Origin of the sequence: Mycolicibacterium novocastrense, from assembly GCF_001570485.1 — a bacterium.
Taxonomy (GTDB): domain Bacteria; phylum Actinomycetota; class Actinomycetes; order Mycobacteriales; family Mycobacteriaceae; genus Mycobacterium; species Mycobacterium novocastrense.
Window position 1 is genome coordinate 1 of sequence record NZ_BCTA01000011.1, and the last position, 56702, is coordinate 56702.

Here is a 56702-nt window from a genome sequence, read left to right on the forward strand (position 1 = left end):
AAACATTTCCACGGCGAGGTCGTCGCACTCACGTTGCTCGACACGCCAGCCCACGATCTTGCGGGAGAAGATGTCGATGACCGAGTACGCCTTAAATGCCACGCCGCGCCACGGGCTGCGTAGGTCAGTAATGTCCCAACTCCAAATCTGTTGTGGACCAGTAGCTTTGAGTACGGGCGCCGACCTTGGCGTCGTGCTCGTCGAGCGGGTCGGCGCAGCCGGTCGCGCACTTTGATCGACAATCCCCGAGGCAATCCGCCACCAGGAACGCCGCGAAGCCAGCATCACACCCTCATCCCAGGCCGCAGCGAACGAGTGGTCCACCGAGGTGCCCGCCAGCCAACCGGCGATGATCTGCTCTTTGATCACCGCTCGATCAGACTCACTGACACGCGACGGGTAGGCCCGGTCCTTGTGTGGCACCGGGTCGAGCACCCTCGCACGCGGGTTGAACCGGTAATGCCACGTCGAGCGCGACAGATCGATCATCGCCAGCGCCCGGCGTTGCGACCCGATCGCCACGCTCAACTCGGCGACGAGTTCGTTCTCGAGGTCGAGGAATCGTCGGGATCGCTCGTCGGCGGGGCTGCATCGGGCTCTTGTGCGTTCATCGCGTGCAAGAGCCCGATAGCTTTTCCCAACGCCTCGTTGGTGGCCTCGAGCTCGCGTACTCGCTCTCGCAGATGAGCCAGTTCGGCCTCATCGCGATCCTGCTTGGCCGCATCCGCCTTGGCCAACGCCCTGCGTTGCGGCGCGGGAACTGTCATAAGACCACCTTCCCTGGGAATCAGGGCGCGGTCGAGGTCACCGGCGAACACCGCCGCCTGCCACCGTCAGAACTGGTGGTTCGACACCCCCCGAGCAGCAAGGAACGGCCCCTTCTGCCCATAAGGAACTAGCTGATACTCCACGACGAGCTCACGAATCTCGCCGGATGAGAACCCCGGACTGATCGACATAACCCAACCTCTTCACACTGGACCACATTGACTCACAACGAGCGTGGCAAAGAGGGCTCAGCGATCGTTTTCACTCACAAATCGCATCAGTAGCCGGGGTGGTTGACGTCGAGGCGGTGCCGCACGACTGTCCGCAGCACCGGCAACAACTCTGCGGCGCGGTCGTCGAGCTCGCCCGAGCGGATCCCCGCGGCCAGTTCCGGTTCGTCGCGGTAACCGATTCCGCGCAGGGCTTCGGTGACCTCACCGGAAGACGTGTCGAGTAGTTCGCGTTCGACGATGCGCAACACATTGGCCGCGACGCGGGCGTGGAAGTTGACCTGGCCCGCATCGGCGGATCCGGTGGCGTTGCGGACGTCCTTCTCGAGGAAGCCGGCGACGGCGGCGACGAGTTCAGCCGCCGTCGGTCGGCCGTACAGCCAGCTCATCGCGGTCCCCCTCCTTCGAGCAGATCCAACACGTCCCACTCGGTTTCGCTGACGCGCCGACCGATCGCGGCCAGCTCCACCGACTCCGTCTGCCCCGACAGGTGACGTTCGGCCTGATACCTGCAGATGACGCCCCACCGCAGGGTGGCCACGGTCAACCACCACCGGAACGCCTCCCGGTCCAGCGTCACGCCCGCGGCCGATTCATAGGCGACCAGGAAGTCCTCGACGCTGCCCAAACCGCCGGCACCGTGATCCTCCGGCGCGCCGAAACGCCATGCCCGGATGCAGAACCAGGCCAGATCCTCATAGACCTCCCCGATGTGCACGAGCTCCCAGTCCAGCACTGCCGCCAGCCCGGTGTCGTCGACGATCAGGTTGCCCATCCGGAAGTCACCGTGCACCAGCACCTGCGGCGAGGGAGGCGGGCGATTGCCTTCGAGCCAGCGGAACGCCCACTCGAACGTCGCTGTGGTGTCGCCCATTTCGTCGAGCCGAACCCGCCATTCGGACAGCTGGTCCGACGGCGGCACGTCGATGCCCTGATGGTCGGCGCGGTGGATGGCGGCAAGCGCCTGGGCGCACTGCACGAGCAACCGTTCGCGGCCGGGATCGTCGAGTGAGCGATAGATCCTGCGCACGATCGTCTCACCGCCGATGGCGTCGCAGATCAGGTACGGATTGCCCAGTGCGGCAGGGGAGTTGTCGGCGGTGAGGATGTGGGGCACCGGAGCCCCCGCGACGGCCGCCCGTTGCTGAACGGCGGCTTCCAGTTCCATGCTCGCGTGGACGTCGTCGGGCGGGCCCGTGCGCAGAATCAGGGCGCGACGCGTGTCAGTGACCGCGTCGAACGCCCACGTCGTGCGGCTCGCCCCGCCGGTCAGCGCGTGCAGATTCTCGACGGCGACGCCCTCGCCGAGCACCGGGGCGAGGACGCCGGTGAGAGCGTCGGCGAGTTCGCGGCTCAACGCTTGCCGAACCCGAACAGCCGCTGTGCCACCCGCCGGATCTGAATCTCCTCGGCTCCCTCGGTGATCCGGTACCGCCGGTGATGGCGGTAGATGTGTTCGAACGGTTCATGCCTGCTGTAGCCGACGCCGCCGAACACCTGCATCGCGCGGTCGGCGGCATCACAGACCAGCCGGTTGGCACGGTAGTTGGCCATCGACACCTTGTCCGAGACCTCCATGTGGTGGTTGCGGTCCAACTCCGTTGCCGCGTAATACACGAGCAGCCGCACCATCTGCGCTTCGGTCTGCAACTCCACCAGCGGCCACTGCACGGCCTGGTTCACCGCCAGCGGCTTGCCGAAGACCTTGCGGTCTCCCGCGTACTGCACGGCGCGGTCGATGCAGTACTGCGCGGCGCCAAGACTGCTGGCCGCCTGCCGAATCCTGTTCTCGTGCAGGAACGTCTGGCCCACCTCCAGGCCGCGGTCGATCTCACCGAGCACCGCATCTTCGGGCACCCGGACGTCCTTCAACTCGACCTCGCCGTGGTCGGTCGGCATGTTGAACGACCACCAGTAGTAGGGCACGGTGAATCCGGGGGCATCGGTGGGCACCAGGAACGCGGTGATGCCGCGGGCCTGCCCGGCTTCTCCGGAAGTGCGGGCAAACACCAGATCGTGGGTGGCGCGGTGCACTCCGGTGTTGAACCTCTTGGCGCCGTTGATGACCCACTCGTCGCCGTCGCGCACCGCGGTGGTCTCCATCCAGGTGGCGTCCGACCCGTGTGCGGGCTCGGTGAGGCCGAAGGCCATCGACCGTTTCCCGGTGATCAACGCCTCGGTCCACTCGGCTTTCTGCACGTCGGTGCCGAACCGGTCCATCATGATGACCTGCGGGAAGTTGCCGACGATCGACGACTCGTTCTGCAGGTCGTTGTGCAGCCCAAGGCCTTTGTGCGCGAGATGTTCGCGGATGACGGCCATGTCGATGTTGCTTCCGTCGCGGCCACCGAACCGCGACGGCAGCCCGTAGCGCAGCCAGCCCGCCGCGTCCGCGCGCCTGCGCATCTCGTCGAGCAAATCCTCCCATTCCCGGCGGGGGATTCCGTCGTTGTCCCAGTCCGTGCGGGCATGTTCGCGACGCTTGTCGAAGTACTGGATGTTCTCGCGTTCCAGCGGCTTGATCTCGGCCTCGATGAAGGCGTCCATGTCGGCGAGGAGTTGGGGCAGATGGTCGGGCAGAGCGAAATCCACGTTGATTTCCTTTCCGGGGTTCAGAAACCGTACAGCGTCTTCTTCCAGATCCTCGACAGCGTCGCGATCGCATCCTCGTCGGTCAGCTCGATGCCGAGGCCCGATGTTCCGACGAAGACGGTGGTGAAGTTCTCGAACAGCAGCGCGATGGCCGCTGCGGTGTGCTCGGGATTGAGTTCGGCGCCGTAGCCCTGCTCCTGTGCCCGGCGCACCGACGCGGCGACGACGTCCATTCCCAGCCGGCGAAACTCGTTCTGCACCGCGGCGAACCGGGGTTGGGTCGCGGCCAGTTGCGCCATCGCGATCATGATCCCGATGTTCTGTTTGAACATGTTCCAGTAGCCGGTGACCACGCTGCGGAAGAACGCGTCGTCCTCCGGTGATTCCGGTAGGTCGAGCGCCCCGCCGGACGGTGCCACCACCTCGCGCAGAAACGACTGCGCGAGCACCGCCAACAGGTCTTCCTTGTCGGTGAAGTAGCGGTAGAAGGAAGCGGGGGACTTACCGGCCGCCGATGTGATGTCACCGAGCGTCGTACCGTGAAAACCCCGTTCGGCGAACAGTTTCCGCGCGGCCTTCTCGATGGCCTCGCGGGTCTGGCGGCCCTTGGCGCTCAGTGTTGCCGACGGTCCGGTGGGCACGTGTGCTCAGTTCAGAATGCGGTCGCCGGCGCGCAGCAGCGAACTCGGGAGATCGTGTCCGACCAGGCGTTGCGCCACACCCGCCGCTTCGATCGCGGCGTCCAGGTCCACGTCGACACCGATTCCGCTGTCGCGCAACAGATACACCAGATCCTCGGTGGCGATGTTGCCGCTCGCGCCGGGTGCGAACGGGCAACCGCCGAGCCCGCCCACCGACGCGTCCAGCCGGGTGATGCCCGCCGTGACCGCCGCATAGGCGCTGGCCAGCCCGGCGCCGCGGGTGTTGTGAAAGTGTGCGCCGAGCGGGATCTCGCCGACCATCGGGCGCAACGCCTCGATCGTCTCGGTCACCCGCCGCGGGGTGGCGGTGCCGATGGTGTCGGCGATCGCCAACCGGTCAACCTCGCTCGACAACGCCGTCGTCATCACGTCGACGACCCGCTGATGCGGGGTGGGCCCGTCGAACGGACAGTCCCACGTGGTCGCCACGATGACCTCGACGCTGGCCCCGCTGTCGTGAGCGATCGCGATGATCTCCGGAATCAACGCTGTCGACTCTGCCGACGTGCGGCCCACGTTGGCGCGGCTGTGGCCGTCGGCGGCCGACACCACGTATTCGATCGACGACAACCCCGCCGCGATTGCGCGTTTGGCGCCGTTCGGGCTGGCCACCAGCGCGGAGAATTCGATGCCGTGCGAATTGCGGTACTCCTGCAGATGCGCGGCGAGATCGGCGGCGTCGGCCAGGGCGGGCACCTTCGACGGCGAGACGAATGCCGTCGCCTCCATCTCGCGCACCCCGGTGGCGGCGACGGCGGCCAGCAATTCGAGCTTGGCCGACAACGGAATCGGGTCCTCGATCTGCAGGCCGTCACGCAGCGAAACGTCCCGTATCTGCACGTGTTCGGGTAGTTCGTTCACAGCACTCCCTCCGCCCTGAGCGCGTCGAGTTCGGCGGGACTCTTGCCGAGCAGGCCGCAGTAGATCTCGTCGTTGTGTTGGCCGGGTGCGGCCGGCCCGGCGTAGCGCACGGTCCCGGGCGTCTCCGAGAGCACCGGCACGACACCGGGACCCAGCACGGACCGTCCGACCCGCTCGTCCCAGTGCTCGACCAGCATTCCGCGCGACCGCAGCTGCGGATCCTCGACGACCTCGGCGACGGTATTGATCGGTCCGGCGATCACACCTGCGGCACTGAGGGTTTCGATGATGTCGGCGGGTTGGCGTTCTGCGGCCCAGTCACCGATGATCTTGTCCAGTTCGTCCTGATTGCGTCCACGGGCCACGTGGTTGGCGAACCGGTCGTCGGTGGCCAGTTCGGGGCGGCCCATCGCTTCACACAGTCGACGGAAGACGGTGTCCTGGTTGGCCGCGATCACCACCCAGCTGCCGTCGGCGCTGCGGTAGATGTTCGACGGGGCGATGCCCTCCAGCCGCGTGCCCGACGGACCGCGCACCACGCCACCGACGTCGTAGTCGGGGATGGTGGATTCCTGGACCGCCAGGCAGGCCTCGGTGAGCGCCGCGTCGACGACCTGACCGTCCCCGGTCACCGCGCGGCGATACAGCGCGGCCAATGCGCCCTGTGCGGCGAACATGCCCGCGAGGCTGTCGCCCAGCGACAGCGCCAGTCGGGGCGGCGGGCCGCCGGGGAAGCCGTTCATGTGCCGCAGGCCGCTGGCGGCCTCGGCGACCGAGGCATAGCCCGCCTTGTGCGCCTCGGGGCCGGTCTGCCCGTAACCGGAGACGCGCACGAGGATGATCCCGCGATTGCGTTCGCGCAGCACGTCGTAGCCCAGGTTCCACTTTTCCAGCGTGCCCGGCCGGAAGTTCTCGACGATGATGTCGGAGCGCTCGACGAGGTCGAGGAACAGGGCGCGGCCACCGTCGGTCCGCAGGTTCAGCGTCACGGCTTTCTTGTTGCGCGCGTGCACGGTCCAGAAGAAGTGATGGCCGTCGAGCTCGGCCTGACCCCACGTGCGCAGGGGATCCGGGGCGCCCGGCGGCTCGATCTTGATCACCTCTGCGCCCATGTCGCCGAGCAGGCGTCCGGCGAACGGCCCCGAGATCAGCGTGCCGACCTCGATGACGCGGATGCCGTCCAGCGGACCGGTGACGCTCATTGCGAGAAGCCGTGCCTGCGCAGCCAGTCGGTGACGACGCCGACCGCTTCGCGCAGCTTGTCGCGCTGGTCGGCGCCCGCGTAATAGTGGTTCGCGCCCGGGATCTCGTGCATCTCCTTGTCATGATGCCCGATCGCCTCGTAGAGCCTGCGGGTGTGGCTCGGTGTGCATGCGTCGTCGGCGAGGTTGCCGATCACCAGGGTCGGCACCGCGATGTCCGGACCGCACGCCACCGCGTCGCCGTTGGCGTCGTCGTAGCTCCATTGCGACAGCCAGCTGCGCAGTGTGCAGAACCGCGCGAGCCCGACCGGGCTGTTGTTCACCACCTGGGGGTCACCCAGGTAGCACGTTCCCGGGGTGCGTTCGTTGGGGTCGACGGCGGGGTCCAGCCAGCGGGGGTCGGCCATGGTGCCGTGCACGACGAACGCAAACTCGTCATCCGGCCGGCCCGCGGCTTTGAGTTCGGTGAGTTTGTCCTTGACCCACTTGGTGATTCGCCGGTTGCGGTCGATTTGTGCTTTCCGGTAGCGGTCGAGGAACTCCTGTGAGTAAGGCGGCTGGTTGGGGTTGTCCGGGTTGTACAGATCCAGTTCCGGATCGCGCCTGGTCGGATCGGCCTCGTCGAGGATCGACGCGTCGAGCCACTCGGTCAGGGTGCCGTGGCGGCTGATGTGGGCGGCCAGCAGCATCAACCCGTCGGCGGGCACGAGGCCGAGCTTGGTCAGGTCCGGCCCGTCGCCCGACGGGCTTGCGGTGATCGTGGGGTGCTGGGCCTGCTGCTGGTAGAACACCGACAGCGAACCGCCGCCGCTCCACCCGGCCAGCACCACCTTCGAATAGCCCAAGCGGTTCTTGGCGTCCTTGATGCATTCGCCGAGGTCCTCGACGACCTTCTCCATCAACAGCGCCGAGTCGGTGCCGCGGAATCGGCTGTTGCAGTAGATGACGTGGTGTCCCGCCCGGGCCAACCCGTTCATCATCGGCAAGTAGGCACCGCCGCCGATCGGGTGCATGAACACCAGCACGGTATCGGAGGGTTTGTCCTTGGGCCGCAGCAGGTGACTTTCGAGCACCACCAGCTCGGCCACCCCGCCGTACACGTCGCGCACACCCGAAGTGTTCTGGTAGGCAACGAGATACGGAACGCGGTCGTACTCGTGTTTCACGGCCGTCGTCACGCGTGCTGCCCCAGATCGTTGGCCAGCACCTCGGCCGACGGGGTCAGCCGCCGAGTCGTGTCGACGGAGATGACGTACCAACCGACGCGATCCTGTTCGTCGAACTTGCGCCGCGCGCGCTCGCGGGCCTTCTCCGGTGCGCCGTGGTGTACCCCCTGGGGGGCGTGGCTGACCAAGCCGGGTGGCATCGGGATGCCGAAGAGGTCGCCGCCGTGGAAGAAGGAGACCTCGTCGTAGTCGACGTTGCGGTGGTACCACGGCGGACGCTCGGTACCGGGAACGCTCTCGGCCGGCCGGGGCAGGAAGTTCATCACCGCCACACCCGTCGCCTGCATGAACAGGTGCACGGTCGGCGGCAGGTGCACGCTCTCGCTGGCGATGACGTTGTAGTCGGCGATGTTGAAGGTGAACGGGAAGTTGTCGCCGCGCCATCCTTCGACGTCAATCGGGTTGTGTTGGTAGAACAGCGATGTCGGGCCGCCGTCATGGATGAGGCGGACTTCGTATTCGGTTCTGCCGTCATCGTCGATGGGCTGCGGTTCGGGCACGGTGACCTGCGACGGATCGAACGGGAAGTGCCTGCCGAGCGGCCCCGGCGGCGGCACGCGGAACTCGGCGGTGGCCTCGATCATCAGCAGCGTGGTCTCGTCGTCGGGAATCTGACGCCACGTCGTCGCCTTCGGCACGTAGACCCAGTCGCCCTCCCGGTAACGCAGCGGTCCGAACTCCGTCTCGAGCCGACCAGAACCCCGGTGCACGAACGACAGCAGGTCCCCGTCGACGTGCCGCACGAAGAACGGCATCTCCTCGCTGCGCCGGCTCAGCGAGATCCGGCAGTCCGGGTTGCTGAACAACAGCAGCGGCGTGCCCGCGGCATCGGTGGCGTCGCTGGGTTTGAGCTCGCTGGTCATCACGTCGACGGGCCGCAGCGGTCCCGACGCCCGGTAGGCGGTGGGGTCGTGGCGGCGGTAGATGTTGGCGGTGCGGCCGACGAATCCGCCGCGGCCGAGTTCATCGTCCTTGAGGCCGTCGAGGTCGGCGTGCAAGCGCTTGGGGGTGCGGCCTTTGCGCAGGTGGACAAACGATTCCATGATTCGCTCCATCGACGATGACGGCGGGGCCGCGGAACACCACGACCCAGAACTAAAACTGACTTTAGTTTTACTTACGACGCGAGTCAATCCTCGAGATCGACCCGAATGGTGAGCAGGTTCGTGCCGAAGGTCCGCACGCCGAAGCTGTTGAACTGTGGCAGCTTGCGCAACCGCTCACGCGCGTCGTCGTCGGCGACGATGTGCGCGGTTCCCTTGTGCCACTTGCCGTTCAATCGAACTCTGACCGCGGGGTCGGCCTGGATGTTCTTCACGTACTGCGAGTTCTCGCCGAACTCGGAGACGAACCAGAACTCGTTGCCCACGCGCCGCCCGCCTAGTGGAGTGCGGCGGGGTTGGCCGCTCTTGCGCCCCGTCGTCTCCAGCAATGTCTGGAACGGCAGGAGCCGCATCATCGGGTTCATGACGTTCTTCTGAAACATCTTGGTGACCTGATCGCGCAAGTCCTCGGCCATGGTTCCCCCTTCGTTTCACACCATCGCGGTTCGCGACACCTTCATACCCAGTCTCAGCGCTCCGGCCAGTTCGCGACTGGTGTCGTAGTCGAAGACCACATGTCCGGCCACGACGTCGACGTCGCGCTTGATCCGTTGCAGCGGATTGTCGACGAAATGCGCGCTGGCACCTGACGCCTCGAGCAACAGCCCGATCACGTGGCGCGACTCGTGGACGATGTGCGCCGCGGCCATCCGGGCCGCTCCGCGCACCGGCCTCGGCACGGGATCGCCGGCGGCGACGATGCTCTCGATCTCGCCGACGGTGTCGGCCAACAGACTGCGCAGCGCCCGCAGGCGCACCTCGGCCTCTCCGAGGCGGGCCTGCGCGATCGGCTTGTCCTTCTGCATGACGCCCTCGTAGGCCAGCACCCGTTCCGACAGGCGCTCGGCGTAGATCTCGGCGACACGTTCGGCGCCACCCAGCGCCGGCATCGCCGCCAACAGCGCCAGGGCGGGCACCATCGGCCAGCGGTAGGTGTCGGCGTCGTGTAGCGCCGCGCCGGGCGCGGTACCGGTGTAGATGTCGACGACGCGGACCAAGCGATGTTCCGGGACGAACGCATCGTCGATCACGACATCGTTGGAGCCGGTGGCGCGCATACCGTCGGTGTGCCACACATCCTCGATCGCGACGTCCTCGATGGGCAGCAGCGCGAGCGCCGGGAAGATCGCGTCGTCGGGGCCGCAGAGCGCACCCACCATGATCCAGTTCCCGTGCATCACCCCGGTGGCCCACGACCAGCGGCCGCTCAGCCGTATCCCGCCGTCCACGGGCAGCCCTCGACCCGTCGGAGCCAGGGGAGCGGGGGCGAGAAACGGGCGCGTCGCGAATGCCTCTTCCTGGGCCCGCTCGTCGAACAACGCCAGGATCCAGTTGTGCAGGACGTAGAAGCCGATGGTCCATGCGCTCGACGGGCAGCCGTGTGCCATCCGCCGGACCGGATCGAGGATCGCCGGCAGCGGTGCCTGCATGCCGCCGTACCGCGCGGGCACCAGCAGGTCGGTGAGGCCCGACGCGGTCAGTTCATCGACCGTCGCCTCCGGCAACCGGCGCAGCCGCTCGGCCTCCGGTGCCCGTTCGGCGAGCCGGCCGACGAAATCGGCGTCGACAAGGGGGAGAGCCGGAGCGGCCGTCATGGCCTGGACGCTACCATACTTTTTTGTATGGTAGCCCTCGTCGGCCGGACCATTGAACGCCGAGCGACCGTGTCTGTACCCGACTCGCCGCCGGATTCCGACCCCAAGCGGACACTCGTCCGCGCCGAGAAGCCGCGAACTACCGCGCGAGCATGATGTCGAGGAACCGCTCCCGCCGCGCCGCGGCCTTCGTGCTGGCTTTCGCGCCCGACAGATGTAAGAAGCCGATCCCGGCTGCGAAGGTGGCGTTCGCACGCAGATCGGCCTCCTCGGGATCGAAGCCGTCCTCGATGAACGCCTGGCGCACGGCCTCGAGGACCCGCCGGTCCGACGCCCGCACCCCCGCGGCGACCTCCTCGTCGGTGCGCGCCCACTCCCGCATCGCCCGCTCCAGCGTGCGGTGCCGGGCGTCCACCAGCGCACCCATCATTCTCGAGAGCCGCTCCCGCGGCGGCAGGTCGCTCAGCGCCGCGAAATGCCGCCGATCGTCGTCGCGCACCTCACCCCACGCCCGAACCAGCGCGGATCGATAACCGGCCATATCGGGGAAGTGCCAGTAGAAGCTGCCCTTGGTGGCGCCGACGCGCTCGCACAGGGCGTCCAGCTTGAGCGCCTTGATGCCCTGCTCAGCGAGAATTTCGTATCCGGCCTGAATCCAGTCGTCGACCGACAGTCGCGGCGTACGGGCCGGTGCCATGACCGCAGCCTACGGGTGCCGCAATCAGCACACCGATGCCCGGTCGAGGGCTTTTTCGACGGTCCCGTCAGTGGTGATTTGCTTGGAAAATCCGGCGCGCGACACGGCCCTGGGTTTCTCCTGCGCTGATCATCGTGTTTTACTGCACACGCGACAACTGAAATTTTCTCGGTCCGCTCGACGGGCCCCGGGCTCAGTCGAGCGGGCATGACAGCGCAGTGCACACCTTGCTGCGGTGTCGATGGCGATCGCTCGATCGCAGACGGAACGGCCTCCAAAGTGGCAAACCGGAAGATGGATGGACTTGCAGTATGAGCTTGATTGACAAGATTCGCGGCCCATGGGCGCGGCGCTTCGCGGTGGCGGCCATCGCGGCGGCCCTGCTACCGGGATTCGTGAGCCTGGCCGGCCAGTCAGCCACCGCTGGGGCGTTCTCCCGGCCCGGCCTGCCGGTCGAGTACCTGATGGTGCCGTCCCCGTCGATGGGACGCGACATCAAGGTGCAGTTCCAGAAGGGCACCGGCTCCAAGGCGGTGTACCTGCTCGACGGACTGCGTGCTCGCGACGACTACAACGGGTGGGACCTGGAGACCCAGGCGTTCGAGTGGTTCTTCGAAACCCCGCTCTCGCTGGTCCTGCCGGTCGGCGGTCAGTCCAGCTTCTACACGGACTGGTATGCGCCCGCGTGCGGTAAGGCGGGTTGCCAGACCTACAAGTGGGAGACGTTCCTGACCAGCGAGCTGCCGCAGTGGCTCTCCGCCAACAGGGGCGTGTCGACCACGGGCAACGCCGCGGTCGGCCTGTCGATGTCCGGCAACTCCGCGCTGATCCTGTCGGTGTTCCACCCCGACCAGTTCATCTACGCCGGAGCACTGTCGGCGTTCCTCAACCCGTCCGAGGGCCAGTGGCCGTTCCTGATCAACATGGCCATGGGTGACGCGGGCGGTTTCGACGCCAACGACATGTGGGGCAGGACCGAGGACCCGAACAGCGCGTGGAAGCGCAACGACCCGATGGTGCAGATCCCGCAGATCGTTGCCAACGGCACCCGGATCTGGATCTACTGCGGTAACGGCACGCCCAACGAGCTCGGTGGCGCGAACCTGCCCGCCGAGTTTCTCGAGGGCCTGACGATCCGCACGAACATCACGTTCCGCGACAACTACATCGCTGCCGGCGGCACGAACGGCGTGTTCAACTTCCCGCCGTACGGCACGCACAGCTGGGAGTACTGGGGTGCGCAGTTGCAGGAGATGAAGCCTGACCTGATCTCGCATCTCGGTTCGTAAGGCACGTCAGGAGTCCCCGGACGCGACACGCGTCCGGGGACTCTTGCGTTCCCAGCTGGCGCGTGGGCGCAGGTGAACAAGGGGCGACATGAGCGCAGTCAACGTCTTGGTCGCACATCGCCAAGAACGTCACGGTGATCGTCACGGTGATCGAGGCGCCGCACACCTTGCGCACGATCATCGGCGTGACCGGCCGCACCCGGGTGGTCGTGCACGACGGCTTCTAGATCCGCCGATTGTGCACTCAGCGACGCTTTCCTGCGATTTTCGTCGTCAGATTCACAAACGGCACCGAACGCGGCCCGGCGCTACTTGAGCTCGGCCGAGGACAAGCCGAGCAGGCGGCGCGCCACCACCAGCAGCTGAATCTGTTGGGTGCCCTCGAAGATATCGAGGATCTTGCTGTCGCGCGCCCACTTCTCCAGCAGCGTGACCTCCGAGTACCCGACGGTGCCGGCCAGTTCGACCGCCTTCAGGGTGATGTCGCTGGCCACGCGACCGGCCTTCGCCTTGCCCATCGACGCTTCCTTGGAGTTCGGAATGTCGTTGTCGGCCTGCCACGCCGAGCGGACCATCAGCAGATAGGCCGCCTCCCAATCGGATTCCATCCGCAGGAACTCCGCCGCGGGTGCGCTCTGCGCGTGCGAAGGTTTGTCGTAGGAGATCTCGATGCCGGCCTCGGTGAGGATCTTGCGCACCTCCTCGAGAGCGGCGCGGGCGATGCCCACAGCCATCGCGGCGACGACGGGCCGGGTGTTGTCGAAGGTCTCCATGACCCCGGCAAAACCCTTCTCGACGTGAATCTCCGGGCTGCCCAACAGGTTCTCTTTGGGGATGCGGGCATTGTCGAACCGGATCACCGCGGTGTCGGAGGCCTTGATGCCGAGCTTGTCCTCGAGGCGCTCGACCGTCACACCGGGATGCTCGCGCGGAACGATGAACGACTTGATGGCCGCGCGGCCCAGCGACTTGTCCAGCGTCGCCCATACCACGATGTGGGTGGCCCGGGAGCCGGCCGTGACGAAGATCTTCTCGCCGTTGATCACGTACTCGTCGCCGTCAAGCCTGGCCGTCGTCGACACCGCCGCCGAATCCGAGCCGAAGCCGGGCTCGGTGATCGCCATCGCAGCCCACACGTCCTTGCCGAGTCGCTCGAGCTGTTCGGGCGTGGCCACGCTGGAGATCGCCGCGTTGCCGAGCCCCTGGCGCGGCACCGACAGCATCAAAGCCACGTCGCCCCAACTGATCTCCATCACGTTGAGCACCGCTGACATGTTCGCGCCGTTGTGGTTGGCGTCCCTGGGCTCGTCACCGCCCGCGAACGCCTCGGCGCCTGCGAACGCAAAAGCCTTCGCGTCCTGGATGCCCTCGAAGAGGGTGGCCAGGGTGTCCAGCTCCACCGGGTACTCGTGCTCGCGCAGATCCCACTTGCGCGAGACCGGGCGCAACATCTCCGCTGCCCCCTGATGAGCCTTCTCGATAACCGCTTCGAGCTTGCGCGGCAGCTCCAGATTGATTGCCATGATTGCTCTTTCGCTCAGATGACTACAACGCCCTCGGCGACGCCGATGGCGCGCAGATCGCGATACCAGCGTTCGACGGGGTGTTCCTTGGTGTAGCCGTGGCCGCCGAGCAGCTGCACGCCGTCCAGGCCGATCTGCATGCCCTTGTCGGTGCCCAACCGTTTGGCCAGCGCCGCCTCGCGGGCGAACGGCAGGCCCTGGTCGGCCCGTGACGCGCCGCGCCACGTGATCAAGCGCAGACCGTCGAACTCGATCGCCATGTTGGCGCACATGAACGCGACGGCCTGACGGTGTGCGATGGGTTCACCGAATGCGTGCCGCTCCTTGACATATGGGACGACGTAGTCGAGTACCGCGTGGGCGGTGCCGACGGCCAGCGCCGCCCAGCCGAGCCGCGACAATGCGAGTGCCTCCGAGTAGATCCGGTCTGTCTCTATCGGTGGCGCCTCCTCCTCGCCGAGGCGTGCCGACAGCGGCACCGAGACCCCGTCGAGCTCGACCTGCCCGATCGCCGCTCCGCGGATGCCCATCCCGGGATCGGGCGTGATGGTCAGGCCCTTCGACGACGATTCGACGATGAAAAGCGCCGGCTTGCCGTTGAGTTGCGCCCCGACGATGAACAGTTCGGCGTTGGCGGCGGCGGGCACAAGCGACTTGACCCCGTCGAGGCGGTAACCGCTCGGAGTCCGGACCGCGGTGGTCTTCAACGCGGTGGGATCGAACAGTGCCCGCGGTTCGGCGATCGCCACGCAGGACTGCGGAACATTCTCGCCCGCAAACTCTTTCAGATAGGTGGCCTGCTGATCGGCGCTGCCCCAGTGCGTCAGCGCCGACGCGACCCCGGCAGGGGCCAGGATCGGCAGCGCCAGCCCCATGTCGCCGTACGCCAGTGCCTCGGCGACCAACACGTTGGTGACGGCTGCGCGGTGCGCGGCGATGCCCTCGAAATCCTCGGGCACGTTGATCGCGGTGATGCCGAGTTCGGATGCCTTCGCGACGAGGTCGACCGGGTAGTCGGCGGACTCGTCGGCCTCGCGTGCCGCGGGACGGATGACCTCCTCGGCGAACTCGCAGACCGTCTCGACGATCATCTGCTGCTCGTCGTCGGGGGTGAGGTCGAAGTAATCCGAACCGCTCTTCTTCAGCCGCGTCGGTCCGCTCTGGCTGCCCGATACCCGCTTGAACTGTCGGCTGGCCGCACCGGCGAACGAGAAGACCTGCTTGACGCCGTACTTCAATCCGCGGTTGAGCGGGTCGCGCAGGTTGTAGCGGTCGAGGAACTCCTGGCCGACCAGGGGAGTGACCAGCGCCAGCCCGAGATCGGTCGCGGAGCGCTTGTGCTTCTTCAGGCCGACCGCGCTTTCCTTGTCGCTTCGCTTGGGCTTGGATCCGTTTTTCGACGGCAGGGCTTTACTCATTTCGTCTGCCTCGCTTTGATTTGTGACGTCCGAACTCGTCGAACTGACTCCAGAGTAAGGTATCCGAACTGACTCACAAGTAAGTTGTAGTCGAACTCACAGCTCGGGCGGCGACAACCGACGCAGCACCGCATCGTGCAGCAGTCCGTTCGTGGCGACCGCGCTGCCGCCGTGCGGTCCGGCCTCACCTGACAGGTTGGTGAAGCGGCCGCCGGCCTCGCGCACCAGGACGTCGAGCGGTGCCAGGTCCCACGTCGAGACTTCCGGCTCCATCGCGATGTCGACGGCTCCCTCCGCGACCAGGCAGTAGTTGTAGAAGTCGCCGTAACCGCGCACCCGCCACACCGCGTCGGTCAGCGCGACGAACCGGTCGCGGATGCCACGGTCGGCCCACCCCGAGAGGCTGGAGAACGCCAGGCTCGCCGAGCCGAGGTCGTCGACCTTCGACACGCTCAGCCGTCGCTCCGACTGCCCGGACACTTGCGCGTACGCACCCCGTCCGGTCACCGCCCACCACCGTCGGTGCAGCGCGGGCGCGCTCACGACGCCGAGCACCGGTACGCCGTCGTGCAACAGCGCGATCAGCGTCGCCCACACCGGCACGCCGCGGACGAAGTTCTTGGTGCCGTCGATCGGGTCGACGACCCACTGCCTGCCCACGAACTCCTTCGTGCCGCCGAACTCCTCGCCGAACACCGAGTCGTCGGGTCGTTCCCGGTCGAGTCGGGCGCGGATCATCGATTCGACCTCGAGGTCGGCGTCCGTGGCGGGGGTGAGGTCGGGTTTGGTCTCGACGACGAGGTCGACCGCTCCGAAGCGGGCCATGGTCCGAACATCGGCTGCGTCGGCAAGGGCCAGCGCCAGTGTCAGATCGTCAGCCTCGGAATCCATGCCTGTCGTCCTACCATGTCGGGATGTGGGAATTCGCGGTGATACTGCTGCTGGTCGGTGCGCTGGTGCTGCTGGCCCGACCGATGCTGATGCGCCGTCGCGGTACACCGACTGACTGGCCGTCGGGTCAACTGCTGGTCACCGGCGTCAGCCCGCGCCCGACCGACGTCACCGGACCGCAGTACGTCACGATCACGGGCGTCATCAACGGGCCCACGGTCAACGAGCATGTCGTGTACCAGCGGCTCGAGGTCGACGTCGACGACTGGCCGTCGATGGGCCAACTGTTTCCCGTCGTCTACTCGCCGAAGAACCCGGACAACTGGCGATTCGCGCCGCAGGCCCCACCACCGGGCGCCGCGCCGCCGCCGCCGACGCCGCCGCCCTACTCCTGAACTTTGCACGCAGGGTCGTCAATCCGCGCCGACCACAACCGTCCGCGCAAAAACGAGCCGACGCTCAGCCGTGCCCGATCCTCAGCATCTCGGCCACGGTGGTCAGCTTCACGCGCGGTCGCCCGTGCGGTTCCCCCGCTGACCGCTCGTATTCGTCGATCAGCCGCCAGTGGTCATCGGTGACGACCTTCGGCTGCCGCTCGACCAGCCATTCGGCCAACCGCCGCGAATGGTTCTCATCGAACTCGGACAACTGCGCGCCGGCCAGGTCGGCGATCAGCGTGTCCACGGTCTCCTGCGAATCGCTCTTGTTGCTGCCGATGACGCCCGTGGGCCCGCGCTTGATCCAGCCGACGACGTACTCGTTGCGGCTGCCTTCGACGCGTCCGCGGGTGTGCGGGATCGTGCCGCTGCGCTCGTCGAACGGCAGGCCGGGCGTCGGCACACCGCGATAGCCGACGGCGCGCACCACGAGCTGGGCCGGCACTTCCTCGCGTTCCCCGGTGTCCTTGGCGACGATGCGGCCGTTCTCCTCGACCAGCTCGTTGCGGCCCAGCACGATCGATTCGACGCGACTGTCTCCCTTGATCTCTATCGGGGAGGTGCGGAAGCGAAAGACGATGCGCCGCTTGGCATTCTTCGGCGTCTGTTCGGCATAGCCGCGCAACACCTTGATGTTGTTGCGTACTGTCTTGCCCGCCGCCTCGAGGTCGTCCTCGGTGATGTCGGCGAAGTCGGCGGGATCGATGATGACGTCGACGTCACCGAGCCCCTCGAGGTGCCCGAGCTCGCGCAACTCCAACGTGGTGAACGGCGCCTGCAACGGCCCCCGCCTCCCGACGACGAGGACCTCCTCCACCCCGCGGTCGTGCAGCGATTTCAACGCGTGGTCGGCGATGTCGGTCGCGCCCAGCACGTCGGGATCGGTGACGAGGATCCGCGCCACGTCCAGCGCGACGTTGCCGTTGCCGATCACGACGGCTCGACCGCTGGAGATGTCCGGTGCGATCTCCTCGAAATGCGGGTGGGCGTTGTACCAGCCGACGAAATCGACGGCGGCGACGCTGCCGGGCAGGTCCTCACCGGGGATCCCCAGCGCCCGATCCGATTGCGCGCCGACGGCGTAGATCACCGCGTCGTAGTGTTCGGCCAACTCGGCTGGCTGCACATGCTGGCCGACCGCGACGTTGCCGAAGAAGCGGAATCGCGGATCCAGCGCCGTCTTCTCGAACTGGGCGCTGATCGACTTGATCTTCGGATGGTCGGGCGCCACACCCGAGCGCACCAGCCCCCAGGGGGTGGGCAGCATCTCGAGCATGTCGACGCGCACATCTCTTTTCTGGCTGGCGTCGTCTTCAGAATCGGCGAACTTGAGTAACGACGCCGCGGCAAAGTAACCCGAAGGTCCCGAGCCGACGATCGCCACGTGGTAGGGGCGCATGGACACCTTTTGTCGAAGCTTCCTTGTCGCTGCCCGGCCTCGCGCAAGGGGCTGTCGCGTCGGGGCCGGCTGGTTACGCATCCGATGCTAGAACGCGGACGGGCCTCGTTGCCGCCAGTCGCGAGAACCGGCGTGGCTCGGCTCACGGGTAACCTGAACTCCCGTGGATCCTGACCGTCAAGCCGACCTCGCTGCCCTCGACTCCACCCTCACGACGGTGGAGCGGGTGCTCGACGTCGAAGGCCTCCGCGGTCGCATCGAGAAGCTCGAGCACGAGGCCTCCGACCCGAACCTGTGGGACGACCAGGTGCGCGCGCAGAAGGTCACCAGCGAGCTGTCGCACACCCAGGGGGAGCTGCGGCGCGTCGAGGAACTCCGGCAGCGCCTCGACGACCTGCCGGTGATGTACGAGCTGGCCGCCGAGGACGGCAGCGAGGAGGAACTGGCAGAAGCCGACTCCGAGCGGAGCAAGTTGCGCGAGGACATCGAGGCGATGGAGGTCCGCACGCTGCTGTCCGGCGAGTACGACGAGCGCGAGGCCGTCGTCACGATCCGCTCGGGCGCCGGCGGGGTGGACGCGGCGGACTGGGCCGAGATGTTGATGCGCATGTACATCCGCTGGGCCGAACAGCATGACTATCCCGTCGAGGTGTTCGACATCTCCTACGCCGAAGAGGCGGGGATCAAGAGCGCGACGTTCGCGGTGCACGCGCCGTTCGCCTACGGCACCCTGTCGGTCGAGCAGGGCACCCATCGCCTCGTACGGATCAGCCCGTTCGACAACCAGAGCCGCAGGCAGACATCGTTCGCCGACGTCGAAGTCCTGCCGGTGGTGGAGACCACCGACCACATCGACATCCCGGAAAGCGATGTGCGCGTTGACGTCTACCGGTCCAGCGGTCCCGGCGGCCAGTCGGTCAACACCACCGACTCGGCGGTCCGGCTGACCCACATCCCGACGGGTATCGTGGTGACCTGTCAGAACGAGAAGTCGCAGTTGCAGAACAAGGTTTCGGCAATGCGGGTTCTGCAGGCAAAGTTGTTGGAACGTAAGCGTTTAGAGGAGCGTGCCGAGATGGACGCCCTCAAGGGCGACGGCGGCAGCTCGTGGGGCAACCAGATGCGTTCGTACGTGCTGCACCCCTACCAGATGGTCAAGGATCTGCGCACCGAGTACGAGGTCGGTAACCCGGCGGCGGTGCTGGACGGCGACCTCGACGGATTCCTCGAGGCGGGTATCCGTTGGCGCAAGAGTCAAGATGATGGATGACGATTTGATCGCATTGTCCCTGGGGGAGCGCTGGGAGGGCTTCTGGCAGGGCAACATCGGCAACTGGATTCTCGACCGCGGTGTGACGATCGCGCTGTTGTTGATTGGCGGGCTGCTGGCTGCGCGGTTCATCAACTGGGCGGCGCAGCGGATCGTGAGCCGCATCGACGCCGAGTACCTGGAAAGCGATCAGCTGGTTCGTTCGGAGAGCACCAAGCATCGTCAGGCCGTCGCGTCGGTGATCTCGTGGGTGACGGTCGCCCTGTTGTTCATCATCGTGGCAGTGCAGATCACCGCCACGCTCGCGATCCCGATCGGGTCGCTGGTCGCGCCCGCGGCGGTGTTGGGCGCCGCGCTGGGCTTCGGTGCGCAGAAAGTGGTCCAGGACCTGCTGGCCGGTTTCTTCATCATCACCGAAAGGCAGTACGGCTTCGGTGATCTGGTGCAGCTCAGCATGGTCGGTGCGCCCGAGGAGTCGCTGGGGACGGTCGAAGAGGTGACCTTGCGGGTGACCAAACTGCGCACCGCCGAAGGTGAGATGTACACCATCCCCAACGGCAACATCGTTCGATCGCTGAACCTGTCGAAGGATTGGGCGCGCGCCGTCATCGACATTCCGGTGCCGACGGGGTCGGACCTCAACGAGGTCAACGAACTCCTGCACACCGTCGCGCAGAACGCAACCGAGGATCCCGAGCTCAGCGCACTGATGCTCGACGCGCCACAGCTGATGGGGGTCGAGAGCATCGGGCTCGAGACGGTGAATCTGCGGATGGTCGCGCGCACACTGCCGGGTAAGCAGTTCGAGGTCGGCCGTCGCATCCGCGTGTTGGTCATCGCCGCGCTGCGCCGCGCCGGGATCGTGTCGCCGACCGACGGTGCCACGCCGATGGTGGGCGCCATCGTCCACCCGGCGACAACCGACGGAGCCGAACACCAGACACAGGGCTCGGCGGAGCAGAAGAAGTGAGGAACTGGCTGACGGCCCGTTTCGGCCGGATGCGGATGTCGACGGTGGTACTCATCGCGGCGTTCGTTGCGCTGTTCTGGGTGAACCAGACGTTCGAGCCCAAGCCCCCCGAACCGCCACCCCCCGCGCCGGCGGTGGTCCCGCCCGGGTTCGTGCCGGACCCAAACTACACCTGGGTGCCGCGCACCAACGTGCGCCGGACCACCGAACCGACGACGACCACCACCACGACCACGACGACGACCCCGCCGACGACAACCACCACCAGCCCGACCGAGACCCCGACCACGCCGACCACGACGGTGACCGACCCGGACGGCCCGGGTCCACGGCAACCGATCACCCAGACCATCGGCCCCGAGGGGACGCCGCCGACGACCGACACGCCGCTGGTGCCCCCGGTGCCGCAACTGCTGCCACCACCGGCGACCACTCCGCCCAGCTAGGGCGGCACCCTTTCACCGCTACACTGGCGACCCGTGATGATCACCCTCAACAACGTGACCAAGCAGTACAAGTCGTCGGCGCGACCCGCGCTCGACAACGTCTCGGTCAAGATCGACAAGGGTGAGTTCGTCTTCCTCATCGGGCCGTCGGGTTCGGGCAAGTCGACGTTCATGCGGTTGCTTCTGGCCGAGGAGACGCCGACCCACGGCGACATCCAGGTGTCGAAGTTCCACGTCAACAAGCTGCCCGGACGCCACATCCCCAGCCTGCGCCAGGTGATCGGCTGCGTGTTCCAGGACTTCCGGCTGCTGCAGCAGAAGAGCGTCTTCGAAAACGTCGCATTCGCCCTCGAGGTGATCGGAAAGCGCGCGGAGACCATCAACCGGGTGGTGCCCGACGTGCTGGAGATGGTCGGTTTGTCGGGTAAGGCCAACCGGCTGCCCGCCGAACTGTCCGGCGGCGAACAGCAGCGCGTCGCGATCGCCCGCGCGTTCGTCAACCGGCCGCTGGTGCTGCTCGCCGACGAGCCCACCGGCAACCTGGACCCGGAGACCAGCAAGGACATCATGGATCTGCTCGAGCGGATCAACCGCACCGGGACCACGGTGTTGATGGCCACCCACGACCACCACATCGTCGACTCGATGCGTCAGCGGGTCGTCGAACTCGAACTCGGCCGGCTGATTCGTGACGAGCAGCGCGGCGTCTACGGAATGGATCGCTAGTGCGCTTCGGCTTCCTGATCAACGAGGTTCTCACCGGATTTCGTCGCAACGTCACCATGACCGTGGCGATGATCCTGACGACCGCCATCTCGATCGGCCTGTTCGGCGGCGGCCTGCTCGTCGTCCGGCTGGCCGACCAGTCCCGCAACATCTACCTGGACCGCGTCGAGAGCCAGGTCTTCTTGACCAACGACGTCTCGGCCAACGACCCCTCGTGCGACGCCGACCCGTGCAAGGCGCTGCGTCAGCAGATCGAGGACCGCGACGACGTGCGCTCGGTGCGGTTCCTCAACCGTGACGAGGCCTACGAGGACGCGATCACCAAGTTCCCCCAGTACAAGGACGTGGCGGGGCGCGACGCGTTCCCGGCGTCGTTCATCGTCAAGCTCGACGACCCCGAGCAGCACAAGGAATTCGACGAGGCGATGGTCGGCCAGCCCGGTGTGCTCAACGTGCTCAACCAGAAGGAGCTGATCGACCGACTGTTCGCGGTCCTCGACGGCATCAGCAACGCCGCGTTCGCGGTGGCGTTGGTTCAGGCGGTCGGCGCGGTGCTCTTGATAGCCAACATGGTCCAAGTCGCGGCGTACACCAGACGCACCGAGATCGGCATCATGCGTCTGGTCGGAGCCAGCCGCTGGTACACGCAGTTGCCGTTCCTGGTGGAGGCGATGCTTGCGGCCTTGATCGGTGTGGTCATCGCGATCATCGGGCTGATAGTGGTGCGGGCGCTGTTCTTGGAGAATGCGCTGAACCAGTTCTATCAAGCGAATCTGATCGCCAAGGTCGACTATGCCGACGTGCTGTATTTCAGCGCCCCGCTGATGCTCTTCCTGGGGTTGGCGATGTCGGGGATCACGGCCTACGTCACACTGCGGCTTTACATACGAAGGTAGCCATGCCAAAACAGGGCGCCAAGAAAGCCGACCCGTCCCGGTCCAGCAACAACAAGGTCGTCGCGACCAATCGCAAAGCGCGCCACAACTATTCGATTCTGGAGACATTCGAGGCTGGCATTCAGCTGGTCGGCACGGAGGTCAAGAGCCTGCGCGACGGGCAGGCATCGCTGGCCGACGCGTTCGCCACCGTCGACGACGGCGAGGTGTGGCTGCGCAACCTGCACATCCCCGAATATCACCACGGCAGCTGGACCAACCACGTGCCGCGGCGCAACCGAAAACTGTTGTTGCACCGCAGGCAGATCGACCAGCTGATCGGCCGCATCCGCGACGGCAACCTCACGCTCGTGCCGCTGTCGCTGTACTTCACCGACGGGAAGGTGAAGGTGGAGCTGGCGCTGGCGCGCGGTAAAGAGGCCCGCGACAAGCGTCAGGACCTGGCGCGTCGTGATGCGCAGCGCGAGATCACCCGCGAGTTGGGGCGCCGCGCCAAGGGCATGGCCTGATCGCCGCCGGCTGATCAACTCGACAATTTGCGCCGAGCCGCCATGAGCGCTTCGTTGCGTTTGGCATCATGACGAACGGAAAGGCGGGGAAGGCGTGTCGGTCAGGGGTCATCGTTGGCGCTACGGCGTCTTGGTGGCCCTGCTTTTGCTGGTCGTGGTGAACGCGCTGGCCCCGTGGGGATACGACCGCGCCGAGGCGGGAATGATCGCGGTGCAGGCGGTCCTGGGCGCCGTGATCGTTGTCCGCGGCTTCGTGGTTGCCCGCAAGGTCGACGGCCCGTCTCGATGGTGGCGAGTCCTCATCGCGGCTTCGTGCCTGAGCTGGCTCATCGGTGAGCTGTTGTGGTGGACGGGGGGCGGCTCTGACCCCGGTCGCGTGGCCGGTGCGCGGGAGATTGTGGCGTATCTGCTCCCCGCGGTGCTCATCGTCGCGGCCGTGATCGTGCTCGGACGCGTCGGTGTCGGGCGCACCGGCACCCCCGAGGTTCCGGTGCATCACTATTCGCTCGTCGCCTTCGTGCTGGACGGGATCGTCGCGGCGATCTCGTTCTCGCTGCTGTCCTACCTGGCCGGCTATGGCGGACTGGCCGCAGCGGCGTTCCCCCGGTCGGACAACCCCACCATTCTGGTGATCTACTCGCTGCTGCAGTTGTGCACGGTGGTGGCGGGCGTGTTTTTCGCCAGCCTCTACCGGCCCGGCCGGCCCTACCGCGCGAACTGCCTCCTGCTGAGCGGCGGTGTCATGTTGCTCGCGGCCGCGGACCGGATGGTGGCCTACTTCCGAACCGTCGACGTGCAGAACGGTGACCTGTGGGGCGGTGGCGCATTCATCCTCGGGCTGGTGCTGGTGATCTACTCACTCGCCGCACCGAGCCCGCAGTCGGAGGCCGGCGCGCAAGCCGACGATCGGGTGATGGACTGGGTGCAGTTGATCCTGCCGTACGCCGGATTCGCCGGAATCGCAATACTTTACGGCTATCACGTGATGATCGGCCGAGAACTCGACGGGGTGCTCGTCGTCGGAGCGGTGGTGATGGTTGTGCTCGTCGCCACGCGCCAGGCCTTCGCGATGCGCGCGCAGCACAGGTTGACGGTGCGGCTGTTCGACGCCCAGCGCCTGCTCGCGCACCAGGTCCATCACGACGCGTTGACCGGGCTGCCGAACCGGTTGTTCTTCGGCAAGCAGCTCGAAACCGCGGCATCCAGAGGCGGTTTCGTGTTGATCTTCGTCGACCTCGATGACTTCAAAGACGTCAACGACCGGTTCGGGCACGCGGGCGGTGATGAACTGCTGCGCGCCGTAGGCGAACGGCTCCGTCGATGCGTGCGGGATACCGACACCCTGGCGCGCATCGGCGGTGACGAGTTCGCGATCCTGATCAACAGCGACGCGGCGGCACCCGAAGTCGTTGCCGACCGCGTCCGGGCGGCGCTTCGAGAGCCGTTCGCCGTGCACGGGTCCAGTGTGCGGATCCGTGCGAGCATGGGCTTGGTTCGGCTGGAAGCCGACGAAGACAGCCAGACCCCGGACGATCTGCTGCGCAAGGCCGACCACTCGATGTATGAGGGCAAGCGCCTGGGTAAAGACATCGCCGTCGTCTACCCGTCGATGACCGGCCGGGCGGTGGACTTCCCCACCGCGTTACGTCACGCCGACGGCGGCCCGCCGGATGGGTTCAGACTGGTCTATCAGCCCATCGTCCGGCTGCCCGAGGAGACTCCGATCGCCGTCGAGGCGTTGGCGAGGTGGACGGCGCCCGACGGCACGCAGATACCGCCCGAGACGTTCGTGGCCGCCGCCGAGGCCGCGGGACTCGGCGAAGCCTTCGACGCGATGGTGCTGGACCGGAGTTGCCGGGAAGTCTCATCGGCAGGCGTGCGTCTCGATCTGCAGGTCAACATCGGGGCGGCACGCTTGCGCGACGGCGGTTTCCGTGACGTGGTGGCAGCGACACTGGCGCGTTACGACATGGAGCCCAGCCGGCTGACGCTGGAGATCACCGAAACCGTGCCGATCGTCGATGTCGACGAGGCGGCCGCACAGATCCGGCGGCTCAAGGCTATTGGGGTCAACGTGGCCCTGGACGATTTCGGTGCCGGCTACAACTCGCTGACCTATCTGCACGCCTTACCCATTCAAATCGTCAAGCTCGACCGCAGCTTGTTGGCCGGGCCTGAACGCGGCCAGGCCGCCACGCTGTACCGGTCGGTGATCGCGGTGTGCGCTCCGCTGGGCCTGGAAGTGATCGCCGAGGGCATCGAGACCGCCGAGCAGGCCGAGATGGTGTTTCTCGCCGGCTGCTCGTTGCTCAGGGGTATTTGTTCGGGTTGCCCGCGGCGATCGCCGATATTGCCGCCGAATGTCTGGCCGCTGACACACCGTAGCGCTGTGGGTTCTGTCCACGGCGGTCCGTGACGAGCGGTACGGTCGGGCGGTGAGCAGCCCCTCGCGTCCGGTGACGAAGCTCGACAAATCCGCGGTCCTCGATGCGCTGTTCGCGCAGTGGCGCACGATCGACGGATTGTTGGCGGGTCTGTCCGACTCCGACTGGGAGGCGGCGACGTCGCTGCCCGGCTGGACGGTGCACGACGTGACGGCCCACATGGTCGGCACCGAATCGATGTTGGCGGGTATGGACACCCCGGAGTCCGATGTGGACGTGTCGTTGTTCGAGCACGTGCGCAACGACATCGGTGTGCTCAACGAACGTTGGGTGCTTGCGCTGCGGACGATCAGCGGTGCGGAGCTGCTGGACCGCTTTCGGGCGATCACCGCCGAGCGTCGTGCGGCGCTGACCGCGCTGAGCGACGACGAGTGGAACCAGGTGACGGCGACGCCGGCCGGCCCGGACAGCTACGGCCGGTTCATGCGGGTGCGGATCTTCGATTGCTGGATGCACGAGCACGACATCCGCGATGCGCTCGGGCGGCCCGCATCCGACCCGACGGGCACGCCCGCGATGTTCGCGCTCGACGAGATGGCGGCCAGTATGGGCTTTGTGGTCGGCAAACTGGGCGGGGCGCCCGACGGCTCACGGGTGTCGATGGTGCTGACGGGGCCGCTGGGCAGGACGATCAACGTCGCGGTCGAGGGGCGCGGCAAGGTGGTCGAGGACTTCGGCGGCGCCCAACCGACGGCGACGATCACCCTTGATGCGCTGCTGTTCGCGCGGCTGGCCGGTGGGCGAGTCGCGTTGGATCACGACGCGATCGCTTACGGAGGGGATGAGGAGGTCGGCAGGCGTGTCGTCGATCACCTCAACTACGTGATCTGACCAGCGGTTTTGATCCGGCGCGGGCATAAATACGTGGTGTGCGGTGTTGTAGGTCGCGTAGGATGAAATGTCCTGCCGTACTTCGGCGGGCGCGTTGTTAGACAACTACACAGGGGCTGAACGGTTTCGACTTCGAGCGTCGAATCAAGGGAAGCGTGCCGGTGCAGGCAAGAGACCACCGTAAGCGTCGTTGCAACCAATTAAGCGCCGATTCCAATCAGCGCGACTACGCACTCGCTGCCTAAGCGACTGCGTGTCTGTCAGCCCGGGAGAGCCCTCGACCCGGTGTCTGGCATCAGCTAGAGGGATAAACCGGTGGGTCCGGTCGCGGGACTCATCGGGACATCAAACAGCGACTGGGATCGTCATCCTGACTTGTTCGCGTGATCAGGAGATCCGAGTAGAGGCATAGCGAACTGCGCACGGAGAAGCCTTGAGGGAACGCCGTAGGACCCGGGTTCGATTCCCGGCAGCTCCACTGTGAACGGGGATGGCCAGAGCGCATTTCGCTCTGGCCTTCTTTGTTGCGGCCGCATGTGCAGCCAAGCCAAAGGCGTTTGCGTGTCAGGCCGTCCTACAGCGCCTCGACGTTGAACGGCCGGTCCAGCAGGGCGTGCAGTTTGCTCGCGATCGACTTGTCGACTGATCTCCGCCTCTGGTGGGCGAAAGTCGCCTCACGTCGGGATAGAGCCGATGCAAGATCGCGCGTTCGGCCGCGGTGCAGTAGCCGACATGCCCGACCTCGGAGGTCAGATCACGCGGTACAGAAAATCGAGCCGCGCCGCGACGGCGGGTTCCGTCGGCGAACAGTTCGATTTCCCCGCGTAACGCCCGCTGAGCGGCCCGCGTCAGATACCCAGCTTGAGGCTGGCGCCGGCATCCACGAACAACTGCTGCCCCGTCACGTAACGCGATTCGTCCGAGGCGAGGTAGACAACGGCATGCGAGATGTCTTCGGGTTCGACATAGGGGATGGGCATCGCCTGCAGGACGGGAAAGACGAGTTCGGCATCCTCGCGCGACGGGTCCGTCAGATCCGGTCGGAACGTCCGGTACATCGGCAGGTTGTGCAGCATGTCGGTGTTCACGTTGGTCGGGTGGACCGTGTTGATGCGAACCCCGTGTGGCGCCATCGTGAGTGCGAGCGCCTTCGTGTATTCGCGGATCATCTTCTTGGCCATGCCGTACCCCGCCCCGCCGGGTCCCTGCGGTCCGCCGCCGGTGGCGAGATCCTTCTGCTCGACCAGGCCCGCGATCGATCCGGTGACGATCACGGACCCGCCCGGCCCGAGATGCTCGAGCCCGAGGTGAACCGTATTGACCACGCCCACGAAGTCCACGTCGAACGCGTCGATGAAGCCACGGTACGGAATGTGGCTGCCCTGCGGGCAGATTCCGGCATTGGCGACGACGATGTGCAAGCCACCGAGTTCGGCGACGGCGTCGTCGAGCACCTTCTTCAGGGTAGGTCGGTCGCGCACATCCACCGCGGCCGTGACGACGCGCCGCCCCGCCTTTTCGACCAGCGTCGCTGTCTCGTCGAGGTCGGCCGGGGTGGCCAACGGATACTCGTTGGAGGGGATGTCTGCGCATATGTCCAGGGCGATGATGTCGGCGCCCTCATCGGCCATGTGTACCGCGTGGCTGCGCCCCTGGCCTCGCGCTGCGCCGGTGATCACTGCCACCTTGCCTGTGAGACGGTTCATTCAGCTCTCCCATGCGCTAGGACGTCGGCCCACCCCGCTGGATGATAGAACACAGACTGTAAATCTGTCATACAGCTGACAGGCCTCGCCGCCGAACGGGCGTCAGGGCGCACACCGATGAGAAGGCCGGTACAACAGTTTTTTTCGCGACCATCGGCGCCTACCTCACATGGCGGTGCGTTCGTCGTGGCCCATGGCTTCCGGCCGGGTATGGAACTCACGGACCATCGCCTGGATCGTGTAGGACGCCACCAACCGCCCGCCCTCCGTGAACACGTGGCCGTCACCTTGGACCAGTCCGCGTCCGGCCCAGAACGCGCGGTTGGTATACAGCAGCCAGTCGGTGACGTCCGCATCTTCGTGGAATGCGATTGTGGCCTTCATGATCCCGGTGGACAAGGTGCGATGTGCAAGGGCCTCGCCAAACCCTCTGTGCGGCAACATGCCCGCGGCGATCGTCCAATGAGTACTGGACTGAGCCAACAAGGCGGAATGAAGGTAGGACCGGTCGGGTGCGTCCCGGAACCGAACCCACGCGTTTATCTCCGGCGGTCCTACCCGATCGGGGTTCGAGTCGTACGCGCCGTCTACCACCCGGATCTCGCGACCGGGCATACCGAAACCTTCGAACGGCTCGGCGTCCGACGGCTTCGGGACGTCCGGCATCGCCATCGCGTGACCGATGACATCGCTGGACCCCGAATCACAAAGCAGGATGGCGGCGCCGCGGAGGGTGTCGTGCTGCGTGGCACGAACTTCGGCGGTCGAGAACGTGCGACCTTTACGCAGCAGGTCAACGGACAGCTCGACCGGCGCGGTGAAGGAAGCTGCCTTGAGGAAGACCATCGATGCTGATGTGACCCGTTGCTCGGGAAGGATTTTGGACACCGCGACGATGGCTTCGGCGAGCAGCTGTCCGCCTTCGACGACGTCGCGCTGCGTCGGGCCGTGCGCAGGGCCGACGAAGTGGTTGTCGCCGCGCGGTTCCACGTCGATGAGCCGCACCAGCTCGGCGGCATCACCCCACAGCGGGAATCTCGTAGACACCAAGGCCCCGTCGGGCCAGGGCTCCACGACGACGATGCGCAACCGGTCGTCGTAAAACGAGATGTGGTCGGCGATTCCCGCAACTTCGGGCAGCGGCGTCGGGTAGCTCCACGCGACGTTGTCGATCGATTGGCCAGCGGCCGACAGGCTCCAGTAGGAAGCGCGGCCCTTGAATGGACAAACGGTCGTGTGCGCGCTGGGCTCGAGCAGCTCCCAGCGCACGTCCGCCTTCGGGAAGTACAGCCGGTCGACGTGATCGCTTTCGGTGACCACAAGGCACTTTTCGCTCTCGGCGACGAGCAGGTTCCCGAGCCACACCCGCCCGGTGAAGGGACTGCGCTCGATGCCGATCCGGTAGTCGGGGTGCGCCGGCCAAGCCGACTCGACTTGTTCGGTCATGACCGCATCGGCCCCGTCGGTGATTTGAGAACGAGGGACTCCAGGCCGACATCGGGATTGTCGATGGCGCTGGCGAAAGTGCCTGCGAGAACGTCTGCGACAGCATCGGGCGTCATTCGGCTCTCTTGGACGAGTCCGCGCGCGAGCCATTCGGTGAGCGCTGTGCCGAGCAGGTCGGGGTCGAACTGTGAGGTGAAGTCCGTCGGGACGGTGCCGCTGATCTCCACGCAGCTGAACCGGTATCCCGGCTTCTCCAGACGCCACGAGACCAGGCAGCGCTCCATCGCCGCCTTGCTCGAGGAGTAGGCGCCGAGTGCCGTGTGCGGATGGCGCACCGAATCCGACGACAGCGCAGCGACGATCGCCGTCGGGTCGAGTATCGGAAGGTGGGCTCGGATGAGTTCGTGTACGCCGATCACGTTGGTTTCAAACACATCTCGCCAGTCCTCTGCGCCGGTGTCGGAAAACATCTTCAGAGGTGCGTATCCCGACGAGATCAGCAGGATGTCGACTTTGCCCAGCGCCTCACCTGCCACCTCGGCGAGTCGTGCGCAATCGGCAGAGTTGCGCACGTCAACCGCCACCGTCACTCCACGGCCCGCCTCCGCAACCACCTCATCGAGCTTGTCGACGCGGCGCGCGGCGAGGACCACCTCGGCGCCGTCTTTGCCCGCCCGTACGGCGAAGGAGCGCCCGATGCCGGCGGATGCGCCCACCACGACCACCCTCTTGCCGGCTAGCGACAGCTCACCCATGCCACCTCTGCTTTCATGCTCCCGAAGCCTACGGCCCGAAATAGAACATTATTACAGAGTATGTACTACTGTTCGCGATTGAAGGATCAGCGCAGGCCGTTGACGGCGAACTTCTCGACGTAACGACGCACAGTGGTGGGCTTGGACATGTCGAAGGTCTGAGCTTTGTTCACCGTCGAGAATGAGTAGATGATCCTGGCAAGCCATTCACTGGCGGCCTTGACGTCGATGTTCGCCCCGACCTCGCCACGCTCCTGGGCCTCCCGCACGTAGGGTACGAGAAACTCGGTCGTGCGCCGTACAGCCGAATCGCCGTCTGCGATCATGTGCCGCATCAATTCGGCGTCGTCAGCCATCAGGCGGTTCCGCGTCCGATGATCGAGCAGGATTCTGGCGTGGGTTTCGGCCATGGCGCCAAGCTTCTCGGCCAGCGTGGACTTCTTCGCCATCGCTGCCGCGACTTCCTGGTAGAACTTCTGGGCGCCGTACTCGATGGCCGCCTCGATGAGAATCGTGCGGTCCTCGAAGTAGCGGTACACCGTGCCCCGCGACACGTTCGCAACCCGGGCGACATCCTGCACGCTTGTGCGTTGGATCCCCAGTTGCGAGAAGCACAAGTTCGCCGCTTCGAGGATCTGGTCTCGGCGGTCGGACTCCTGCTGCTCGTCGAGCTCGGCCGTGGCCCGCTCAGTCGCCATGTCGCTCCCTCGTCGCTGGGATCAAGCAGTTTTGAACCCTTCTATGCTACGTGACAGCTCGTGTTCAGGCGTTCCGGCGCACCGCCCCGGCGGCAGGCGGAGACGCTCGGCGGATACTGATCATAGTGACACATCACGTTCAATTGTTACACTCCGTGGGCGCGGGTGTCGCGAGATGACGAGGGAGGTTTGTCGTGGACCTCGGGTTGAGGGGCCGCAACTTCGTCATCGTCGGAGGAACGACCGGCATGGGGTTTGCCGCTGCCGAACAACTTGCCCACGACGGTGCCAACGTGGCGCTACTGGCGCGCGACGGTGAGCGTGCCGTCGAGAAGGCGTCTCTGTTGTCCAGCCGACATGGCGTCCGTGCGGTGGGGATCAGCGTCGACGCCGCGGCCCCCGGCGACGGTGTTGCGCGCGCCGTCGATGAAGCCGCCGACAGGCTCGGCGATCTGCGGGGATTGGCAGTGACAGCGGGCCCGATGAAGCAGCAGGGGCCGTTCCTCGAGCACACCGACGAATCGTGGGACTGGTACTACCAGATGATCTTGATGGCGACTGTGCGCTCCTGCCGCGCGATCATTCCGCACCTGCAACGCACCGGCGGTGGCACGGTGGTGACGACGGCCGCGTATTCGGTGCGCGCACCGAAAGTCCTGATACCGCCGTACAACGCGCTCAAGGCCGCCGTCCTGACAATGTCGAAGATTCTCGCGAAAACGCATGGGCCCGATAACATCCGGGTGAACACCGTCTGTCCTGGATTGTTCGACACCGAGGTGAACGACTTCATCCGCGCCCAGCGGGCAGCGGAGTACAACGTGCCGGAGGAAGACGCGATCTACACCCACCTGTCCAGCAATCCCGCCTGGAACATGCGGGTGGCACTCGACCGCGGAGGCAGCCCGAATGAGGCGGGGGAGTTGATCGCTTTCCTATTGAGCGATCGGGCGGCGTACATGACCGGCGCAGCGATCAACATCGATGGCGGGACCGACTTCTAGATCCCGACCCGGTCGGCGAGCAGGCCGCGATGGTAGGCGGGATCGCCCAGAAGATGCTCCGACGATTTCGCCCGCTTGAAGTACATGTGCGCGGGATGCTCCCAGGTGAAGCCGATTCCGCCGTGGATCTGAATGTTCGCCGCGGCCGCTTTGGTGTAGACGTCCGAGCAGTAGGCCTTGGCCAGCGAGGCGGCGGCGGGAAGTTCGTCCAGTCGCTGCGCTGCGGTGTGCACCGCGTATTGCGCCGCGCCTCGAGCGCACTCGATCTCGAGCATCAAATCGGCACACTTGTGCCGGACCGCCTGGAAAGACCCGATCGGCCTGCCGAATTGACGGCGCGTCTTCGCGTAGCCGACGGCGATTTCCAGGCACCGCTGTGCGCCCCCGACCTGTTCGGCCGCAAGACAGGCGGCCGCGATGTCGAGCGCGTGGGACAACGCAGGCCAGGCCTGCCCCTCAGTGCCGATCAACTCGGCCGGGGTGTCGTCGAAGTCGATTCGGGCCTGGCGCCGCGTCGCGTCAAGCGTCGAGAGCATCCGGCGCGACAGTCCCTCGGTGTCGTCCACCGCGAACAGTGAGACACCGGCGTCCGTCCGGGCTACGACCAGCAGCAGGTCGGCAACGTGACCGTCCAAGACGAATGTCTTGCTGCCGTTGATGAACCACTGTGTTCCGCGGCGACGCGCGCTGGTGTGGATCGTCTCCGCACTCCACCGGCCAGACTGCTCGGTCAGCGCCAGCGCGGCGATGGTCTTGCCCGTCGCGATGCGTGGAAGGTATCGAGACTGGGCGCCCTCGTCGTCGCAGCACATCAAGGCGCTGCCCGCCATCACGACGGAGCCGAAGAACGGGCCTGGCAACAGGGCACGCCCCGACTCCTCGACGACCACGCCCAATTCGGCGTAGCCATAACCGCTTCCACCGAATTCCTCACCAATGGCCAACCCGTGGAGCCCGAGTTGGTCGGCCATCTGGCGCCACACCTCGCGGTCGTAGCCTTCGGGAGTCTCCATGACGCGGCGAACTTCGTGCTCGGGTGACTTCAGCTCGAAAAATGCGCGGGCCGTCCGGCGCAGCTCTTCCTGCTCGTCGGTCCCTGCGAAACCGTCGGTGATGCCGGACAATTCAACGGCTCCCTGCTTCGCGTCCGGTCGGGTCGACACGAGGATCGGGGCTGTCGCGGCGAAGGGCGCGCAGCCACGCGCCGACAGGTGCGGGCGCGCGAACCGGCGTACCGCGGCGACCGGGATCGGCGTCCCAGAAGTCCCGCCACGACGGGAACGCGTCGTGCAGGTTTCCGTCGTGCCGGGGCTGGCCCGGCCACCGCATCTTCTGCGCACCCACCGGTGGGTCGGTGATATCGGACTCGTACCAGAACAGGGGTGTGCGCCTGAGGAAGTACCAGTGACCTTCCCGGCGCTCGTAGCTGTCCAAATAAGCGAGCATCTCGATCACCCACACCGACTCCGTCTCGAGGTCGTTGCGGGAGTAGACGAGTCCGGAGGCGGTGAGGGTGTCATGGATGTCGATGACGTGTCCGAGCACCCCGTGCGCACTACCCAGCAGGTTGTGGCGGAGTTCGGTGTCATACCAGTCGCGCAAAGCGGCACGGCCGTGCAGTTTTCCGGGCACTTTCACGTCATCGACGAAGAGATTGACCAGCGCGTCGAGGTCCCGCATGTCCAAGGCGACCGCGTATTTCGCCGCGAGCTGGCGGATTTCATCGAGCGCTTCGAGGCGTTCGATTCGCGCCTCGAGATCGGTCAGGGACGTCACCAGAGTTCTCCGGCCGCTATCAACGCTGTCAAGCGCGCCTTGTCGATCTTGTTCGTGGTGGTGTAGGGGAGGAGGCTCGGATCGTCAAGGATCACCCAGTTCTTCGGCACCTTGTATGCCGCAAGCCGTTTTCGACATTCGGTCGCCAGATCGGCCGCCGACGCCGTGTACCCCTCGTTGAGCACTACCGCGGCACCGACGATCGCGCCTTTGTCGGCGTCGGGAACTCCGATGACGTAGGCGATGCGCACCGCCTCGATTCGTCCCAGTGCGGCCTCGACCTCCATGGGCGCGACGTTGGTGCCCGAGGTCTTGATCATCTCGTCGAGGCGGCCCGCGAAATACAAGTGACCGTCGTCGTCACGGTAGCCGGCGTCCTTGGTGTGCAGCCAGCCGTCGCGGTCGACCACCTCGTGCCACTGCTTGCCCACCATTCCGCGCATCATCGCCGTACCACGCACACAGATTTCGCCGGTGACGCCGTTGGGTACCTCGTTACCGGCATCGTCGACGATCTTGTGCTCAAAGCCCGGCGCGGCGACGCCCAGCGAGCCCCGTTTGGATTCGGGCAGTTGCTCGTGCGGCGGCCACCAGGTGTGAGAACTGCAGGTCTCGGTCATCCCGAGTTGTGCCACGCGCAGCGACGGGTCCGGGGTGCGTCGTCCGGGTGCCAGCAGCACCTGTTGGTAGCCCTCACGCAGGGTGGACAAGTCGGTCGACGCGAAGTCGCGATGATTGCTAAGCGCCGGACCGATATGCGGGAATCCCGTTGTGTAGGTTGCCTTTTCACTTTCCAGAAGACGCAATACCATCCCCGCGTCGAACTTGTGCTCCGTGAGAATCGTGGCGCCCACCTGCATGGGGCCGAGAAATCCGAATACCAGTCCGGCGACCCAGAAGAACACCATGGGCACGTAGATGCGGTCGCCGGCGTCCCAGTCGTGGGCGGTCGCGATGAATCGGGAATGGGTGATCGCCGTGCCGTGGGTGTGGATTATGCCCTTCGGATTCGACGTGCTGCCTGACGTGTAGATGACGAGCAGGTCGTCGGCGGCGCGCACCGTCGCCTCGCATGTTTCGCGGAAGCTCGGTGGGACGGGGTCGGGCCATCCGGCCGGCCAGCTGCGAGTTGTCTCACCGAGGGGAAAGACGTTGCGCAACTGGGGGAGTCGCTCGGTGCGCAGTTGTCCGTTGACCACCTGCCACTCGCCGGTAGCGGTCTCGATCCGGTCGAGCACGTCTCGTCCGAGCAGCGTCTCCACCGCGAGCAGGGTGTGGATGTCGGCGTCGCGTAGCACCCAGTGCAACTCGGCGTGCTGGAAGAAGGTGTTGATCGGTACCGCGACGGCCCCGATGCGGGTGATCGCCAGGAAAGCCGTGACGAAATCGGCGCCGTTGGGTGCCAGTACGCCGACGCGGACGCCCTTGGTGACGCCGCTGGCGAGCAGTCGGGCCGCCATGTCGGCCGAACGGGTCTGCGCCTCGGCGTAGGTGATCCGTTCCACGGCGCCGTCGGCGGTGGCGGTCACCACGAGATCGTTCGAGCCGTGGGCACCGACGACGGCGGACAGCATGGCCGGTAGGACCGCGTCGTAAGGGAGCGGTTCGTATCGGAACACCGGTGTCGTCAGTGGCATCGACGTCATTCGACCACCCAGCGGGGTTCCCGCTTCTCGGCGAACGCGGCCATCCCCTCGTGATAGTCGGGGTGAGTCATCTGGTGCTGCAGGACGTAGCGGTAGGCCACGTCGTTGGCGGCGTGCAGGCCGACGTCCAGGCTGGCCCACATCGCCTTGACCGACGCCTGTACGGTCGCCGGCGACAGCTTGGCGATCGACAAGGCGATCTCGCGGGCACGTTCCTGGAGTCGCTGCGCCGGCACCACCTCGTTGATGAGGCCGATCTCATGCCCCCGCTGCGCGGTGATGCGGCCGTCTCTGCTCATCAGTCCCAGTTGCATCACCATCGACAAGGGCATGCGCCGCAGCAGCACCGCCGGCTCGAGCGCGAACACGTTGCCGACCTGTAGATGGGTGTCGATCAGTTCGGCATGCTCGGCGGCGATGATGAGGTCGGCATCGGCGACCTGATGCAACGCCCCACCGACCGCCATACCGTTGAGCGCGCAGATGACGGGCTTCCACACGTTGTGGTGCAGCCGGGATCCAGGGACCTTGTTGCGAATTCCGCCTTCGGCGGTGGCGCGGATGTCCTGTCCGGCGCAGAACGCCCGGTCGCCTGCGCCGGTGATGATCGCCACCCGGATGTCGGAGTCATCGCGTACCCGACCCCAAGCCCAACCGAGTTCCGTGCGTGCCAGATCGTCGGTGGCATTCAGCCGTTCGGGACGGTTGATGGTGATCGTCGCGACGTGGTCGCTGACGTCGAATAGAATCCTCTTCAGATCCATCGAATCCCCTGGGCTCGAACCGCATGCGGTGATGAACAGACTATCAGTGCATGTTCCATCGTTCTGTGAGTTACTACGGCATCCACTGACCACCCGAGACCGAGATGAGCTGGCCGGTGAGGTGTTTGGCCGCCGGTGAGCACAGAAACGCAACCGTGCGCGCGACGTCCTGCGGTTCGCCGAGACGTCCCATCAGTGTCGATCCGCGCATATCATCGAGCTCGTCGTCGGTCTTTCGCGACAGCAGCCACGGCGTTTCCGTGGTTCCCACCACCACCGTGTTCACCCTGACGCCGAACGGGCCCAACTGCACCGCCATCAGGCGGCTGAGACCCTCCACACCCGCTTTCGCGGCCGCGTAGGCCGGCGGGCCGGTCCGGACGCCGTGCGCCGACACCGAGCTGACGTTGACGATCGTCCCGGACTTCTCCTGAACCATCTGGCGCGCGACCACCTGCCCCATCACGAACGCGCCCTTGAGGTTGACGGCGACGATGCGGTCCCAGTCCTCGTCGGTCTGGTCCAGGAAACTGCCGGGCAGAGTCATTCCGGCGTTGTTGACCAACGCCCGGACCGGTCCGTGAGCGGCGGCCAACTCGCCCATCGCCCGCTCTACCCCCTGCCGATCGGTGATCGACAGCAGCAGAGGGATTAGTCGGCCGTCCCGCGCGGCGTCTGAGGCTTGTGCGCGCGCGATCGCCTTTTCATTCACGTCGACGACGGCCGTGCGGTAGCCGGCGTCGAGCAACGTCTGCGCGATTGCTGCCCCGATGCCGCGCGCTCCTCCGGTGACCACCGCGACCGGTCGCGTCTCATCCGACACGACGGCCTCGAATGTTCTTGGAGTCCAGCTCGATTCGGTTGACGGTCGGTCGCACCAGGGCTACAGCCTCTGCCATCATCGCGACCAGATCGCCCACTCCGCCGCCAGACACCCAGAGGTCGATCGCGGCCCGGTTTGCGCCGTTGATCACCGTGGCCGCCAGACGCGGCCGCACATCGACCGTCGGATCGGCCTTCAGCCACCGCGCGACCTCTGACGTCATCTGGTCGATCCAGTCGTCGTTGATTCGCAGCATCGTGGCGCGCAGGGCAGGCAGGTCGCGGTACATTCTGGCCCGGGCCACGAAGATGTCCGGGTTTTCGGTGATGGCCGCGGCGACCGCTTCCGAGGCCTCGGCGAGTGCGTCACCCAGAGAACCCTTGTCCACGGCGCGAAATCGACGCGTGGCTTCCGCGAGGCGCTCGGCATACCCGTGAAAGAGGATGTCTTCCTTCGCGGCGAAATGGTGAAAGAACGTTCTCGGCGATACGGCTGCCAGCTCGGCGATCTGTTCGACAGTGGTCTGCTCATAACCGTTGGTGGTGAACAGTTCGATGGCGGCTGAGATGAGCGCATCGCGGTTTCGTCGGCCCCGGGCGCGGCGTTGGTCCATGGTCAGCATCCTGTCAACGTCGCGGTGCCCGAACTGAGGGAAACGACATCGCCCTGCAGGGTCTGGAACCGAACCGGACCGGCGCCGTCGCGCCAGATCTCGGTGCGCAGTTCGGACGCGAGCTTCACCGGTTTGGCGAAGCGGCAGCTGATCGAGGTGAGCGACGCCGGATCACCATTGCCGGCAACGTTGATCAGCGCCCTGGCCGCGAAGCCCAGCGTGCACAAACCGTGCAGGAACACATCGTCGAAGCCGAATCTGCGGGCAGCGGCGGGGTCGATGTGCAACGGGTTGCGGTCTCCGCTCAGCCGGTAGATCGCCGCCTGCTCGGGTCGAACCTCGTCGGCATAGACCCCGTCGGGAGCGCGGTGCGGCGCCGGGGCGGTCGAGGCCGGACGCGTCCCGCCGAAGCCGCCCTCGCCGAGCACCATCGTCTGCGAGGAGGCGTGAAAAAGGGGACCGTCGGCGTCAGTGCCCGTCGATGTCACCTCGATGACCGCGTGCTTGCCGGTATCCCACAGCGCGGTCACCTCGGCATCGACGGAAACCTCGCCGCTGGCGGCCACGGAACGCTCGAGGCTCAGGGACTGCGCCGCATGCACGATCGGAGACGCGCCGAGGTCGAGTATCGCGCGCAGATCCTTGACCGCCCACCAGTTGGCGACCAGCGCATAGGTCGGCAACACGGCGGGGCCGACGTGTTCGTCGAGCAGATGGCGCTCTGCAGGCGGGCGTGCTCCGACACCCAGGGCGTAGAGGATGGCATCGGTGGGCATCCAGCGATGTGTCGTCGGGGGCAGCCGGGTGCCGACCGCGGCGGGGGAGAGGGTCGCACGTGCGGTCACGCGGCCTCCAGTGATAGAACGGATTGACGATATTTGTTCAATCGTGCAATATAGTCGCAGTAACTGCAACTATATTCTCGGCGGAGGCAGCGGCGTGCGGTTCGGCGTATTCATCCTCGGTGACAAACCCAATCACCTCAGCCATGCGGAGGTATTCGCCAACGTGCTCGAGGAGGCGCGCTGGGCCGAGGAATTCGGCTACGACGAGGTATGGCTGGCCGAACACCACTTCTCGCCGTATGGGGCCCTGGCGGACCTTCCGCTGGTCGCGGCGGCGATCGCCGCGCAGACCGATCGGATCCGCATCGGCACGGCCTGCATGGTCGCGCCCTTCCACGACCCCATCCATCTCGCGGAACGAATCGCCATGGCGGACAACCTCAGCGGGGGTCGATTCGATGCCGGCTTCGGGCGGGGCTACCAGGCCCACGAGTTCAAGGGGTTCGGCATCCCGATGGATGAGGCCACCGCTCGATACCAGGAATGCGTCGAGATCGTCAACCGGTTGCTCACCGAGGAGAACGTCACTTACGACGGAAAGTACTGGCAACTGCAGGATGTCACCATCCATCCCCGCCCGGTGCAACAGCCGATTCCGGTGTGGGGAACGGTGATGAAGACGCCGTCGAGTTTCGAATGGTTGGCGGACAAGGGCTTCGGCGCCATCATCGGCAACCCGTACCAGGTCGACCCAGACCTGCAGGGTGCGTTGGACATCTATCTTCAGACACAGGAGAAGAAGGGACTCACCGCGGCCACCGGCAACGTCTGGGCCCTGCTGAACGCGTTCTGCCATGAAGACGATGGGTTCGCGCGGACATATCCGCGCGAGAGCGTCGAGCTGTCCATCGTGACGCACCGCAAGTATTCGAGTCCCTTCGAGCGTGGCGGGGACATCCCGGCCGATTACAAGGCATACGCCGACTGGTTCGAGAAGCACGACAAGCAGAGTTACGAGCAGGTGCTCAACTCTCATCTCACCCTGATGGGCAACCCGGACCGAATCATCGAGAAGATGCGCACCGTCATCGACATGGGATGGCGCAACGTGATATTGCGGATGTCGCGGGGCGGGGCAATGGACCGCGCAAAAGTCCGCGATTCCATGAAGCTGTTCGCCGAAGAGGTGATTCCGGCGGCGACCGAACTCGCGGCAGCGTCGGCTTGAGCCGGCAGATCGAAGCCCGTATCCGTGCCGTGTTGGCACTGGATCCGACCGCACCGGCCATCGAGTACGAAGGCAGTTGGACCGACTGGAAAACGATCGGCGATATCGCGTCCGCAGTGGAAAACCGTTTGACGGCAGCGGGGCTGGGCAGCGGTGCACCGGTCGGCCTGCTCCTTCGCAACCACCCGGCCATGGTGGCGGCGCTGCTCGGGGTCCTACTCGTCAATGGCTGCGTCGTCACGATCAATGCCGGGAGTGGGGACACCCGGTTGGCGGCCGACATCGAGCAGCTGCGGTTGCCCGCGGTGATCGCACTCGGTGCGGAGTGGCGGCGTCCTTCCGTCGTCGCAGCGGCGACGGGTGCACTCGGTCTCCAAGTGGCCGGCGACCCGGCTTCGGTTCAGACGGTCGCCGGGCTCGAGCGCCTTGGCCCGGGCCCGTTCCGTCCGGCGCAGGATGGTGTGGCGGTCGAGATGCTCACCAGCGGCACCACCGGACCGCCAAAGCGAATCCCTCTGTCCTATACAGCGTTTGAGCAGACTATCGACGCCGCGGGCGCTCACTACGGCAGCGGCGAACCGGGACACCTTCGGCTGCGGTCCGGGGTTGCCATCGTCAGCTCACCGCTGGTCCACATGTCCGGGCTGTTCCGCACCCTGCTGAACATCTGCGAGGGGCGCAGGATCGCGCTGCTGGAGCGATTTCGGGTGGACGATTTCGTCGATCTCGTCGTGCGGCACCGCCCGAAGGCGGTCAGCCTGGTGCCGTCGGCGCTGACGATGGTGCTCGACGCGGCCGTGCCGCCGGACGTCTTCTCCAGCGTGCAGGTCGTCACGTCCGGCACGGCGCCGCTGCCGGTCGACGTGCAGGAAGCCTTTGAGGCCCGGTACGGCGTCGCGGTGTTGCCGTCCTACGGGGCCACCGAGTTCGCCGGCGGCGTCGCCGGCTGGAACCTGGCGTTGCACCGCGAGTGGGCGAAGACCAAGCGGGGCAGCGTCGGCCGTCCGCAGGGCGGTCGCGAGGCCCGGATCGTCTCGACCGACGATGGTCGTGAGGTGCCGGCCGGAGTCCAAGGGCGCATCGAGGTGCGGACTCGCGGCGGTGAATGGGTGCGGACCACGGACCTTGGCCGCCTTGACGAGGACGGTTTCCTGTTCGTGGACGGCCGCGCCGACGACGTGATCATCCGCGGCGGATTCAAGGTTGCCCCCGCCGATGTTGTCGACGCCCTGCGCAGCCACCCCGCCGTGCGTGACGCGGGAGTCACCGGTATCACGGACAGGCGACTGGGTGCTGTGCCCGTTGGCGCGGTGGAACTCGCCGACGGCGCCCATGTCGAACCCGAGGAGCTGATGGATTTCGTTCGTCAGCGGCTCACCCGATATCAGGTGCCTGCGCGGCTGCTGGTCGTCGATGAGCTGCCCCGGACTCCATCGCTGAAGGTGAGCCAGCCCGCACTGCGCGAACTCTTCGAACAGGAGCTGACGTGAACGACAACCTTCGCGGCGCCGCCGCCATCGTCGGCGTGGCCGATGAGGTGTCGCCGTCCGGCGTCATCGACATGCCGCTACGTGAGCTCGAGGCCCGCGTCATCACCGCGGCACTCGCGGATGCGGGCCTGTCGCTCTCCGATGTCGACGGTCTGTGCACGTGCACCGGCGGCACTCTCATGCACTCGGTCGAACTGGCCGAATACCTCGGCATCACACCGCGATTCACCGACGGCACCCAGACCGGGGGCGCGAGCTACGGACTGTACGTCGAACACGCGGCCGCCGCGATCGCCGCCGGCCTCGCCGAAACCGTCGTCATCGTTTACGCGTCGACTCCACGTGCGGCCCGCAAGCGCGGCGACAAGGGCCTCGGGGTGTTCGCCACCCCCGAACGGCTGGAATGGGAGACCCCGTTCGGCGTCATGCTTCCGCTCAGTGCGTACGCGCTTGCCGCCAACCGGCACATGGCGGTGTACGGCACCACCGCCGAACAGCTCGCGCAGATCGCGGTCGACACCCGCCGGTGGGCGGCACGCAATCCCCGCGCCAATCAACGCGATCCGATCACCGTCGACGACGTCCTGAATTCCGGCTACATCACCGAACCCATCCACAAGCTGGAATGTTGCTTGGTCACCGACGGCGCCGCCGCGATCGTTCTCACCAGCGCCGCACGGGCCCGCGACCTCGGCGACCCGGCCTACGTGCTCGGCGCGACGTCGGCGGCATCGCACGCCATGATCACGCAGATGCCCGACCTGACCGTGACTCCGGGTGCGGTGTCGGGACGCGCGGCGTTCGCCGCCGCCGGCCTGAGTCCCGGCGACATCGACGTCGTGCAGTTGTACGACTCGTTCACGATCACCGTGTTGCTGGCCTTGGAGGATCTCGGGTTCTGCAAGAAGGGCGAGGGCGGACCGTTTGTCGCCGACGGTGTGCTCGCGCCCGGCGGTGCCCTTCCCGGCCAAACCACCGGGGGAGGGCTTGCGTACACGCATCCAGGCGCGTTCGGTGCCTTCCTGCTTGTCGAAGCCGTCCGCCAGGTGCGGGGGGAATGCGGTGAGCGACAGGTTCCCGGCGCGCAAACCGCGTTGGCACACGGCACCGGCGGTGTGCTATCGGCGACCTCCACCGTCATCATCGGAACAGAGGCAGTGCTATGAGCGAGGGGTTCCCGGTGCCGCAGCCCAGTGCGGTGTCGGCACCGTTCTGGGCGGCGACCGAAAAGCATCGGTTGGTCATGCAGCGTTGCGACGCCTGCCGACGGCTGGTGTGGTACCCGCGCCACGTGTGCCCGCACTGCGGAGGCCTCGCGCTGCAGTGGGAGCAACTGAGCGGGCAGGGCGTGGTCCACGCGGTCAGCGTGCACCACCGCGCCGCGCATCCGGCGTTCGCCGACCGGGTGCCCTATTCGGTCGTCCTGGTCGACCTGGCGGAGGGTGCGCGCATCATGTCGAACGTGTTCGGGCCACCGCCGTCGGTGGGCGACGAAGTATTCGTCGCCTGGATGCCGCTCGACGACGGGCGCAACCTCCCGACGTTCGAACCCCGATGAGTGAGGACCGGTTGCGCAGGGTCCGCGAGGAGATTGTGCTGCGCCACGTCGCAGGCGAGAACGCTCGCGATATCGAGGCGATCATGGCCACCTTCGCTCACCCCCGGTACGAAATCGTGCCCAGTGCAACCGTTTACGATGGTGACGCGGCGGTCAGGACGATGATCCTGCGACAGTGGGACGAGTTGCCGTGGATGCATTACGCCGCTGAGGCGATCTATCACGGCCCCGACGGGCTGGTGGTGGAGACCAGAACGACCTGCGCGGGCACCGACATCGACATGCTCAGCGTCAACATTTTCGGATTCGACGGCGAAGGACTGATTCTCGAGCGGTGCTATTTCGATCGGATGCTGTTCGCCGATCAAGTGAAGGGCGTCAAGAAACAGAACGACTGAACATATTTCGTCATGTTGTAGAATCACCGCAGCCGAAGTGCGCGGGCAAGGAGATTCAATGGCCACCCAGTTGGACACCGAGGCGCAGGCATCGACCAACGATCGCGCGATCGAGTTGTACCGCCTGATGAGCAAGGTCCATCACGCCGATCAGCGGGTCCGAAAAGGCTTGTCTTCGGGTGAGATCGCGATGAGTTATTGGCCCGTCGACGGTCAGGAGGCGATGTCGGCCGGTGCCGCGCTGGCGCTGTCCGACACCGATCAACTCGTCAGCACGTACCGGGGCCTGGGCGACGTCGTCGCCAAGGGCATCGACCTGGCCGGTTATTTCGGCGAGATCCTCGGTCGCAGCACCGGGCTGTCTCGAGGTAAGGCCGGTGCCATGGGAATCTCCGATCCCGACCATGGCATCGCGTGGACGACGGGCATCGTGGGGGCGGGTCCGCTGATCGCGAACGGCATCGCACTGGCCGCGTCGATCCGCGGCACCGGGCAGGTGGTACTGGTCAGCTTCGGCGACGGTGCCACCAGCATCGGCTATATGCACGAGGCGATGAACATGGCAGCGCTGTGGTCCCTTCCGGTGGTGTTCTTCTGCCAGAACAACGCGTGGGCGGAGTGCACGGCGATGTCGCGGTACACCCGGACCGTTGACTTGTCCGACCGTGCGGGCGGGTACGGGATGCCCGGCGTGACGGTCGACGGCACCGACCCCCAGGCCGTCCACGACGCCGTGTCAGAGGCGGTCGGGCGCGCACGAACGGGCGACGGCCCCACGTTCGTCGAGGCGGTCGCCTACCGGCTGCAGGGCCACTACTTCGGTGACGGCATGGCCTACGCCGATCCCGACGAACTGGCTGCCAAACGTGCCGACCCGCCGTTCGATCGCTACCGGCGGCGACTGGTCGAGGAGGGGACCGCCACCGCAGACGACCTTGATCGGATCGACGCCGAAGTATCGGAAAAGGTCGAATCCGCCTTCGCCGCCGCCCGCGACGCCGAGTCACTCGAGGCCGAGGAACTCACGCGCGATGTGTTCGCGGACAACGGGTCTGAGTTGGCCGCGGGCACGGCGACGCGTGTGCCGCTGCCCGACGGGGAGACCGAGGACCTCGGGCTGGTGCAGGCCATCCATCGCACCCTCGACCGAGCGATGGCCGCTGACGAGTCGATCATCCTGCTGGGCGAGGACATCGGCGATCGCTCCGGCGGCGGCATGTTCAAGATCACGGCCGGGCTCTCGGCCAAGTACGGCGAGCTGCGGGTGCGTGACACTCCGATCGCGGAGTCGTCGATCATCGGGGCGGCGCTCGGTGCATCGCTGGCCGGATTGCGCCCCGTCGCCGAACTGATGTTCATGGACTTCCTCGGTGTGGCGATGGACCAAATCGCCAACCACGCTGCGAAGGTCCGCTACTTGTCCGGCGGCCGTCGAGGCGCGCCGTTGGTGATCCGGACAATGGTGGGAACCGGTGCCGGCCCCCAGCATTCGCAAGCCGTCGAGGCCTGGGCGATGCACACCCCGGGACTCAAGGTCGTCTGGCCCAGTACCGCAGCGGACGCCGCAGGTCTGCTCAATGCGTGCCTGCGGGAGGAGGACCCGTGCCTGTTCATCGAATCGATGAAGCTCTACTACGGCGGCGGCAAGGGACCGGTTCCGGTGGCCGACTACGTCATTCCGCTCGGACAGGCCGATGTCAAGCGCGCCGGTAGCGACGTCACCATCTGCACGTACGGCGTGATGGTGCACGCGGCCCTGGAGGCGGCGAACACACTCCAAGACGAGGGCGTCTCGGTCGAGGTCCTCGATCTGCGGACCCTCGTCCCGCTGGACCTCCAAGCCGTTCTGGCTTCGGTAGGAAAGACCAAACGCCTTGTCGTCGCCCACGAATCGGTCGGCTTCTGCGGGCCCGGCGCCGAAATCGCCGCCGCCGTCGGCGCCGAATTGTTCGGCGAGCTCGCGGCGCCGATCCAGCGCGTGGCGGGCACCTATACCCCGGTTCCACGGGCCGCGACCTTGGAGGCGGCCTGTCGGCCGAACTCGGCCCAGCTCGTCGACGCCGTGAGGAGGGTCGTGTGACAGAGGTTCGGATGCCCAAACCGGGAGATGCGATCACCGAAGCCGAGGTGACAGAGCTGTACGTCGCCGACGGCGAGTCCGCGGTCGAAGGTGATCCCCTGTATGCCATCGCCACCGACAAGGCCGAAATGGACGTCGAGGCACCAGCGTCCGGCGTGGTGACGTGGAAGGTGGAAGTCGGGGGCACCTACGACGTCGGCGAACTCGTTGCCGTGATCTCATGACCGGATTACCGGACGCCCTGACGGTCGACCTGGAGGCACCCGAGCTGATCGGCGAAATCGCCGGCGACACGCTCACCGTCACCATCAACCGTCCGGAGAAACGGAACGCGGTCACCGCCGACGGTTACCACGGGATCAAACGCGCCGCGATGATTGTCGCCGACGAACCAGACCTCCAGTTCCTGATCATCACCGGAACCGGCGACGTCTTCTGCGCCGGTGGCGACATGAACTCGGTGAGCAATCCGGACCGGTCGTGGGACGCGTTCACCGAGGCGTACGACGCGACACCTTTCGAAGTACTCGGCAAGATCCCGAAGATCGTGGTGTGCGCCGTGAACGGCATCGCAATGGGCGGCGGCCTGGTAATGACGCTGTTCGCCGACCTCGTGATCGCGTCGGACCGGGCCCGCCTCCGGGTTCCCGATCTGACCCGTGGGGTCTACGAAGCTTTCGTCGCCGCCCGTATCCCGCAACGCATCGGAACATTGCGCGCCAACCACATGATCTACGGAAATGACTGGCTCGACGCCGCCGACGCCGGGCGTTACGGGCTGGTCGGCAAGGTCGTGCCCCACGACAGCCTCGCCGCAGAAACACAGGCGCTACTGGACCGGGTCCGCAACACCGGCCCCGCGGCACGTGCGGCGATGAAGCGCGAAATGGCACGTGCTCTGCCCGCCGTCGACGTCAGTGGTTACTGGTCGTCGATCGGAACCTCCGAACAGATCGAGGCGTTCTCCGCCTTCCTCGAAAAGCGTTCGCCGCGTTGGTCGGTGAACTCTGATCGTGATGCGTTCGTGCAGACCCGTCGGTCGGCGTGGATGCCGTCTGACTCTTGAAAGGATTAGCTGCCGTTGACCGAACTGCCGACCGGCTCCTCAGAGCTCACCGGATGCGACGAGATCCTCGTGGCCAGTGACGGTCCCGTCCGGATCGTGACCCTGAACAACCCCGGTGATGCCAATGCGGTCAACAATGCGATGCATGGCGCGTTCGCCCGGCTGTGGACCACGCTGGGCGAGGACTCCGAGGCCCGCGCCGTGCTCATCACCGGCACGGGTGACTACTTCTCGGCGGGTGGCAACCTGGTGGAGTGGCTGGAGACGCACGTCAACAACCCGGTCACGCGGCGCGAGGGGATGCGCGACGCCCGCCGCATCGTGCGCGACATGATCGACTTCCCGCTGCCGATCGTCGCCGCCGTGAATGGTCCAGCTGTCGGATTCGGTTGCAGCATCGCCGTTTTGTGTGACATCACGCTGATGTCGGACCGCGCATTCCTGGCCGACACCCACGTCGCCAGCGGGCTGGTCGCCGGTGACGGTGGCTCGGTGCTCTGGCCACTGATGATGAGCCTGATGAAGGCGAAAGAATACCTCTTGCTGGGTGAACGCATTCCGGCGGCCAAGGCCGTCGAACTCGGGCTGGCCAATCGGGTGGTACCGCACGACGCGATCAAACAGGAAGGACTCGCGCTGGCGCACCGGCTCGCGGCCCTTCCCCCGCGTGCCGTCCAAGGCACCAAGCGGACGTTGAACCTGCATGCCGAACGCGCGGTGACAGCCATCCTGGATTACGGGATATCCGCGGAGACAGAGTGTTTCACCACTGAAGAGCACCGGGCGGCGATCGACAAGTTTCTCAATCGGTGACGTGATGTCCGATGGCACGACACCGCTGGTGCTACGCGAGGACAGGGGCGCAGTCGCGCTGCTGTTGCTGAACCGCCCGGCGCAGCGCAATGCGTTGCGTTATGAGTCGTGGACCGAGTTGTCCGAGCAGTTGACTTCGGTGGCTGCCGACCCCGATGTGCGTGGCGTCGTGCTGGCCGGTGCAGCCGGATTCTTCTGTGCGGGCGGGGATTTGAAAGCCGGTCCGGCGCACGGTGCGGGCCCGCTCGCACCGGCGGGCCGGGTCGAGCATGCACAGCGAGTCATGGAGCAGCTCAAAGCGCTCCCGGTACCGACCGTCGCCGCGGTCGAGGGCGCCGCGGTGGGCCTGGGGTGGAGCCTCGCGCTGTCGTGTGATCTCGTCGTTGCCGCAACCGACGCCTTTTTCAGTGCTCCGTTCGTCGCTCGCGCGGTCGTCCCGGACGGCGGCTTGGCCTGGCGGCTGACCCAGCAGCTGGGCAGGCAGCGCGCCGCCGCACTGCTGCTGCGCGGCAAACGACTTGCGGCGTCCGACGCTGCAGACGTCGGCCTGGTCACCGACCTCGCCGAGCCCGGCGCCGCGGTCGACCGTGCGCTCGCCGTTCTCGACGAACTGGCACAGGCTGATTCCGCGGCGGTGGAGATGACCAAGCGTCTGATCAACTCGGTGGAGACCGCCCAGCTGGCGGCCTTTCACCCGCTGGAGCTGGCGATGGCGACCGTCGCCCAGCAGCGCTCGGCTAGCGCGGCAAGCCGAGACCGGTGGTAGAGATCAGGTCCCGCTGAATCTCGCTGGTGCCGCCGCCGATGGTGTGCAGCAGCGAGAGCAGCAGGCCTTCCGAGAAGTGACCGTCCAGCACGGCCTCGGGGTCGTCGGGCATCAGCGCGCCCGCGGGGCCCAGGATCCGGGCGCCCAGTGCGCGAAGCTCGGCAGTCAGTTCCGAGTGGTACAGCTTGGACAGCGACGGCAGCGCCGGATCCAACGATCCCGCCGCCTGTAGGTGTGCGATCCGGTAGGACAGGATCCGTCCCACCTCCACCCGCTCGACCGCCCGTGCCAGCGCCAGCCGGTTGGTCGGATCCGCCAGCGGGTCATGGTGTTTCCCGCGCTGCGCATGGCACCAGTCGACGAGCTCGTCGAGATAGCGCTGAGCCTGTGCGGCACGGGTCACGTTCGATCGTTCGGCGTTCAGCAGAGCCTTGGCGACCTTCCAGCCGTCACCCTCCGCGCCGACCAGGTTCGCCGCGGGCACCCGCACATCGTCGAAGAACTCTTCGGCGAATGTCGGGTAACCCGTCATCGATCTGATGGGCCGGCGGGTGATGCCCGGGCTGGAGAGGTCGACGAGGAAGAACGAGATCCCCGCCTGCCGTTTCTCGCCCACGGGCGAGGTCCTGGCGAGCACGAAGATCCAGTCGGCCAGCACGCCGTTGCTCGTCCACGTCTTCTGCCCGTTGAGCACGTAGTGATCGCCGTTGCGACGCGCGGTCATCCGCAACGCTGCCAAATCGGATCCGGCCTCGGGTTCGGAGTACCCCTGCGCCCACATCCGCTCCGAGCGCGCGATCAGCGGCAGGTGCTCGCGCTGTTGTTCGGGGGTGCCGAAGCGAAAAAGCACCGGCGCCAGCATGTTCACCCCGTTCGTGTTGACCAGCGGCGCCCCCGCGTAGGCGAGTTCCTCCCTGATGACCACCTGTTCGACGACGCCGAGGCCGCCGCCTTCGTACTCCGCGGGCCAATGCGGAACGAACCAGCCCTGGGCGTGCAGCGTGCGACAGAACGCCACCGCCCGTTCGTGGCCTTCGCGGGGCAGGTAGTCGGGGTTGGCGGCGGTGCGGCGGAACTCGTCGGGCAAGTTGTCGGCCAGCCAGCTGCGGACCGACTCGCGCAACCGCTCGACGCGTTCCCCGCCGCCGAACCGGACGATCGGCCTCAGCGGCATGCTCAGACCCGGTCAGCGGGTTTGGCTGCCCTCTTCATCAGCTCCCTCATGTAATCCTGGAACTCCTTCGACCCGGTGACGACCGCCTGCAGGTCGTTGGTGGCCTGCTGGTGGGTGCGAAAGCCCATGGTCTCCCAGGCCCGCATGATGCCCGCCTTCGTGGCCTGCAGCGTGATCAACGGCGCCTTGGCGATCCTGGTGGCCAGCTCCTCTACCGTGCTCTCCAATTCATCGGCCGGTACGACGCGGTTGACCAACCCGAACTCCAGGGCCTGCTCGGCCGAGATCTTCTGCGCGGTATAGAGGTACTCCGCGGCACGCTTGTAGTTCATGAACACCCAGGGCTCGAACATCGTCTCGGCCCCCGGCAGCCCGAACCCGGGCACAAGCGGCATCTGGAACCAGGCGTCGTCGGAACAGACCGTGATCTCGGGCAGCAACGCCCAGGTGGTGCCGCCGCCGATCGCGTATCCGTGCACCTGAGAGATGACCGGTTTCGGAAACTCCCACAGCTTCAACACCGGCCACAGGAACAGTTGTGCAGCCGAACGCCACACCTTGCCCGAGGCGTCCAATTCCGCCTTGAACTCCGGGTAACTGCCGTCGGGTACGTGACCCGAGCAGAAACCCTTTCCGTTGGCCTTGATGATGACGACCTTGATGTCATAGTCGTACTGCGCGTCGTCGAGCGCCTCGTTGACGCTGTGCACCATCTGGGAGGTCTGGGCGTTGGCACGTTCGGGATTGTTGAGAATGATCCGGGCGATCGGACCGTCCTTCTCATAGATGACATGGTCCAGGGTCCGCGTTTCCAACCTGCCCGTCCCTCCTCGACTTCAGTGTTGTACAGAATTACGCGGAGTGTACCATTGTTTAACGTTTGACCACCCAGGAAAGGACCAGCCGATGGTGACAGCGGAGTTGCGCTGGGATCCGTTCGACCGTGCCCTGCACAAGAATCCCTACGAGGTGTGGCGACGACTGCGCGATGAGGCGCCTGTCTACTACAACGAGCAGTATGACTTTTACGCGTTGAGCCGGTTCGACGACGTGCTGTCGGCCTCCCTCGACACCGAGACGTTCTCTTCCGAGCACGGCATCACGTTGGATGCGATCACGCCCGAACCGTGGCCACCGCCGAAGGCGATGATCATGATGGATCCGCCCGACCACACGGCCATGCGAAAAATGGTCAACCGCACATTCTTTCGGAGCAAGATCGCCGAGCTCGAGGACCGGGTGCGCACGTTGTGCCGCGGATATCTGGAGCCCCATGTCGGCAGCGGGGGATTCGACTACGTCCGTGACTTCTCCATGAAGCTACCGGTCATGGTGATCAGTTCGTTGCTGGGCTTCCCGGAAGAAGACCATGACAATCTGCGTGAGTGGACGGATCTGCAGCTTCACCGAGAGGAGGGCACTGCGGAGCTCAGCGAGTTGGGCCAACAGGCCAACGAGAAGCTCTTCGGGTATTACAAAGAACAAATTCAGAAGCGCCGGGTGAACAGCACCAGCGATATCGTCGGCAACCTGATGGACTCCGACCTGGTGCAGCCCGGCCGAGAAACTCGTCGTCTCGACGACGGCGAAGTACTGTTCTTCATCGCGCTCATCAACGTGGCGGGCAACGAGACCGTCGCGCGACTGCTCGGCTGGACGGCGTTGACGCTCGCGCGCTTTCCTGGCGAACGCGCGAAACTCGTCGAGAACCCCGGCCTCATCGGAGGCGCGGTCGAGGAACTACTGCGATATGAGGCACCGTCACCCGTGCAGGGCCGCTTCACGCTGCACGACACCACCTTTCACGACACCGTGATACCGGCCGACTCCAAGGTCGCGCTGTTGACGGGCTCGGCCGGGCGTGACGAACGCCAGTACCCGAACCCCGACGTCTTCGACGTCAACCGCACCGGCATCCGGCACCTCAGTTTCGGCCACGGCGCGCACTTCTGCCTGGGCGCCGCGCTGGCCCGACTGGAGGCCAGGGTGGCCATCGAGGAAACCCTGGCCCGCTTCCCGACGTGGGAGGTGGACGAGGACGCCGTCGAATACGTCCACACCAATTCGGTGCGCGGTCCGGCGAGCGTGCCGATCCTGCTGTGAGCGCCACCGGACTGACCGCGCGCACCGGGGACGGGGTGCGGTGGTTGGTACTGGACCGCCCGGACGTCGGCAACTCCGTGACCCGGGCGATGCAGCGGGACCTCATCGACAACTTGGAGCGCGCATCGAGCGATCCCGGCATCCGTGCCCTCGTGTTGACCGGCGCGGGCACCAGGCACTTCTGCACCGGCCCCAACCTGCGCGACCCCGAGATGCGGCCGAGCCAGGACCGGGTCGCCGGTGACGCCGCGCGCAGGCTTCGCACCGGATCACAGGCCGTGGTGTCGGCGATATTGGACTGTGAAAAGCCGGTCGTCTGCGCACTGAACGGCGTCGCCGCCGGTGTCGGCGCGAGCATGGTCCTGGCGTGCGACCTGATCGTCGCCGCCGAAAGTGCGCGGCTGATCGAGCTGTTCGTGCGACGCGGCCTGGCGCCCGACGGCGGTGCCGCCTACCTACTCGCGCGGAAGGTGCCGTTCAACATCGCCAAGGAACTGCTGATGTTCGGCGAGGAGATCACCGCCCAGGAGGCGCATCGCATCGGGTTGGTGAACAAGGTCGTCGCCGACGATCAGCTCACCGCGGAAGTGACGGCGTGGGCCCAGCGCCTCGCGCGCGGAGCGACACGCGGGATCGCCGCCGCCAAGGCGATGCTCAACCAAGCCCTCGACGTGGACCGCGCCGCGGCATTCGATACCGAGGCACTTCTCGTCGAGCAGGTGGCAGCCACCGATGACGTCGCCGAGGGGATGGCGGCCTTCATGGAGAAACGCGACCCGACGTTCCGCGGACGGTAGCGGCGCCCACGCCGCCGGCCGATGTAGCGACGACCAAGGAGGCCGAAGATGGCGCGCAGCACTCCCGGGGTGATCGGGCCCTTCGCCAACGCAGTCCGGATGAATGTCGTTGCCGCCGTGCAGAACCGCGCGCGTGGTTATCGGGGGTGGACGGGCGCGGTCAACACCGATTTCGATCCGATGGATCCTGCGACGGCGTCTGCGCCGTTTGAGGCCTACCGGACTCTCCATCGCAGCGGTCGGGTGCACTACAACCCCCGGCGGTCCAATTTCATTTTGAGCCGACTCTCCGATGTCAGGACCGCTCTGCGCGATACCGAGTACGTGACGAGCGCCGAAGGCGTCACCCGGCTCAAATTCTCGGCGCCGCTCGCTGTACTGACCGACGGCGACGAGCATGCCCGGCTGCGCAAGCAGGTCCAGCCGGGCTTCAGTAAGGGCGCGATGGATAGCTGGAAGGGGATGACGGAGAAGCTGGCGACCGAACTCGTCACCGAGGTCATCGACTACCCCGGCTGTGATGTGGTGCAGCGACTGGCAATTCCGATGCCCATCCGGATGATCGCGCAGATCCTCGGCATACCGGAGTGCGACGCCGACGACTTTCGGCGCTGGTCGGAAGCCGGTGTCGGCATCATGGACTTCTCGCCCACGCCGCGCGGTGTCGTCGGCGCGGTGAAGTCGATGGCGGCGATGGCCACCTTGCGTCGCTACTTCCTGAACCAGTTCGCCCACGGTGGTTTGAAAGGCTCCGGCACCGTGCTGGGCCGCCTGCTCGAACACAACAGCGACGGCAGCCTCACTGATGAGCAGCTGTTCCTCATCGCGATCCACCTGCTGATCGCGGGCAACGAAACAACAACAAATCTGCTGGGCGGCATGTTCGACACCTTGGCGCACAACCCCGACCAGTACGACATGATCCGAGCCGACCCCGACCTCATCCCCATGGCGGTCGAGGAGCAGTTGCGCGTGACGACACCGATCCAGAACCTCTACCGGTACACCCGTGCCGACTACGAGATCGCCGGCGTCACGATACCCCGCGGATCTCGAATCCTTCTGTTGTTCGGCGCGGCCAACCGCGACCCCATCGCGTTTGAGGACCCCGATCAGTACCGTGCGGACCGAAATCCCCGGACGCACATCGCCTTCGGCTACGGTGCGCACATGTGCGTGGGTGCTCCGCTGGCGAGGATGGAGGCTCAAGCGGTTCTACGTGAACTCGTTTCCCGGGTGTCGCGGATCGACGCGGTTGGCGACACGACGTGGTCGCGGCACAGCTCGTTGCGTGGGCCCACGCGGCTTGCGGTCCGGCTCACCCCGGTGCGGTGAGCTCAGCGCAGCCTGGCACGTAATGCGTTGAGCGTCAGATAGATCGGGTATGCGATTGACAATGCGATATTCGCCGTGCGGGTTCTGGTCATGCTGACCGCTTAGCCGAGCAGCTCGGTCAGTGGTGTCACGTGCCCGATCCGACCGCCGGTCAGGAGCGGTTCCATGAGCAGGAGTTGGCGCATCACCCGACGGTGGAGCAGCGCAATCAATGCGGGGTCGTGATGCGGCGCCGCGGTCAGGACGAACTTCTCGAGGGTCTCGTCGCCCTCCGCGCGGTCGGCGGGTCGACTCCCGAGCAGATCCTGGATGTCATCGAGGTCGGCGGCGTCGATGGCGTGCGCGTACTCGCTCACGCGGTGACAAAATTGCGCAACCTTCGCCACGGCGGACCGCTGGTACTCGGCGATACCGGCTGGCACTGGAAGTGACTCCACCATGGATGCCAGGCCGGCGATCGCGCCGGGGTAGGCCGTGGGCATCGGGTCGGGTAACGACACAGCCGATAGCTGGACGTCGGCCTGGCGGGCAATCGATTCGATCGCGTGCAGCGATAGGAGATGGAACCACTCGATGTACTGGACGATGTCGGTCAGCGGTAAGTCCAGATGCAGAACGATCGCGACACCGAGCGGCGTGCAGAGCGCGAACTTGGCGGTGTGAAACTCGATCGCGGTCCGATCCAGCGGCGTTCCCGAGACCGCCTCATAGCGCCGCAGTACCCGGCCGAGGTCGCCCATCGGCTCCGTGACGTTGCGCAATCGCAGGCCCGCCAGATCGTGGGAGACGTCGCCGATGTGGGCGAGTTCGACGTCGATCAGGCCGGTGATCCGGCCATCGGCGTACATGTACTGCCCGGTGTCACCAAGAACGAACGACGGGGTCGACCGGTGAGCCGGGGCGTTGCGTCGCAGCCATCCGATCGCGAACTCCAGTAACGGTTCCGGGCGCCGCTTGAAGTCCCGATAGCGGGTCACGAACGTCTCGAAATAATCGAGGGCGAGCGCACGTGGACCGTCGGGGATGCGCACGCCCGCAGCGGCGAACGCCGCCGGGTCGATGGAGTGGGCGCCCACAAGTGCATCGACATAGGAGTCCATGACCGCGTCGACGCCGTGAGCATCGTCGGTGAGGCATGGATTCGGCGCTCCCGGCAAGAGGTCCATCACGATCGCCGATGCCAGAGAACCACACTCGGTGATCTCTCCGTGTATGTGGGGGACGGGGATCCGATGCGCCTCCAGCACCCGGAGGATCTCTGCCTCCGCGGCGACGGTGGCAAAGCCGAACCCCTCGCGATCTCCCCGGACGTAGAGGTCGACCTCCCGACCGCCGCGGTCTGCGGTGACGAACCACGCGGGCCGCCAACGGTGGTGGCGTTCGATGGTGCGCACCGGCCCGATATTCGCTGAGATCCAGTCCTCGACGACGGAGTCCACGCCGTGTTCAGTCACTGGACAATAGTACAGATAGTGTGCTCTCGTAATCTCTGAAAGACTCCGCCGCTGAACGGCTGCGACCACACTGGAGGCATCATGAGCCTGTTCGACGCCTTCTCCTATCGAGACAAGCGTGTCGTCGTCGTCGGTGGCGCCACCGGGATGGGCAATGCCACAGCTCGGCTCGCTCAGGACGCGGGCGCCAACGTCGTCGTCATGGACTACGCCGACTGCGACCTGCCCGGCGTCACCGCGATCCGGGTGAATCTGGCGGACCGGAACAGCATCGACACTGCGGTGGCCGAATGCGGGGGCACCGTCAACGCCCTCTTCGCGTGCGCGGGCGTGGCGGACGGTCCCGGCATCGAGCGCATCAACTTCATCGGTCACCGCCACCTCATCGAGCGACTGCGCGCCGAGGACATGCTCCCCCGGGGCAGTGCGATCGGGTTCATCTCGTCGGCGGCCGGCCTCGCCTGGCGGTCGAACCTGCCGCAGCTCACCGAATTCCTCGACATCCTGGACTTCGACACCGCTGCCGCGTGGGCGCTCGACAACGGTTGTGCGCACTACATGTTCACCAAACAGGCGGTATGCGCTTACGTGGCGCGCGAGGCCATGGATCTCATCTCCGACGGCATCCGCATCAACGCCATCTGCCCCGGTCCCACCGACACGCCACTGGCGCGGGCCAATGCGGAACTCTGGCTCGACTTCGGTGCCGACTACCGCGCGAAGGTCGGCGTGGCCGCCGCTACGGCGATGGAACAGGCTTACCCGCTGCTGTTCCTGTGCAGTGATGCGGCGCGCGTCGTCAACGGCATCACAATGGTGACCGACTCAGGATATCTCAGCGCCGGCATCACCGAGGTGTTCCCCGCAGGCACGCCGATGGCGAAGATGCTGTTGGACGGGTAGTGGCCATGAGTGCGGACCTCGCGAACAGCGTCGTCGTCGTCACCGGCGCGAGCGGTGGAATCGGCCGTGTGATCGCGCGGCGGTACGCGCGCAGCGGCGCCACGGTCGCGTTGGTCGCGCGGCGGCCGGACCAACTGGCGGTGACCGCGGATGTGATCGCCGAGGACGGTGGCCATGCCTCGGTGCACATCGCCGACATCCGGGACGAGACTCAGTGCGGGGACGTCATTTCCGCGATCATGTCCCGCTGGGGACGCCTCGATGTCCTGGTCAACAACGCCGCGATACCGGGCACCGATCAGCCGGTCGCGGAGGCCACCGTCGACAACTGGAACGCGGTGCTCGCAACGAATCTCGTCGCCCCGATGGTGTTGTCGCGAGAGGCATTACGGCAGGCAATGATTCCGGCCAGCAGTGGCAATATCCAGTTCTTGTCCTCGGCCGCGGCGCGTACGGTTCAACCGCATAAGGCCCACTACGCCGCGGCCAAGCTGGCTTTGAGCGCACTGGGGCAGACGCTGGCACTGGAAGTGGGGACCGCCGGGATCCGGGTCAACACCCTGGTGGTCGGCACGGTGGAGGGTCAGTTGGTCGACAACTACCTGGCCCGGCGGGCGGCCGCCGATGGAGTGAGTCCGGACGAGGTGCGACGCAAACTGGTCGCGTCGACCAAAATGGGCCGACTGATCCGCCCGGACGAGGTCGCGGACGTCTCCATCTGGCTGGCCTCCGACGCCGCGTCGGCGATCACCGGCCAGGACATCAACGTGACAGGAGGCTGATGCGGATGGCTCACCCCGGGCAGGTCGCAATATTGGTGGCACGCGACGAAATTCGCCAGCTCGCATATCGGTACGCGGCCGCGCTCGAGTCACGGGACGTCGACGCGATGGTCGACCTGTACTCGCCGGACGCCCGCTTCGGCGAATACGGCGATGGTCCCGACGGACTGCGGCGGCTGATGACACACAGCCTCGACGGATGCCTATTCGTGGTGATCCTCGTGGCCAACCATTTGATCGACTTCGATGACGACGCGCAGGCCCACGGCCAGGTGTGGGCACACTGTTTCGCCCAATCCGAGGCCGACGGATTCGTCGAGCAGCTCATCAAATACGAGGATCGCTACGAACTGCGCGACGGCCGGTGGCTGTTCTCCCACCGCAGGCACCGCCTGTGGTACGGCATCGGGCACGCCCAGTCGCCGCTGCGCCAACCGGCAGCCAACTGGCCCGCCGGCCAAATCGGAGTCGGCGATATCCCGTTGTCCGACAGTGTGTTCCGCAGCTGGTGGGCGGGTCGATCGTGATGCGCGGCACGCACTACCTCGCCGACGGTCTGGCATTTCCGGAGAGCCCGATCGCGGAGGCGGACGGGTCGATTCTGGTCTCGGAGATCGCCGCCGGGTGCATCGCGCGGGTGCGGCCCGACGGTACCAAGGAGAAGGTCGCCGACACCGGCGGCGGGCCGAACGGGATCGCCCGGCTGCCAGATGGT

Annotated in this window: 58 protein-coding genes, 1 other RNA gene and 1 pseudogene (1 of these 60 running past the window's edge); 29 read left to right on the top strand and 31 right to left on the bottom strand. The window is 66.1% G+C overall.

Features of this window, described 5'->3' with window-relative positions:
- The 13 genes and pseudogenes from RMCN_RS02855 to RMCN_RS02915 form a co-directional block, all read right to left on the bottom strand.
- A pseudogene (locus tag RMCN_RS02855) lies at window positions 1–369 on the bottom strand (hypothetical protein); the annotation flags it as partial.
- A 155-nt stretch (window positions 370–524) separates the two neighbouring features.
- Window positions 525–767 (bottom strand): hypothetical protein, encoded by a 243-nt coding sequence (locus tag RMCN_RS31335; RefSeq protein ID WP_234787546.1) that lies wholly within the window; start codon window positions 765–767, stop codon window positions 525–527.
- A 278-nt stretch (window positions 768–1045) separates the two neighbouring features.
- Entirely contained in the window at window positions 1046–1387 is a 342-nt protein-coding gene (locus tag RMCN_RS02865; protein ID WP_067387135.1) for a DUF6285 domain-containing protein, read from the bottom strand.
- Window positions 1384–2355, bottom strand: a complete 972-nt coding sequence (locus RMCN_RS02870; protein ID WP_067387137.1) for a phosphotransferase family protein — start codon at window positions 2353–2355, stop codon at window positions 1384–1386. The genes RMCN_RS02865 and RMCN_RS02870 overlap by 4 nt, the downstream gene beginning before the upstream one ends.
- The gene (locus RMCN_RS02875; protein ID WP_067387139.1) at window positions 2352–3590 is read right to left on the bottom strand and encodes an acyl-CoA dehydrogenase family protein; all 1239 of its coding nucleotides are present in this window, start codon (window positions 3588–3590) and stop codon (window positions 2352–2354) included. Before RMCN_RS02875 ends, RMCN_RS02870 begins: the two co-directional genes overlap by 4 nt.
- Before the next feature lie 20 nt (window positions 3591–3610).
- The gene (locus RMCN_RS02880) at window positions 3611–4231 is read right to left on the bottom strand and encodes a TetR/AcrR family transcriptional regulator (RefSeq protein ID WP_064412589.1); all 621 of its coding nucleotides are present in this window, start codon (window positions 4229–4231) and stop codon (window positions 3611–3613) included.
- Window positions 4232–4237: 6 nt separating this feature from the next.
- Window positions 4238–5152, bottom strand: coding sequence for a hydroxymethylglutaryl-CoA lyase (locus RMCN_RS02885; RefSeq protein WP_064412590.1), 915 nt, complete (start codon window positions 5150–5152; stop codon window positions 4238–4240).
- Window positions 5149–6354, bottom strand: a complete 1206-nt coding sequence (locus RMCN_RS02890) for a CaiB/BaiF CoA transferase family protein (protein WP_067387142.1) — start codon at window positions 6352–6354, stop codon at window positions 5149–5151. Before RMCN_RS02890 ends, RMCN_RS02885 begins: the two co-directional genes overlap by 4 nt.
- Window positions 6351–7520 carry an alpha/beta hydrolase family protein gene (locus tag RMCN_RS02895; RefSeq protein WP_201028788.1) on the bottom strand — a complete coding sequence of 390 codons (1170 nt, stop codon included), beginning with the start codon at window positions 7518–7520 and terminating at the stop codon, window positions 6351–6353. The genes RMCN_RS02890 and RMCN_RS02895 overlap by 4 nt, the downstream gene beginning before the upstream one ends.
- A gap of 8 nt (window positions 7521–7528) precedes the next feature.
- The gene (locus RMCN_RS02900) at window positions 7529–8623 is read right to left on the bottom strand and encodes a homogentisate 1,2-dioxygenase (RefSeq protein ID WP_067387331.1); all 1095 of its coding nucleotides are present in this window, start codon (window positions 8621–8623) and stop codon (window positions 7529–7531) included.
- 86 nt (window positions 8624–8709) lie between these two features.
- Window positions 8710–9099: a nitroreductase/quinone reductase family protein gene (locus RMCN_RS02905; RefSeq protein WP_064345935.1), complete on the bottom strand. Its 390-nt coding sequence runs from the start codon at window positions 9097–9099 to the stop codon at window positions 8710–8712.
- A 15-nt stretch (window positions 9100–9114) separates the two neighbouring features.
- On the bottom strand, window positions 9115–10278 hold the full coding sequence (locus tag RMCN_RS02910) for an acyl-CoA dehydrogenase family protein (RefSeq protein ID WP_067387146.1): 1164 nt from the start codon (window positions 10276–10278) through the stop codon (window positions 9115–9117).
- Window positions 10279–10417: 139 nt separating this feature from the next.
- Window positions 10418–10975 (bottom strand): TetR/AcrR family transcriptional regulator, encoded by a 558-nt coding sequence (locus tag RMCN_RS02915; RefSeq protein ID WP_067387148.1) that lies wholly within the window; start codon window positions 10973–10975, stop codon window positions 10418–10420.
- Between the two features lie 311 nt (window positions 10976–11286).
- Between RMCN_RS02915 and RMCN_RS02920 the strand changes: the two genes are divergently transcribed.
- Complete coding sequence (locus tag RMCN_RS02920; RefSeq protein WP_064412595.1) at window positions 11287–12264, top strand: esterase family protein; 978 nt, start codon at window positions 11287–11289, stop codon at window positions 12262–12264.
- Window positions 12265–12572: 308 nt separating this feature from the next.
- Here the strand turns inward: RMCN_RS02920 and RMCN_RS02930 are convergent, their stop codons facing one another.
- The 3 genes from RMCN_RS02930 to hisN form a co-directional block, all read right to left on the bottom strand.
- Complete coding sequence (locus tag RMCN_RS02930) at window positions 12573–13787, bottom strand: acyl-CoA dehydrogenase family protein (RefSeq protein ID WP_067387151.1); 1215 nt, start codon at window positions 13785–13787, stop codon at window positions 12573–12575.
- A 14-nt stretch (window positions 13788–13801) separates the two neighbouring features.
- Entirely contained in the window at window positions 13802–15205 is a 1404-nt protein-coding gene (locus RMCN_RS02935; protein WP_064412597.1) for an acyl-CoA dehydrogenase family protein, read from the bottom strand.
- Between the two features lie 96 nt (window positions 15206–15301).
- On the bottom strand, window positions 15302–16096 hold the full coding sequence (gene hisN / locus RMCN_RS02940) for a histidinol-phosphatase (protein WP_067387153.1): 795 nt from the start codon (window positions 16094–16096) through the stop codon (window positions 15302–15304).
- Between the two features lie 23 nt (window positions 16097–16119).
- Between hisN and RMCN_RS02945 the strand changes: the two genes are divergently transcribed.
- Window positions 16120–16491: a hypothetical protein gene (locus RMCN_RS02945; protein ID WP_067387155.1), complete on the top strand. Its 372-nt coding sequence runs from the start codon at window positions 16120–16122 to the stop codon at window positions 16489–16491.
- A 64-nt stretch (window positions 16492–16555) separates the two neighbouring features.
- On the opposite strand, the gene RMCN_RS02950 is transcribed toward RMCN_RS02945, so the two are convergent.
- Window positions 16556–17932, bottom strand: a complete 1377-nt coding sequence (locus tag RMCN_RS02950; RefSeq protein ID WP_067387157.1) for an FAD-dependent oxidoreductase — start codon at window positions 17930–17932, stop codon at window positions 16556–16558.
- A gap of 163 nt (window positions 17933–18095) precedes the next feature.
- On the opposite strand from RMCN_RS02950, the gene prfB reads away from it, so the two are divergent.
- The 9 genes from prfB (at window position 18096) to ssrA (ending at window position 26505) form a co-directional block, all read left to right on the top strand.
- Window positions 18096–19202, top strand: a complete 1107-nt coding sequence (prfB, locus tag RMCN_RS02955; protein ID WP_067387160.1) for a peptide chain release factor 2 — start codon at window positions 18096–18098, stop codon at window positions 19200–19202.
- Entirely contained in the window at window positions 19195–20172 is a 978-nt protein-coding gene (locus tag RMCN_RS02960; protein ID WP_165604403.1) for a mechanosensitive ion channel family protein, read from the top strand. The genes prfB and RMCN_RS02960 overlap by 8 nt, the downstream gene beginning before the upstream one ends.
- Window positions 20169–20618 carry an Rv3103c family proline-rich protein gene (locus RMCN_RS02965; RefSeq protein WP_067387163.1) on the top strand — a complete coding sequence of 150 codons (450 nt, stop codon included), beginning with the start codon at window positions 20169–20171 and terminating at the stop codon, window positions 20616–20618. Before RMCN_RS02960 ends, RMCN_RS02965 begins: the two co-directional genes overlap by 4 nt.
- A gap of 36 nt (window positions 20619–20654) precedes the next feature.
- A complete protein-coding gene (gene ftsE / locus RMCN_RS02970; RefSeq protein WP_067387333.1) occupies window positions 20655–21344 on the top strand; it encodes a cell division ATP-binding protein FtsE in 690 nt (229 codons plus the stop codon).
- The gene (ftsX, locus tag RMCN_RS02975; RefSeq protein ID WP_064394402.1) at window positions 21344–22240 is read left to right on the top strand and encodes a permease-like cell division protein FtsX; all 897 of its coding nucleotides are present in this window, start codon (window positions 21344–21346) and stop codon (window positions 22238–22240) included. The genes ftsE and ftsX overlap by 1 nt, the downstream gene beginning before the upstream one ends.
- Before the next feature lie 2 nt (window positions 22241–22242).
- Window positions 22243–22749, top strand: coding sequence for an SsrA-binding protein SmpB (gene smpB / locus RMCN_RS02980; protein WP_064345948.1), 507 nt, complete (start codon window positions 22243–22245; stop codon window positions 22747–22749).
- 133 nt (window positions 22750–22882) lie between these two features.
- Window positions 22883–25165 carry a putative bifunctional diguanylate cyclase/phosphodiesterase gene (locus RMCN_RS02985; protein WP_234787547.1) on the top strand — a complete coding sequence of 761 codons (2283 nt, stop codon included), beginning with the start codon at window positions 22883–22885 and terminating at the stop codon, window positions 25163–25165.
- 19 nt (window positions 25166–25184) lie between these two features.
- On the top strand, window positions 25185–26024 hold the full coding sequence (locus RMCN_RS02990; RefSeq protein ID WP_067387165.1) for a maleylpyruvate isomerase family mycothiol-dependent enzyme: 840 nt from the start codon (window positions 25185–25187) through the stop codon (window positions 26022–26024).
- A gap of 112 nt (window positions 26025–26136) precedes the next feature.
- Window positions 26137–26505, top strand: a transfer-messenger RNA (tmRNA) gene (gene ssrA, locus RMCN_RS02995).
- A 367-nt stretch (window positions 26506–26872) separates the two neighbouring features.
- On the opposite strand, the gene RMCN_RS03000 is transcribed toward ssrA, so the two are convergent.
- The 4 genes from RMCN_RS03000 to RMCN_RS03015 all read right to left on the bottom strand — a co-directional run bounded on the left by RMCN_RS03000 (window position 26873) and on the right by RMCN_RS03015 (window position 30629).
- Window positions 26873–27730 carry a mycofactocin-coupled SDR family oxidoreductase gene (locus RMCN_RS03000; protein WP_067387167.1) on the bottom strand — a complete coding sequence of 286 codons (858 nt, stop codon included), beginning with the start codon at window positions 27728–27730 and terminating at the stop codon, window positions 26873–26875.
- Window positions 27731–27895: 165 nt separating this feature from the next.
- Window positions 27896–29176, bottom strand: a complete 1281-nt coding sequence (locus RMCN_RS03005; protein ID WP_067387168.1) for a DUF427 domain-containing protein — start codon at window positions 29174–29176, stop codon at window positions 27896–27898.
- Window positions 29173–29931 carry an SDR family oxidoreductase gene (locus RMCN_RS03010; protein WP_067387170.1) on the bottom strand — a complete coding sequence of 253 codons (759 nt, stop codon included), beginning with the start codon at window positions 29929–29931 and terminating at the stop codon, window positions 29173–29175. Before RMCN_RS03010 ends, RMCN_RS03005 begins: the two co-directional genes overlap by 4 nt.
- A gap of 86 nt (window positions 29932–30017) precedes the next feature.
- Complete coding sequence (locus RMCN_RS03015) at window positions 30018–30629, bottom strand: TetR/AcrR family transcriptional regulator (RefSeq protein WP_064412609.1); 612 nt, start codon at window positions 30627–30629, stop codon at window positions 30018–30020.
- Between the two features lie 194 nt (window positions 30630–30823).
- Between RMCN_RS03015 and RMCN_RS03020 the strand changes: the two genes are divergently transcribed.
- Window positions 30824–31633: an SDR family NAD(P)-dependent oxidoreductase gene (locus RMCN_RS03020; protein ID WP_084377069.1), complete on the top strand. Its 810-nt coding sequence runs from the start codon at window positions 30824–30826 to the stop codon at window positions 31631–31633.
- Here RMCN_RS03020 and RMCN_RS03025 read toward each other — a convergent pair.
- The 7 genes from RMCN_RS03025 to RMCN_RS03055 all read right to left on the bottom strand — a co-directional run bounded on the left by RMCN_RS03025 (window position 31630) and on the right by RMCN_RS03055 (window position 38100).
- Entirely contained in the window at window positions 31630–32757 is a 1128-nt protein-coding gene (locus RMCN_RS03025; protein ID WP_234787548.1) for an acyl-CoA dehydrogenase family protein, read from the bottom strand. The two genes, RMCN_RS03020 and RMCN_RS03025, sit on opposite strands and share 4 nt — an antisense overlap.
- Window position 32758: 1 nt before the next feature.
- On the bottom strand, window positions 32759–33409 hold the full coding sequence (locus RMCN_RS03030) for a nuclear transport factor 2 family protein (RefSeq protein WP_067387172.1): 651 nt from the start codon (window positions 33407–33409) through the stop codon (window positions 32759–32761).
- Window positions 33406–35055: a class I adenylate-forming enzyme family protein gene (locus RMCN_RS03035; RefSeq protein WP_084377073.1), complete on the bottom strand. Its 1650-nt coding sequence runs from the start codon at window positions 35053–35055 to the stop codon at window positions 33406–33408. Before RMCN_RS03035 ends, RMCN_RS03030 begins: the two co-directional genes overlap by 4 nt.
- On the bottom strand, window positions 35052–35819 hold the full coding sequence (locus RMCN_RS03040) for an enoyl-CoA hydratase-related protein (RefSeq protein ID WP_064348876.1): 768 nt from the start codon (window positions 35817–35819) through the stop codon (window positions 35052–35054). The genes RMCN_RS03035 and RMCN_RS03040 overlap by 4 nt, the downstream gene beginning before the upstream one ends.
- Before the next feature lie 73 nt (window positions 35820–35892).
- Entirely contained in the window at window positions 35893–36642 is a 750-nt protein-coding gene (locus tag RMCN_RS03045; protein ID WP_064412613.1) for an SDR family NAD(P)-dependent oxidoreductase, read from the bottom strand.
- A complete protein-coding gene (locus RMCN_RS03050) occupies window positions 36632–37255 on the bottom strand; it encodes a TetR/AcrR family transcriptional regulator (RefSeq protein WP_067387341.1) in 624 nt (207 codons plus the stop codon). Before RMCN_RS03050 ends, RMCN_RS03045 begins: the two co-directional genes overlap by 11 nt.
- A 2-nt stretch (window positions 37256–37257) precedes the next feature.
- Window positions 37258–38100, bottom strand: a complete 843-nt coding sequence (locus RMCN_RS03055; protein WP_084377075.1) for a MaoC/PaaZ C-terminal domain-containing protein — start codon at window positions 38098–38100, stop codon at window positions 37258–37260.
- Between the two features lie 94 nt (window positions 38101–38194).
- Between RMCN_RS03055 and RMCN_RS03060 the strand changes: the two genes are divergently transcribed.
- Genes RMCN_RS03060 through RMCN_RS03105 form a run of 10 tightly spaced genes read left to right on the top strand, consistent with a single transcriptional unit; the run spans window position 38195 to window position 47439 of the window.
- Entirely contained in the window at window positions 38195–39268 is a 1074-nt protein-coding gene (locus RMCN_RS03060) for an LLM class flavin-dependent oxidoreductase (RefSeq protein ID WP_067387176.1), read from the top strand.
- Window positions 39265–40758 (top strand): class I adenylate-forming enzyme family protein, encoded by a 1494-nt coding sequence (locus RMCN_RS03065; protein WP_067387178.1) that lies wholly within the window; start codon window positions 39265–39267, stop codon window positions 40756–40758. Before RMCN_RS03060 ends, RMCN_RS03065 begins: the two co-directional genes overlap by 4 nt.
- Window positions 40755–41924 (top strand): acetyl-CoA acetyltransferase, encoded by a 1170-nt coding sequence (locus RMCN_RS03070; protein ID WP_067387180.1) that lies wholly within the window; start codon window positions 40755–40757, stop codon window positions 41922–41924. The genes RMCN_RS03065 and RMCN_RS03070 overlap by 4 nt, the downstream gene beginning before the upstream one ends.
- On the top strand, window positions 41921–42316 hold the full coding sequence (locus tag RMCN_RS03075; protein ID WP_067387182.1) for a Zn-ribbon domain-containing OB-fold protein: 396 nt from the start codon (window positions 41921–41923) through the stop codon (window positions 42314–42316). The genes RMCN_RS03070 and RMCN_RS03075 overlap by 4 nt, the downstream gene beginning before the upstream one ends.
- On the top strand, window positions 42313–42714 hold the full coding sequence (locus RMCN_RS03080) for a nuclear transport factor 2 family protein (RefSeq protein WP_067387184.1): 402 nt from the start codon (window positions 42313–42315) through the stop codon (window positions 42712–42714). The genes RMCN_RS03075 and RMCN_RS03080 overlap by 4 nt, the downstream gene beginning before the upstream one ends.
- Before the next feature lie 58 nt (window positions 42715–42772).
- Window positions 42773–44794 carry an alpha-ketoacid dehydrogenase subunit alpha/beta gene (locus RMCN_RS03085; protein ID WP_067387186.1) on the top strand — a complete coding sequence of 674 codons (2022 nt, stop codon included), beginning with the start codon at window positions 42773–42775 and terminating at the stop codon, window positions 44792–44794.
- On the top strand, window positions 44791–45018 hold the full coding sequence (locus RMCN_RS03090; RefSeq protein ID WP_064412621.1) for a biotin/lipoyl-containing protein: 228 nt from the start codon (window positions 44791–44793) through the stop codon (window positions 45016–45018). Before RMCN_RS03085 ends, RMCN_RS03090 begins: the two co-directional genes overlap by 4 nt.
- On the top strand, window positions 45015–45860 hold the full coding sequence (locus RMCN_RS03095; RefSeq protein WP_067387188.1) for an enoyl-CoA hydratase/isomerase family protein: 846 nt from the start codon (window positions 45015–45017) through the stop codon (window positions 45858–45860). Before RMCN_RS03090 ends, RMCN_RS03095 begins: the two co-directional genes overlap by 4 nt.
- A 15-nt stretch (window positions 45861–45875) precedes the next feature.
- The gene (locus RMCN_RS03100) at window positions 45876–46673 is read left to right on the top strand and encodes an enoyl-CoA hydratase/isomerase family protein (protein ID WP_067387190.1); all 798 of its coding nucleotides are present in this window, start codon (window positions 45876–45878) and stop codon (window positions 46671–46673) included.
- Between the two features lie 4 nt (window positions 46674–46677).
- Window positions 46678–47439, top strand: a complete 762-nt coding sequence (locus RMCN_RS03105) for an enoyl-CoA hydratase/isomerase family protein (protein ID WP_064412676.1) — start codon at window positions 46678–46680, stop codon at window positions 47437–47439.
- On the opposite strand, the gene RMCN_RS03110 is transcribed toward RMCN_RS03105, so the two are convergent.
- Complete coding sequence (locus tag RMCN_RS03110) at window positions 47411–48613, bottom strand: acyl-CoA dehydrogenase family protein (protein ID WP_064412623.1); 1203 nt, start codon at window positions 48611–48613, stop codon at window positions 47411–47413. The genes RMCN_RS03105 and RMCN_RS03110 overlap by 29 nt on opposite strands.
- Before the next feature lie 2 nt (window positions 48614–48615).
- Window positions 48616–49428, bottom strand: coding sequence for an enoyl-CoA hydratase/isomerase family protein (locus RMCN_RS03115; protein ID WP_064412624.1), 813 nt, complete (start codon window positions 49426–49428; stop codon window positions 48616–48618).
- 91 nt (window positions 49429–49519) lie between these two features.
- Between RMCN_RS03115 and RMCN_RS03120 the strand changes: the two genes are divergently transcribed.
- From RMCN_RS03120 to RMCN_RS03130, 3 genes are read left to right on the top strand one after another with little or no spacing between them, the layout of a single operon-like run.
- Complete coding sequence (locus RMCN_RS03120) at window positions 49520–50716, top strand: cytochrome P450 (protein WP_067387192.1); 1197 nt, start codon at window positions 49520–49522, stop codon at window positions 50714–50716.
- On the top strand, window positions 50713–51513 hold the full coding sequence (locus RMCN_RS03125) for an enoyl-CoA hydratase/isomerase family protein (protein ID WP_067387194.1): 801 nt from the start codon (window positions 50713–50715) through the stop codon (window positions 51511–51513). Before RMCN_RS03120 ends, RMCN_RS03125 begins: the two co-directional genes overlap by 4 nt.
- 48 nt (window positions 51514–51561) lie before the next feature.
- The gene (locus tag RMCN_RS03130) at window positions 51562–52848 is read left to right on the top strand and encodes a cytochrome P450 (protein ID WP_067387196.1); all 1287 of its coding nucleotides are present in this window, start codon (window positions 51562–51564) and stop codon (window positions 52846–52848) included.
- 101 nt (window positions 52849–52949) lie between these two features.
- Here the strand turns inward: RMCN_RS03130 and RMCN_RS03135 are convergent, their stop codons facing one another.
- Window positions 52950–54302: a phosphotransferase gene (locus RMCN_RS03135; RefSeq protein ID WP_067387199.1), complete on the bottom strand. Its 1353-nt coding sequence runs from the start codon at window positions 54300–54302 to the stop codon at window positions 52950–52952.
- 81 nt (window positions 54303–54383) lie between these two features.
- Between RMCN_RS03135 and RMCN_RS03140 the strand changes: the two genes are divergently transcribed.
- The 4 genes in view from RMCN_RS03140 to RMCN_RS03155 are tightly spaced (at most 5 nt apart) and all read left to right on the top strand, a layout consistent with a single transcriptional unit that may run on beyond the window.
- Window positions 54384–55205 (top strand): SDR family oxidoreductase, encoded by an 822-nt coding sequence (locus RMCN_RS03140; protein WP_067387201.1) that lies wholly within the window; start codon window positions 54384–54386, stop codon window positions 55203–55205.
- A 5-nt stretch (window positions 55206–55210) separates the two neighbouring features.
- Window positions 55211–55987, top strand: a complete 777-nt coding sequence (locus RMCN_RS03145) for an SDR family NAD(P)-dependent oxidoreductase (protein ID WP_084377097.1) — start codon at window positions 55211–55213, stop codon at window positions 55985–55987.
- Entirely contained in the window at window positions 55987–56514 is a 528-nt protein-coding gene (locus RMCN_RS03150; RefSeq protein ID WP_234787549.1) for a nuclear transport factor 2 family protein, read from the top strand. Before RMCN_RS03145 ends, RMCN_RS03150 begins: the two co-directional genes overlap by 1 nt.
- On the top strand, window positions 56496–56702 hold the 5' portion of the coding sequence (locus RMCN_RS03155; protein ID WP_234787550.1) for an SMP-30/gluconolactonase/LRE family protein. 747 nt of this gene lie beyond the right edge of the window; the window shows 207 of its 954 coding nt (coding positions 1–207); its start codon is at window positions 56496–56498; the stop codon falls past the right edge of the window. The genes RMCN_RS03150 and RMCN_RS03155 overlap by 19 nt, the downstream gene beginning before the upstream one ends.

Excerpts from the sequence above, each read along its gene's own strand:
- RMCN_RS03105 (WP_064412676.1), top strand. The coding sequence starts at position 46,678 with ATGTCCGATGGCACGACACCGCTGGTGCTACGCGAGGACAGGGGCGCA.
- hisN (WP_067387153.1), bottom strand. The coding sequence starts at position 16,096 with ATGGATTCCGAGGCTGACGATCTGACACTGGCGCTGGCCCTTGCCGAC.
- RMCN_RS02865 (WP_067387135.1), bottom strand. The coding sequence starts at position 1,387 with ATGAGCTGGCTGTACGGCCGACCGACGGCGGCTGAACTCGTCGCCGCC.
- RMCN_RS03000 (WP_067387167.1), bottom strand. The coding sequence starts at position 27,730 with ATGAACCGTCTCACAGGCAAGGTGGCAGTGATCACCGGCGCAGCGCGA.
- RMCN_RS02910 (WP_067387146.1), bottom strand. The coding sequence starts at position 10,278 with ATGACGGCCGCTCCGGCTCTCCCCCTTGTCGACGCCGATTTCGTCGGC.
- RMCN_RS02960 (WP_165604403.1), top strand. The coding sequence starts at position 19,195 with ATGGATGACGATTTGATCGCATTGTCCCTGGGGGAGCGCTGGGAGGGC.
- RMCN_RS03005 (WP_067387168.1), bottom strand. The coding sequence starts at position 29,176 with ATGACCGAACAAGTCGAGTCGGCTTGGCCGGCGCACCCCGACTACCGG.
- RMCN_RS02920 (WP_064412595.1), top strand. The coding sequence starts at position 11,287 with ATGAGCTTGATTGACAAGATTCGCGGCCCATGGGCGCGGCGCTTCGCG.
- RMCN_RS03145 (WP_084377097.1), top strand. The coding sequence starts at position 55,211 with ATGAGTGCGGACCTCGCGAACAGCGTCGTCGTCGTCACCGGCGCGAGC.
- RMCN_RS03010 (WP_067387170.1), bottom strand. The coding sequence starts at position 29,931 with ATGGGTGAGCTGTCGCTAGCCGGCAAGAGGGTGGTCGTGGTGGGCGCA.
- RMCN_RS03110 (WP_064412623.1), bottom strand. The coding sequence starts at position 48,613 with ATGCCGCTGAGGCCGATCGTCCGGTTCGGCGGCGGGGAACGCGTCGAG.
- RMCN_RS02905 (WP_064345935.1), bottom strand. The coding sequence starts at position 9,099 with ATGGCCGAGGACTTGCGCGATCAGGTCACCAAGATGTTTCAGAAGAAC.
- smpB (WP_064345948.1), top strand. The coding sequence starts at position 22,243 with ATGCCAAAACAGGGCGCCAAGAAAGCCGACCCGTCCCGGTCCAGCAAC.
- RMCN_RS02930 (WP_067387151.1), bottom strand. The coding sequence starts at position 13,787 with ATGGCAATCAATCTGGAGCTGCCGCGCAAGCTCGAAGCGGTTATCGAG.
- RMCN_RS03130 (WP_067387196.1), top strand. The coding sequence starts at position 51,562 with ATGGCGCGCAGCACTCCCGGGGTGATCGGGCCCTTCGCCAACGCAGTC.
- RMCN_RS02945 (WP_067387155.1), top strand. The coding sequence starts at position 16,120 with ATGTGGGAATTCGCGGTGATACTGCTGCTGGTCGGTGCGCTGGTGCTG.
- RMCN_RS02950 (WP_067387157.1), bottom strand. The coding sequence starts at position 17,932 with ATGCGCCCCTACCACGTGGCGATCGTCGGCTCGGGACCTTCGGGTTAC.
- RMCN_RS03080 (WP_067387184.1), top strand. The coding sequence starts at position 42,313 with ATGAGTGAGGACCGGTTGCGCAGGGTCCGCGAGGAGATTGTGCTGCGC.
- RMCN_RS02890 (WP_067387142.1), bottom strand. The coding sequence starts at position 6,354 with ATGAGCGTCACCGGTCCGCTGGACGGCATCCGCGTCATCGAGGTCGGC.
- RMCN_RS03085 (WP_067387186.1), top strand. The coding sequence starts at position 42,773 with ATGGCCACCCAGTTGGACACCGAGGCGCAGGCATCGACCAACGATCGC.
- RMCN_RS03095 (WP_067387188.1), top strand. The coding sequence starts at position 45,015 with ATGACCGGATTACCGGACGCCCTGACGGTCGACCTGGAGGCACCCGAG.
- RMCN_RS31335 (WP_234787546.1), bottom strand. The coding sequence starts at position 767 with ATGACAGTTCCCGCGCCGCAACGCAGGGCGTTGGCCAAGGCGGATGCG.
- RMCN_RS03015 (WP_064412609.1), bottom strand. The coding sequence starts at position 30,629 with ATGGCGACTGAGCGGGCCACGGCCGAGCTCGACGAGCAGCAGGAGTCC.
- ftsE (WP_067387333.1), top strand. The coding sequence starts at position 20,655 with ATGATCACCCTCAACAACGTGACCAAGCAGTACAAGTCGTCGGCGCGA.
- RMCN_RS03035 (WP_084377073.1), bottom strand. The coding sequence starts at position 35,055 with ATGACGTCGATGCCACTGACGACACCGGTGTTCCGATACGAACCGCTC.
- RMCN_RS02935 (WP_064412597.1), bottom strand. The coding sequence starts at position 15,205 with ATGAGTAAAGCCCTGCCGTCGAAAAACGGATCCAAGCCCAAGCGAAGC.
- RMCN_RS03075 (WP_067387182.1), top strand. The coding sequence starts at position 41,921 with ATGAGCGAGGGGTTCCCGGTGCCGCAGCCCAGTGCGGTGTCGGCACCG.
- RMCN_RS02915 (WP_067387148.1), bottom strand. The coding sequence starts at position 10,975 with ATGGCACCGGCCCGTACGCCGCGACTGTCGGTCGACGACTGGATTCAG.
- RMCN_RS03040 (WP_064348876.1), bottom strand. The coding sequence starts at position 35,819 with ATGGATCTGAAGAGGATTCTATTCGACGTCAGCGACCACGTCGCGACG.
- RMCN_RS03140 (WP_067387201.1), top strand. The coding sequence starts at position 54,384 with ATGAGCCTGTTCGACGCCTTCTCCTATCGAGACAAGCGTGTCGTCGTC.
- RMCN_RS03150 (WP_234787549.1), top strand. The coding sequence starts at position 55,987 with ATGCGGATGGCTCACCCCGGGCAGGTCGCAATATTGGTGGCACGCGAC.
- RMCN_RS02900 (WP_067387331.1), bottom strand. The coding sequence starts at position 8,623 with ATGGAATCGTTTGTCCACCTGCGCAAAGGCCGCACCCCCAAGCGCTTG.
- RMCN_RS03120 (WP_067387192.1), top strand. The coding sequence starts at position 49,520 with ATGGTGACAGCGGAGTTGCGCTGGGATCCGTTCGACCGTGCCCTGCAC.
- RMCN_RS03050 (WP_067387341.1), bottom strand. The coding sequence starts at position 37,255 with ATGGACCAACGCCGCGCCCGGGGCCGACGAAACCGCGATGCGCTCATC.